Source organism: Chryseobacterium balustinum, from assembly GCF_900168205.1.
Taxonomy (GTDB): domain Bacteria; phylum Bacteroidota; class Bacteroidia; order Flavobacteriales; family Weeksellaceae; genus Chryseobacterium; species Chryseobacterium balustinum.
Genome location: NZ_FUZE01000003.1, coordinates 288,358 through 337,796 on the forward strand (window position 1 = coordinate 288,358; position 49,439 = coordinate 337,796).

General features: G+C 34.6%; 46 protein-coding genes (1 of these 46 running past the window's edge). 23 read left to right on the forward strand and 23 right to left on the reverse strand.

The window, feature by feature from the left end:
• The 3 genes from B5X64_RS06900 to B5X64_RS06910 all read right to left on the reverse strand — a co-directional run.
• Positions 1 to 945, reverse strand: the start of a protein-coding gene (locus tag B5X64_RS06900) for a T9SS type B sorting domain-containing protein (protein WP_079464522.1). 2,145 nt of this gene lie to the left of the window's left edge; the window shows 945 of its 3,090 coding nt (coding positions 1-945); it begins with the start codon at positions 943 to 945; its stop codon lies off the left edge, out of view.
• Between the two features lie 97 nt (positions 946 to 1,042).
• Positions 1,043 to 3,319, reverse strand: coding sequence for a T9SS type B sorting domain-containing protein (locus tag B5X64_RS06905; protein WP_228418786.1), 2,277 nt, complete (start codon positions 3,317 to 3,319; stop codon positions 1,043 to 1,045).
• 353 nt (positions 3,320 to 3,672) lie between these two features.
• Complete coding sequence (locus B5X64_RS06910) at positions 3,673 to 5,940, reverse strand: fibronectin type III domain-containing protein (RefSeq protein ID WP_164463383.1); 2,268 nt, start codon at positions 5,938 to 5,940, stop codon at positions 3,673 to 3,675.
• Positions 5,941 to 6,215: 275 nt separating this feature from the next.
• Here B5X64_RS06910 and B5X64_RS06915 point away from each other — a divergent pair, with 275 nt between their 5' ends.
• Positions 6,216 to 7,847, forward strand: a complete 1,632-nt coding sequence (locus B5X64_RS06915; RefSeq protein WP_111944925.1) for a helix-turn-helix domain-containing protein — start codon at positions 6,216 to 6,218, stop codon at positions 7,845 to 7,847.
• Positions 7,844 to 8,983 (forward strand): tetratricopeptide repeat protein, encoded by a 1,140-nt coding sequence (locus B5X64_RS06920; RefSeq protein WP_079464526.1) that lies wholly within the window; start codon positions 7,844 to 7,846, stop codon positions 8,981 to 8,983. The genes B5X64_RS06915 and B5X64_RS06920 overlap by 4 nt, the downstream gene beginning before the upstream one ends.
• Positions 8,984 to 9,313: 330 nt before the next feature.
• On the opposite strand, the gene B5X64_RS06925 is transcribed toward B5X64_RS06920, so the two are convergent.
• Positions 9,314 to 9,493 carry a hypothetical protein gene (locus B5X64_RS06925; protein ID WP_066679689.1) on the reverse strand — a complete coding sequence of 60 codons (180 nt, stop codon included), beginning with the start codon at positions 9,491 to 9,493 and terminating at the stop codon, positions 9,314 to 9,316.
• Between the two features lie 454 nt (positions 9,494 to 9,947).
• Between B5X64_RS06925 and B5X64_RS06930 the strand changes: the two genes are divergently transcribed.
• From B5X64_RS06930 to B5X64_RS06965, 8 genes are all read left to right on the forward strand, one after another.
• Positions 9,948 to 10,487 carry a phage tail protein gene (locus tag B5X64_RS06930; protein ID WP_066679688.1) on the forward strand — a complete coding sequence of 180 codons (540 nt, stop codon included), beginning with the start codon at positions 9,948 to 9,950 and terminating at the stop codon, positions 10,485 to 10,487.
• A gap of 54 nt (positions 10,488 to 10,541) precedes the next feature.
• A complete protein-coding gene (locus tag B5X64_RS06935) occupies positions 10,542 to 11,081 on the forward strand; it encodes a phage tail protein (protein ID WP_066679687.1) in 540 nt (179 codons plus the stop codon).
• A gap of 34 nt (positions 11,082 to 11,115) precedes the next feature.
• Positions 11,116 to 11,658 (forward strand): phage tail protein, encoded by a 543-nt coding sequence (locus tag B5X64_RS06940; protein WP_079464527.1) that lies wholly within the window; start codon positions 11,116 to 11,118, stop codon positions 11,656 to 11,658.
• 56 nt (positions 11,659 to 11,714) lie between these two features.
• Complete coding sequence (locus B5X64_RS06945; protein WP_123920685.1) at positions 11,715 to 12,836, forward strand: ABC transporter substrate-binding protein; 1,122 nt, start codon at positions 11,715 to 11,717, stop codon at positions 12,834 to 12,836.
• Complete coding sequence (locus B5X64_RS06950; RefSeq protein WP_079464529.1) at positions 12,833 to 13,771, forward strand: formyltransferase family protein; 939 nt, start codon at positions 12,833 to 12,835, stop codon at positions 13,769 to 13,771. Before B5X64_RS06945 ends, B5X64_RS06950 begins: the two co-directional genes overlap by 4 nt.
• Before the next feature lie 17 nt (positions 13,772 to 13,788).
• Positions 13,789 to 18,768: a T9SS type A sorting domain-containing protein gene (locus B5X64_RS06955; protein WP_079464530.1), complete on the forward strand. Its 4,980-nt coding sequence runs from the start codon at positions 13,789 to 13,791 to the stop codon at positions 18,766 to 18,768.
• Positions 18,769 to 18,947: 179 nt separating this feature from the next.
• A complete protein-coding gene (locus B5X64_RS06960; protein ID WP_079464531.1) occupies positions 18,948 to 19,784 on the forward strand; it encodes an XAC2610-related protein in 837 nt (278 codons plus the stop codon).
• A 445-nt stretch (positions 19,785 to 20,229) separates the two neighbouring features.
• Positions 20,230 to 21,264 (forward strand): L,D-transpeptidase, encoded by a 1,035-nt coding sequence (locus B5X64_RS06965; protein ID WP_079464532.1) that lies wholly within the window; start codon positions 20,230 to 20,232, stop codon positions 21,262 to 21,264.
• 2 nt (positions 21,265 to 21,266) lie between these two features.
• Here B5X64_RS06965 and B5X64_RS06970 read toward each other — a convergent pair whose 3' ends face one another.
• The 3 genes from B5X64_RS06970 to B5X64_RS06980 form a co-directional block, all read right to left on the reverse strand.
• Positions 21,267 to 21,797 (reverse strand): hypothetical protein, encoded by a 531-nt coding sequence (locus tag B5X64_RS06970; protein WP_079464533.1) that lies wholly within the window; start codon positions 21,795 to 21,797, stop codon positions 21,267 to 21,269.
• Between the two features lies 1 nt (position 21,798).
• A complete protein-coding gene (locus B5X64_RS06975; protein WP_228418788.1) occupies positions 21,799 to 23,079 on the reverse strand; it encodes an aspartyl protease family protein in 1,281 nt (426 codons plus the stop codon).
• Between the two features lie 141 nt (positions 23,080 to 23,220).
• Complete coding sequence (locus B5X64_RS06980; protein WP_079464535.1) at positions 23,221 to 23,859, reverse strand: alpha/beta hydrolase; 639 nt, start codon at positions 23,857 to 23,859, stop codon at positions 23,221 to 23,223.
• A 220-nt stretch (positions 23,860 to 24,079) separates the two neighbouring features.
• On the opposite strand from B5X64_RS06980, the gene B5X64_RS06985 reads away from it, so the two are divergent.
• Positions 24,080 to 24,526, forward strand: a complete 447-nt coding sequence (locus tag B5X64_RS06985; protein ID WP_079464579.1) for a hypothetical protein — start codon at positions 24,080 to 24,082, stop codon at positions 24,524 to 24,526.
• An 88-nt stretch (positions 24,527 to 24,614) separates the two neighbouring features.
• Here B5X64_RS06985 and B5X64_RS06990 read toward each other — a convergent pair whose 3' ends face one another.
• The 3 genes from B5X64_RS06990 to B5X64_RS07000 form a co-directional block, all read right to left on the reverse strand.
• On the reverse strand, positions 24,615 to 25,124 hold the full coding sequence (locus B5X64_RS06990) for a hypothetical protein (protein ID WP_079464536.1): 510 nt from the start codon (positions 25,122 to 25,124) through the stop codon (positions 24,615 to 24,617).
• 115 nt (positions 25,125 to 25,239) lie between these two features.
• Entirely contained in the window at positions 25,240 to 26,253 is a 1,014-nt protein-coding gene (locus B5X64_RS06995; RefSeq protein ID WP_079464537.1) for a TQO small subunit DoxD, read from the reverse strand.
• A gap of 49 nt (positions 26,254 to 26,302) precedes the next feature.
• A complete protein-coding gene (locus tag B5X64_RS07000; protein WP_079464538.1) occupies positions 26,303 to 26,659 on the reverse strand; it encodes a hypothetical protein in 357 nt (118 codons plus the stop codon).
• Positions 26,660 to 26,846: 187 nt separating this feature from the next.
• On the opposite strand from B5X64_RS07000, the gene B5X64_RS07005 reads away from it, so the two are divergent.
• Positions 26,847 to 27,746 carry an EamA family transporter gene (locus tag B5X64_RS07005; RefSeq protein ID WP_079464539.1) on the forward strand — a complete coding sequence of 300 codons (900 nt, stop codon included), beginning with the start codon at positions 26,847 to 26,849 and terminating at the stop codon, positions 27,744 to 27,746.
• 29 nt (positions 27,747 to 27,775) lie between these two features.
• Here B5X64_RS07005 and B5X64_RS07010 read toward each other — a convergent pair whose 3' ends face one another.
• The gene (locus B5X64_RS07010) at positions 27,776 to 28,132 is read right to left on the reverse strand and encodes a winged helix-turn-helix transcriptional regulator (RefSeq protein ID WP_079464540.1); all 357 of its coding nucleotides are present in this window, start codon (positions 28,130 to 28,132) and stop codon (positions 27,776 to 27,778) included.
• A gap of 90 nt (positions 28,133 to 28,222) precedes the next feature.
• On the opposite strand from B5X64_RS07010, the gene B5X64_RS07015 reads away from it, so the two are divergent.
• The 3 genes from B5X64_RS07015 (at position 28,223) to B5X64_RS07025 (ending at position 29,702) form a co-directional block, all read left to right on the forward strand.
• Complete coding sequence (locus B5X64_RS07015; protein ID WP_079464541.1) at positions 28,223 to 28,753, forward strand: NAD(P)H-dependent oxidoreductase; 531 nt, start codon at positions 28,223 to 28,225, stop codon at positions 28,751 to 28,753.
• An 80-nt stretch (positions 28,754 to 28,833) separates the two neighbouring features.
• Positions 28,834 to 29,151 carry a nucleoside triphosphate pyrophosphohydrolase family protein gene (locus B5X64_RS07020; protein WP_079464542.1) on the forward strand — a complete coding sequence of 106 codons (318 nt, stop codon included), beginning with the start codon at positions 28,834 to 28,836 and terminating at the stop codon, positions 29,149 to 29,151.
• Positions 29,151 to 29,702: a DNA-3-methyladenine glycosylase I gene (locus tag B5X64_RS07025; RefSeq protein WP_079464543.1), complete on the forward strand. Its 552-nt coding sequence runs from the start codon at positions 29,151 to 29,153 to the stop codon at positions 29,700 to 29,702. The genes B5X64_RS07020 and B5X64_RS07025 overlap by 1 nt, the downstream gene beginning before the upstream one ends.
• Positions 29,703 to 30,152: 450 nt before the next feature.
• Here B5X64_RS07025 and B5X64_RS07030 read toward each other — a convergent pair whose 3' ends face one another.
• The 9 genes from B5X64_RS07030 to B5X64_RS07065 form a co-directional block, all read right to left on the reverse strand.
• Positions 30,153 to 30,917: a DUF2310 family Zn-ribbon-containing protein gene (locus B5X64_RS07030; protein ID WP_066678375.1), complete on the reverse strand. Its 765-nt coding sequence runs from the start codon at positions 30,915 to 30,917 to the stop codon at positions 30,153 to 30,155.
• Between the two features lie 44 nt (positions 30,918 to 30,961).
• Complete coding sequence (locus B5X64_RS07035) at positions 30,962 to 31,330, reverse strand: hypothetical protein (RefSeq protein ID WP_079464544.1); 369 nt, start codon at positions 31,328 to 31,330, stop codon at positions 30,962 to 30,964.
• Positions 31,331 to 31,398: 68 nt separating this feature from the next.
• The gene (locus tag B5X64_RS23000) at positions 31,399 to 31,950 is read right to left on the reverse strand and encodes a hypothetical protein (RefSeq protein WP_228418790.1); all 552 of its coding nucleotides are present in this window, start codon (positions 31,948 to 31,950) and stop codon (positions 31,399 to 31,401) included.
• A 57-nt stretch (positions 31,951 to 32,007) separates the two neighbouring features.
• Positions 32,008 to 32,868 (reverse strand): FAD-binding oxidoreductase, encoded by an 861-nt coding sequence (locus tag B5X64_RS23005; protein WP_228418794.1) that lies wholly within the window; start codon positions 32,866 to 32,868, stop codon positions 32,008 to 32,010.
• Positions 32,869 to 32,957: 89 nt separating this feature from the next.
• A complete protein-coding gene (locus B5X64_RS07045) occupies positions 32,958 to 33,425 on the reverse strand; it encodes a DUF4919 domain-containing protein (protein WP_079464545.1) in 468 nt (155 codons plus the stop codon).
• Positions 33,425 to 33,622, reverse strand: a complete 198-nt coding sequence (locus tag B5X64_RS07050; RefSeq protein ID WP_079464546.1) for a hypothetical protein — start codon at positions 33,620 to 33,622, stop codon at positions 33,425 to 33,427. The genes B5X64_RS07045 and B5X64_RS07050 overlap by 1 nt, the downstream gene beginning before the upstream one ends.
• A 104-nt stretch (positions 33,623 to 33,726) precedes the next feature.
• Entirely contained in the window at positions 33,727 to 35,313 is a 1,587-nt protein-coding gene (locus tag B5X64_RS07055) for a patatin-like phospholipase family protein (protein ID WP_079464547.1), read from the reverse strand.
• Between the two features lie 39 nt (positions 35,314 to 35,352).
• The gene (locus B5X64_RS07060; protein WP_123920687.1) at positions 35,353 to 37,191 is read right to left on the reverse strand and encodes a hypothetical protein; all 1,839 of its coding nucleotides are present in this window, start codon (positions 37,189 to 37,191) and stop codon (positions 35,353 to 35,355) included.
• Positions 37,192 to 37,199: 8 nt separating this feature from the next.
• Entirely contained in the window at positions 37,200 to 38,099 is a 900-nt protein-coding gene (locus B5X64_RS07065; RefSeq protein ID WP_079464549.1) for a magnesium transporter CorA family protein, read from the reverse strand.
• Between the two features lie 73 nt (positions 38,100 to 38,172).
• On the opposite strand from B5X64_RS07065, the gene B5X64_RS07070 reads away from it, so the two are divergent.
• Positions 38,173 to 39,195: a 3-oxoacyl-ACP synthase III family protein gene (locus B5X64_RS07070; RefSeq protein WP_079464550.1), complete on the forward strand. Its 1,023-nt coding sequence runs from the start codon at positions 38,173 to 38,175 to the stop codon at positions 39,193 to 39,195.
• Between the two features lie 194 nt (positions 39,196 to 39,389).
• On the opposite strand, the gene B5X64_RS07075 is transcribed toward B5X64_RS07070, so the two are convergent.
• The 3 genes from B5X64_RS07075 to B5X64_RS07085 form a co-directional block, all read right to left on the reverse strand.
• Complete coding sequence (locus B5X64_RS07075) at positions 39,390 to 40,553, reverse strand: thioredoxin family protein (protein WP_079464551.1); 1,164 nt, start codon at positions 40,551 to 40,553, stop codon at positions 39,390 to 39,392.
• Between the two features lie 130 nt (positions 40,554 to 40,683).
• Positions 40,684 to 40,947 carry a hypothetical protein gene (locus tag B5X64_RS07080; RefSeq protein WP_079464552.1) on the reverse strand — a complete coding sequence of 88 codons (264 nt, stop codon included), beginning with the start codon at positions 40,945 to 40,947 and terminating at the stop codon, positions 40,684 to 40,686.
• Positions 40,948 to 41,034: 87 nt separating this feature from the next.
• Entirely contained in the window at positions 41,035 to 41,235 is a 201-nt protein-coding gene (locus B5X64_RS07085) for a hypothetical protein (protein ID WP_079464553.1), read from the reverse strand.
• A gap of 252 nt (positions 41,236 to 41,487) precedes the next feature.
• On the opposite strand from B5X64_RS07085, the gene tssD reads away from it, so the two are divergent.
• The 7 genes from tssD to B5X64_RS07120 all read left to right on the forward strand — a co-directional run bounded on the left by tssD (position 41,488) and on the right by B5X64_RS07120 (position 49,408).
• Positions 41,488 to 41,892, forward strand: coding sequence for a type VI secretion system tube protein TssD (gene tssD / locus B5X64_RS07090; protein ID WP_079464554.1), 405 nt, complete (start codon positions 41,488 to 41,490; stop codon positions 41,890 to 41,892).
• Between the two features lie 364 nt (positions 41,893 to 42,256).
• The gene (locus B5X64_RS07095; protein ID WP_079464555.1) at positions 42,257 to 44,212 is read left to right on the forward strand and encodes a type VI secretion system Vgr family protein; all 1,956 of its coding nucleotides are present in this window, start codon (positions 42,257 to 42,259) and stop codon (positions 44,210 to 44,212) included.
• Between the two features lie 11 nt (positions 44,213 to 44,223).
• Positions 44,224 to 46,860, forward strand: coding sequence for an alpha/beta hydrolase family protein (locus B5X64_RS07100; protein WP_079464556.1), 2,637 nt, complete (start codon positions 44,224 to 44,226; stop codon positions 46,858 to 46,860).
• A complete protein-coding gene (locus B5X64_RS07105; RefSeq protein ID WP_123920688.1) occupies positions 46,850 to 47,443 on the forward strand; it encodes a hypothetical protein in 594 nt (197 codons plus the stop codon). Before B5X64_RS07100 ends, B5X64_RS07105 begins: the two co-directional genes overlap by 11 nt.
• A 19-nt stretch (positions 47,444 to 47,462) precedes the next feature.
• A complete protein-coding gene (locus tag B5X64_RS07110) occupies positions 47,463 to 47,954 on the forward strand; it encodes a hypothetical protein (protein WP_123920689.1) in 492 nt (163 codons plus the stop codon).
• 45 nt (positions 47,955 to 47,999) lie between these two features.
• Entirely contained in the window at positions 48,000 to 48,524 is a 525-nt protein-coding gene (locus tag B5X64_RS07115) for a bacteriophage T4 gp5 trimerisation domain-containing protein (protein ID WP_174887948.1), read from the forward strand.
• Between the two features lie 2 nt (positions 48,525 to 48,526).
• Complete coding sequence (locus B5X64_RS07120; protein WP_079464560.1) at positions 48,527 to 49,408, forward strand: hypothetical protein; 882 nt, start codon at positions 48,527 to 48,529, stop codon at positions 49,406 to 49,408.
• The last annotated feature ends 31 nt before the right edge of the window (positions 49,409 to 49,439 follow it).

Here is a 49,439-nt window from a genome sequence, read left to right on the forward strand (position 1 = left end):
GTTTACTATATAATTCATTGCACTTACCCGGTAATACTCACCTTCATTCAAGGTCGCTACAGGAACAGGATTATTGTTCAGTTTGATCTCTGTATTGTTCTCAGTCGCTACGATAATTGCTCCTTCAATTTCCGGAAGCAGGTTCCCCATTCCTTTGATAAGCACAAATTCATTTCCTAATCGCTCTACAGGAACCGACTGATCCATTATTATATCTTCTCCATTATAAGGAGGGGTCAATCCGAACTGTCCACGGAAATTTCCATTGGTAATAGATACCGGTTTTGTAGCTTCTATTTTAGCTCCTATGAAACCATCTTTGTTTCCGGGTTTATTGGCGTATCCAGCAAATATATAAGATTGTCCTTTATTCAAAGTAATCGTAATTGTAGGATGAGTAAGTCCATTAAAGTTATTGTAAAACCAAGTGGTCATTTCATATCCTGAAACTTTGATCTGTGTATTGTCTTCCGTAGCTAAAATACCACAAGTGAAATTTAAAGTGTTGGTATTGTTCATGAGCGGAGCATAAACAGCGTAGAATTTTGTTCCAATTCCTGCTTTGCCTTTCGACGTTAGAATTTCTCCATGGTTCGTTTCCGAAAATCGATAGGTTGCAAAAAATGGGAGGTCACCGTGAAGATAAAGCCCTCTGGTTTTTACACTCATTGCATCAGATGCATTTTGCCCTAACATCATGTTTAATGGAACATCAAATGTTTGCGGGCTTCCTTTGCTGATCGTTACTGTACCTATTACAATATTATTATTGTAAATGGTAACAGGAAAAGGCACGGTACTATCGGTCGATAAAAATAAAGCTTGTTTGGGATTGCCGTTAGTCAGACTCCCTGCCATCGGTGCAAACCAATGGTCGGTATCTTTTTGCGCCCATATAGAAATAGAGAAAAAAGACAGTATTAGTACTAATAGTATTTTTTTCATAAATTATAAGATAAATTAAGCTTATCCTAACAGCAGCTTCAAAAATTTGTTGCTGTTGGCAATATTGCTATTATTAAAAGTATTGTCGTATCAAATCTTAGTTTGTATTTTTCAATAAAATCCAGCCTGTATATTTCACAAGGGTATTCTGCAGGTGTGGCTCTTTCCAAGAAATCTCATACCAATACGTTCCCGTAAGCATTTTTTTATTGCTAAACTTCCCGTCCCAGGTATAATTATTAAAAGCAGTTCCTTTAAAAACATTATTTCCGTATCGGTCATACACTGAAAAGGATAAATCTTTCTTATAAGCGAGATCTGCGTAAGAAATTAAATCATTAATATGATCTCCGTTTGGAGTAATAGCGTTGATGACATTGATAATCGTCATTTCTACACTCACTGGCTCACAGTTGAATGCATCTTTTACATAAAACCTGTTTTGCCCATTAGGAACATTGTTAAATACATTCGAAGTCTGCCAGTTGACATTGTCTTTAGAATATAGATAAGGAGCTTTTCCTCCGATTGCAGTAACTGTTACATTATTGTTTTGAACATCAATATTTTTGATAACAGGGCTTGGAGCAGCTTTCACAGAAACTTTCTGGGTGCTAAAACATCCGTTATGCCCTAAAATAACCCAATACTCTCCAACTCCTACGTTAGATATAGATTGCGTTGTAGCTCCTGTACTCCATTCATAAGACTGGAAACCAGGTCCCGCATCCAGTGTTATTTTCTCGTCAATGCAAATTACCTGATCGGTAAGTAAAGAAGGAATCTGAGGCGGTGCTACGACTTCAAATACTGGGGTCGTTGCTGGAGGACAGCTTCCACCCACCGATACTGTTGCAGTATAATTTCCAGACTGAGTTGGGCTGTACGTATTTGTTGTTGCACCCGGAATTGGGTTTCCATTAAAATTCCATTGATAGGTCGCATAGCTATCATCTACTTCCAAGATCATTCCCGGAATACAATTTCCATTCTTTTTGGCAATAACAGGAATTGAAGAAAAACCAGCAAAATAACCACCGTATCCCACCGCTTCATGCCCCGCTGCAATACCTGCGGTCACCGCTTTTGTAGACTGTACCGTAATATTCCCCGTAACGCTGGATACTGAATATGATTCCCAATTCGTATTACCGGTAACAGGATATGGTCCCTGAACACCAGCTAAAACAGTTCCGTTAACCGTTACCGTTGCGCCTGCCTCGGTGATAATATTTAGTCTTACCGTAGGAGTAATGGGCGTAAAATAAGGCATCGTATTAATAAGACCTATCTCATCTATTTTCTTAGGAAGAAAACAATTCAATGGTGGAATATAGTTGGCTCCACCCGTATTATAATAAGTTCCTGTAGTACCTCCAGACATCAATTGAAAGACATATATTTTCTTGGTACTTTTAATGCGCATATTATAATGTCCACTAAAATTCTGACTGATAAATGATGTAGAACCTATGCGATAAAATTGCCCTTCATTCAGGGTAGCAATTGGAGTCGTTTCATCATTTACATAGACTTGCGTATTATTTTCTGTAGCGACTACTACAGCCCCTTCCAATTCATAAGACAATGGTGCCATCCCTTTCATCACAACATATTCATCACCCAATCTTTCTACAGGGATCGATTGATCCATGTAAATATCTAGTCCGCCACCTCCATTTCCAATAGATGTATGCTGTCCTTCAAAATTTCCGTTGGTTACAGAAATCGGTTTATTGGCAACTATTTTAGCTCCGATAAAACCCGTTAAATTACCGGCAACATTTCCGTTTCCTTCGATAACGTAAGATTGTCCTTTATTCAAAGTAAAAGTCATGTTGGGATTACTAGCTCCTGTTGTTCCATTAGAAAACTGAACGGTTGGATTGTAGCCAGATACTGTTACCGTCGTGTTGTCTTCTGTAGCCAGAACACCCGTGGTAAAATTAAAACTAGAATTAGTAACCGATAATGGTGCATATGCTGTATAAAATTTGGTTCCGATTCCGGCTTTTCCTTTAGATGTCAGAATTTCTCCGTGCTTATCTACTGAGAATCTGAAGGTACAGAAAAATGGTTTTTCTCCTTTTACATAAAGTCCTCTGCTGGTTGTAGCAAATGCTCCCGCCTGAAGGTCTGTCATCATCATATCTTTAGCAACATTAAAGGTCTGTGGATTTCCTTTACTAATGGTCACTGTACCAATTACAATATTGTTATTATAAATCGTAACAGAAAACGGAGTCATAGCATCTGTAGACAAAAACAAAGCCTGCTGATTGGAATCTGTAAAACCACTTTGCTTCATCGGTGCAAACCAATGCTCTGTATCTCTTTGTGAAAAAAGATTATTGCACGCAAGGAGTATAAGCAAAAAACTAAATACAACCTTCTTGAGTAACGAAGACTTATGTTTTTTCTGATGGTAAAAATTGTTGAATATCATTAGATAATTGTATTATAATAACAGAAGTAATACTTGCTTGATCATTATTTCTAATGTTCTTTTTTTGAATAGAATGATTAATTTAATTTTGTGAATGACATAATCTGCCAGTATACACAATCAAGTAATTGACGGTATCACTTCTGATAAGATTAAAATAATAATGAGTAGATTTTTTTCATAGAGTCTATTTTGGGGTGATTTTTTTGATAAAGGATGTTATGAAACTGCCATAACGGCGGCGCTACTACTCACCGCTTTGTTATGGCAGAGACAACATATTATTTTTTAACTGCTTTCACAGTTTTAGAACTTCCATTCTTCATATTCAGTTTTACCATATACACGCCGGATATAAGGCTGTGTAATGAAATTGTTTTTTCAGAACCTTTGAATTCTTTAATCATTTTGCCTGAAAGATCATAGACAACAACCGACTGTAATTGTACATCTCCTGAAATAGTAATGATATCAGTAAATGGATTAGGATAAATAACAATGTCATGTTTTGCTGAAATTTCATTCACGCCCAACGAAACGGTCGGTGCCCAAGAAATATCATCATAACTGTATCGTACGTTTCCATTATCCGTTAAAATCGCCAATCTTGCTGTAGAAGGTACTGTATTTGGTATCTCTACAATATATTCACTTGCACCTGTATAAGAAGTATTGGTGATTGCAAGATTCTGAATAGATACAAATGACGTAATATCTGTTGTGTTCGTTACATATCCAACTTTCATCACCCCTGTATTAGCACTGCAATACGCTCTGAATTTTAATGAATGGGTACCTGCATTGATGTTGCTCAATTCAGGGAGAATGGCCATGGCCGATCCGGTAAGTGGGGTTTGCAACACATGCTTCGTACCAGAATATGCTCCTATACCATTGATTGTCACATTTCCCAATCCTGTAGCCAATTTAATCCAGCAGGGTGCATTTGATAATGCTCCCGCATTATATGCTTCAAAATCTTCAAAAAGAGTCGTTTTTGGTGCACAAAGTGTTAAAAATGATGTAATATTCGACCATAAACTTTGATCGGTTGCACTACATCTAGATCTTATCCAAATATAATACGTTGTAGCAGAGTTTAGACCTTGTACTGTATAAGGATTTGATGTTATTCCTGTTAGATTAGGTACCGTAGTAGATGTTGGAGGCGTATTACTTGTACTGTAATAGATGTCATATCCCAATGCCGGAGCCGGAGAAGGTGCCGCCCAAGTCATATCTACTGTAGCACTAGTTGCATTCGAAAGCACCACATTGGTAGGTGCCAAACACGTCGCTTTTGGCTCCCAGTATACATTATCCAAATACAAAGATGAAGTAGCTGTACCACCGTGTCTTATTGCTAATCTTGCATTAACCGGTACGGTAGTTGGTACCACTACTGTATATTCATAACCATCAAACACTGTATTGGTCATCGTTAATGATTGAATATTAACAAATGAAGCAGCATCGGCATCATTTGTCACATACCCAACATCCATTACCCCAGTTCCCGAATTCACTTTGGCTTTAAATCTCAGCCAATGCGTTCCTGTGTTCACATTGCTAAATGCTGGAAGTACTGCAATCACTGTATTAGCCGGTGAGCTAGCGCTTAGAGTTATCCCTTTTGTGCTATTTACCCCACTACCAGAAATACTATAGTAGCCTGTACCTAATACAATCTTATCCCAACAATCTGCATTAAATGATCCACTAGCAAGCGCGTCAAAATTTTCAAACATAGTGGTTTGCGGATCACATTTAGTTTTAAAGACCCCTCTTAGAGCCCATGCGCTTTTAGATGAGGTGCTGCATACCGATCTCACATAGTAATAATGCGTAGTAAATGAGGCCAATCCGTTAAGAGATGCAGAGGTTGTTGTGCTGCTTCCTGATGCTACAGTGGTGTTGTCTGGAGGTATACTTGAAGTTGAATAATAATATTCGTAACCGTTATTGGGTGCTGTTGTTGGAGTATCCCAAGATAAATTTGCTGCATTGTTGGTAATGCCTGAAGCGACAAGCGCTGTAGGAACAAAACAAGCAGGTGTTGACTCGATTTTTAAACTGAAATCTACAAAGTTACCATTGGTATTAGGACCACAAGGGTTTGCTGTTGCAGGAAGGCTAGTTCCCGTTTGTACTCTTATTCTGTAAATTCCTGGTGCCTGAGATGGTGGAATAAAAAACTGGTCATCAACAGTTGAATAGTTTGATGTTGGTATCGGGTTTTCATAGAAATCATTAAAATCCCCATTTCCATTCCAATCTACCCATACAAGCGATTTGGTTCCGCTACCACCGAATTCCAGATGCACTTTTACAGTTCCTCCCGGATAAGAGGTTACTATTTGAGTTGCAGAATTGTTTACATATGCCTGATGCGAGGTTGCATCGTAGTACAAAGCTCCCTGATCCGAAAATATTGCATTTTTTAAGTAATACATGGTAGATGTTCCTGTAGTAGGTGTACAGTAAGTCTGTGCATCCAGCTTAAAAAAAGGAAGAAGTAAGATCATCCAAAAGAGATAATGTTTTCTCATTGTAGTTCTATTTTTAAAATTAAACATATAATTAATAGCGTACAATTATTAAGCTTTTTTTCGCCTCTGCATTTTCTACTTTGATCATTAACATTTTAGAGTAAATCTAAATTTTCAGTTCGCTTAAAGATTTAAACAATATTAGTGTTATATTTGCCCTATATGAAAAACAGGCTTGCATAATTCATTGAATTTACAAGAATAAAAATCACAAAATACTAAAAACCAATATGTTATAAATTAGGATTATTAAGAGACAGTTAATCGAAATCATCGTGAAAAACAAGACAGAAAATAATTTTAACTGTAAAAAAACTCTAAAAAATAATGTCTTTTTATTATTTTTAATTGCCTTATTTCCCCTATATATCCAAGGGCAAAAAGGTCCCGATTTTAGTCTTTTAACCGATAAATCTTTTCAAAAATTATATCAAAATCCAGAGGACTGTATCAGTTATTCTCAAAGCATTTTAATTAGTGATAAAAACCCTGAACATAAAATTGTTCTAAGAAATATTCTTTCACAAGCCTATGCGATGCAGGGAAATTATGTACAGTCGCTAAACATTTACAATCAAAAAGAAGAAGACATTGGAAAAGACAGTCAGTTGTACTTCATCGATCTCTTTAGCGAATACAGCCTTGCCGACCAATACCAAAATCTTGGTCTCTACAATCAGTCTAAAAATATTATTTCCAATATCTTACAAAACCGTGATCTAGTGAAAAGCCGTGATGTGAAGGTGAAAACTACGATTGCAAAATTGTATCAGCTTCAGGCCATCAACTTCGGCATTGCCAGAAACTATCAAGAAGCTTTTCAAAGCCTAAATATAAGTAACCAATATCTTACTGGTTCCAACAAAGAAAATATCATTTTAATCTGGGAAAATAAAATTTTCAGAGCTTCTTACCTCATCAGACAAAATAAACTTGAAGAAGCAAAAAAACTGCTTGATGAGGCTATTAATGATGTAAAGCACAATGGAAACTATCCTTTTCTTACGGCTTTTGCTTACGAAAATCTGTCTCGATATTATTTTCAGAAAGAAGATTATGATACTGCCATCAAAAGCCTAGACACCGGGCTTTTACATATAGAAGATCTCCCTTACAACAATATCAAAATTGTTTTTTATGAATTATTAACCAGAAATTATTTAGCACTAAATAATGACGAAAAATACCATTATTACAATAATCTTTATACAGATCTAAAAGCAAAACTATACACCAACAAAAAGGAAGGCATACAGTATATTGTAAAATTGGTAGAAACATATAATAAGAAGAATTTTGAGATTCAGAAGCAAAATAAAATAAGGCAATTCAGAAACACTACAATCATTGTTTTGTTTTTTGTTCTTGGAATTGTAACCTACTTTTTTTACGAATCACGAAGAAGTAAAGATCTGAAAAAACAGCTTGCTTTTTTTGAGAAACAAAAAGAAAGAGAAAAATCTATGCAGATGCAGGCCGATAAGCTGAAAGATGATATAGAGAAAGAACAAAAAAACACAGAAAAAGAAACGCCAAAAGTCTCTAAAGAAAAAGAAGATGAGATCTTACAAAAACTGAAAGAATGGGAATTGTCTACTAATTTTTTAAGCAAAAATATGTCGATCTCTATTTTATCTGCACAAACAGAGATCAATACAAAATACCTTTCTGAGGTTATCAACAGCAATAAAGGGAAAAACTTTAATGGCTATATCAATGAATTAAGAATCAACCACATTGCCGGTTTATTAAAAAACGACCCTGCATTTCTCAACTATAAAGTAAGTTATCTTGCAGAGTATTCCGGTTTTTCATCACATGGAGCATTTACGAATGTATTCAAATCGATCACTGGGATGTCGCCCAATCATTACATTCAGGAAATCATTAAAAACAAAAGATCATGAAGTTATTTATTCACTTTTTTTGGCTGTCATTTTTGCTCTGTACAGTTTCTGTTTCAGGACAAAAAACTTCTGATGATTCATTGGGTGTTATTATCAAAAAAGCCAATCAAGAGATTTACAATAATCCCGATAATGTAATTAAAATCGGAAAAAAATTACTTAAAAACGAAAAAGATTCCAAGAAATTAATCCGAATCTATTTGCTTTTATCAACTGCCGGTTTTGCCAAAAGAGATTTTGACGAGTCGTTACAATATATTTATAAAGCAAGAGAACTGGCAAAAAAAACAAATGATCCTAAAATTCAGACTTCTGTTCTGATGACAGTTGCGGTGCAGTTTCAGCAAATGGATCTTTTAAGCAAAAGTATTGAGACACTGGATGAGGTAGACAAATATCTGGCAGAACTTCCCGATGACCTTTCTCTAAAACATTTTGAAACCGCCAGAAGCTTTGCTTTACGGGGCATGATTTATAAAAGTCAGTCGAATCCGGAAATTGCTCTGCAGGAGTTTTTAATTGCCATTAAAAGTTTTGAAAAAGTACCAGATCAAAAAACAACTTATTACAATCAAAGTATTATCTATTATAACATCGGTACATGTTATCTGACGATTGACGAACCAGAACAAGCCCAAAAAGCTTTCCAAAAATCAATTGATATTGCTCATCTTATAAAAGCCAACAGTCTGGAAGCTTTTGCTCTGAAAGGCATGTCTGAAATACCAAAACAAAAACATCAATACCAAGCCGCTTTAGATTTTCTTTTAGAGGCTGAAACGCTCAGTAAAAACATCGGAGATCTCACCCTTAATGAAGGGATCTATAAAGAAATGGCTGATAATTATCTGGCAATGGGAAAGCAAAACCTTTATCAGATATACAGCAAAAAACATATTGAAACCCGTCTTGAGAGAGAACAAAACGAATTAAGCTCTATTAATCATGCTCTTGATATTCATAATGTAGAATCTCAGAAAAAAAATAAAGATATGATTACTCAATATCATATCTTTATTTTAGCAATGCTCTTATCAGGAGCACTTGTTTTTGGATCTTTTTTTTACTTTGCATTAAAAATTAGAAAACGCAATCAACGAGATCAGGAAGAAATTAAAAAACTTTTTAATTCTTAAGAAGGTTATTGTATATCAACCATGTATCACGAGTGCTCTTGGTCGAGTCTTATTTCAGCAAAGTTAAATGCCCAACATAACCTTTTTTTTTACCTTTAGAATTTCCTGCTTTATTCGTTTTTAAAACTCTTTGGAAAGTTATTCGGTAAATCAGGACTGTAGTAAGACATCCAGTCTTCTGTTGTGTTTCCGTTTGCTATTTTATTGAATAATAAAATTGATTTTTTCCCTCACGAAACCAATACTGCTAAAATCTTATGACCATCTTCTAGGATAACTTCTGCATTGATTATATCAAAATAATGAGTAGACAACTTTTTCTTCAGTTCTTCATATTTTAGATTTCCGGATGAACTGCTGCGTAGATTTATTGATTTGGTCTACAATCTCTTGAATTCCTTGTGAGATAGGAACCATCATTTGGTCTTTCGGAATGTTAGATAGATCTCTCAAATTAAAATCAGTATAAATACGTAGTTGTATATGTTCTGCAATTTTTAATTTTGACAACAGTTATTTAAAATCATAATATAAAAATAAAAATCATTTAATGTGTAATATTTATAAATGTTAATTTTTGAATATTTGTAGTTTATTATACTGTTATATTGATAATAAATGTATATTTGTTAAGGATTGTTAATTTATGTACCATATTTGTTAACAATTGGAAAAATACTAAAACCAACCGAAAAACTAAATTAACATGAAAAAATTCTTAAAAAAGATTCCTCTTTTGATTTAATAATCACTATTTAGTGAAGTTAAAAACCAGTGTAGTAAATTGTTTTATTTATCTATATAAATACATATGATAAATTGATGTTTAATACACTACTTATATTTTCCCGTGAATTATTTACCGGGGTTATAGCTCTGTCTATTTAATTCGATAGTCGCAAGAATCTAATCTATTTATTAAAAGATAAATTTTATCAGTTTCACTCTTTAAAAACAAATAACTATGGAAGGAACAATAGGAGAAATCCGCCTTTTTGCCGCAAACTTTGCGCCTAGAGATTGGTCGTATTGTAATGGTGCATTACTCGCTATCAGAACAAACACTGCTTTATTCTCTATTTTGGGAACCACTTATGGTGGAGACGGGCAAGTCACTTTCGGCTTACCTAATCTTTCAGGAAGATCTGCGGTAGGAGCAGGCCAAGGACCAGGATTGTCTTACTATGACCTAGGTGAGATGACTGGTACAAATACTAAAACGCTAACAATTTCGAATCTTCCGCCGCATACTCATACTGCGGGAGGGAATATCGTTATTCCTGCATTTTCGGAAGAGGGAGATTCTGCAACTCCGGCAAATAATGTTTTGGCTTCAAAGGGATCTATGTATACGTCTCAGGGAAGCGATTCTAGTACCAAAGCTACTCCTTTGAATATTCAAGTGGGGGTAACCGGTGGAAGCACACCAATTAATATTACTCAACCTTCACTAGGGATGAATTATATTATTTGTATGTATGGAGTTTTCCCATCTAGAAACTAGTCTTAAGTCATTCTGAATTTTTTTAAAACTAATAATAATTAAAACTAAAATACTATGGAAGGTTATATAGGAGAAATTCGATTGTTTGCGGGAAATTTTGCTCCAAGAGGATGGTTTTTTTGCGATGGAACAGAATATAGCATAGCAAATTACTCTACACTTTTTTCAATTTTAGGAACTACTTATGGAGGTAATGGGCAAACTACATTTGGTGTACCAGATTTACGTGGCCGTGTGGCTGTAGGAACAGGGCAGGGAGCTGGTTTACAAAATATTACATTGGGTCAAGTAGGAGGTACAGAAAATGTAACAATGAATACTTCACAAATGCCGATGCATACCCATAATGCAATGGCTACTATTGCATTTCCTGCTTTTTCAGAAGGAGGAGAAACGGGTTCGCCTTCGGGAACAATTTTAGGAGGACTTCAAGGTGCTTATTCTACTCAGCCTGCAGATACAAATATTGCTCCGGCAACAGCTTCAGGGGCTTTATCTGCTGTAGGTAGCGGTAATCCTTTTGAAATTTTACAACCTGTTTTGGCTGCCAATTACATTATTTGCTGTGAAGGAATTTATCCAAGCAGACCATAATTAAGTAAATTTTAATTCTAAAAAACTAATCATCATGGATGGAACAATGTCAGAAATAAGAATGTTTGCGGGAAATTTTGCTCCAAAATCTTGGGCTTTTTGTCAAGGGCAAACATTATCAATCAATACAAATCAGGCTCTTTTTGCGCTTTTAGGAACCATGTACGGTGGAAATGGAGTTACAACATTTATGTTACCCAATTTTGCGGGTAGAACTGCTATGGGAACAGGAAGTGGAGCAGGAATTGATAACTGGACTCTTGGAGAGATCAATGGTACACCAACGGTGACGTTACTTACTCCCAATCTGCCTATGCACAATCATGCTTCCGGAACAGAAACGGCTTCTATTCAAACGTTTTCTGAAGGAGGTGATACAGGTTCTCCCTCAAATGCCACACTTGCATCATTACCAGGTTTATATTCAAGCCAACCTGCAGATACAACATTAAGACCAATTACAACGGCATTCAGCTTAAGCGTTGCAGGAGGAAGCCAGCCTATTAGTATTCAGCAGCCGTTTTTAGGAATGAACTACATCATTTGTTTATACGGAATTTTCCCTTCAAGATCATAATTAATAATACAAAAGCCTCTAATAGTTTATTCAATTAGAGGCTTTATCGAAAAAATATGAAAATAGCTTTACTTTTACCACGATCTGTTATTTATCCTTCAATGTCTTTTGATATGATGGATGGCTTTAAGCAAGCGTTAAAAAATATTGGCTTGGAAGGTCATCACGAAATCGTTTCAGCGGGAATAGGTGTTGCCGCAAAACATGAAGAGATCTATGAGCGTTGCGAGCAATTTCTTTTGGAAGGTGCGGATATTATCATTGGATATATTAATCCTATTTCAGCCGAGTTTATTCACCCGCTTTTCGAATCTTCAGGGAAAACTTTGCTTGTTTTAGACAGCGGATATCATTTTCCTGCTTTTCAGGGGAAACTTTCTAATGCATATTTTATATCTCTTCAGGGAGGTTTGTGTACAAGGGTTATTACTCATAAAGCAATTGAAGATGGGCATAGAAATTTTGCATTTACGTGCTCTTTTTACGATGCGGGCTATCGTCCATCTTATATCTATCCAGCTGCTGTTGAAGAGAAAGGTGGTACCATAGGCTTTAATCATGTTACGTCTTTACGCCGTGAAGATTTTACCCTGGCTCCACTTACCGAATATCTTGAGCAGCAAAAAGAAACTGCAGTTCTTGCAACATTTTGTGGTGATATGGCAGATGATTTTTTCAGAGTCGGGAACAAGCTGGTTAATAATTATTCGGTATATGGAACGGGTTTCACATCCGATGAAGCATGGCTTTCGAAAATGCCTTATCCGGGTAAAGAGTGGAGTTCTGCTGTAGCTTGGTCTAAAACTTTAAACACACCAGAAAATGAAACTTTCGTAATTATAATGAATAATATTAAAGAAGGTAAAGCTAATCTTTTCTCTTTATTGGGATGGGAAGCCGCTCTCTTTATTGCTTTGGAAAACGAAAATTTTGATGGCATTACTATCAATTCACCACGCGGAAAGGTTTATATGAACCCCGAAAACAGATTTACAGAAGCTCCGGTTTATTATGCAACAGTTTCAAAAGATAAAACTACAGGGAACTGTCTTCTGAAAGATGTTGAGGTTGCTGCAGTTACAATATCAGAGCGTGAAAGTTTAAAAAATAATATTAAATACATTCAGAGTATTGAGGCTAATTCTTGGCTCAATGCTTATGCGTGTTTAGAATCATGATGACAACATCCAAAATAGCAGTTTTATGTAACAATCGTATGGCGATTCCGGCTTTGCAGGCTCTATCTGCGCAAGGTCGGCTTTGTGCATTGGGAGTAGCAGAAGGAAATACAGACGTTATAGATTTCTGCATAATGCTTTCAAAGCAATCTAGCATACCATTATTTATAATAAAAAAAGAAATTCTCTCTTCTCAATTAGAAGAATTAATGAAGAAAACTAATGCCGAATTTATTTTTACCATGACGTTCCCTTGGAAGATACCTTTAGAAGTTTTAAATAAACATCCTGGTAAATTCTACAATTTTCATTACGGATTACTACCCGAAATGCGCGGTGCAGATCCTGTTTTTGAATCCATAAGAAGTGAAGCGGAAAAAACAGGAATTACAGTGCATGCCATTGAAAATAAAATTGATAAAGGGGCAATTATTCTGAAAAAGATCTTACCTCTTTCAATAAAAATGACACATGGTGTGCTTTGTACGAACTTATCATGGTTTGGAGCAAACTTGCTTAATGAACTTTTGATCTTATTAAAAAATAATTCTAAAGGTACAAAGCAGGATGAACATAATGCTAAATATTTCACAAAACCCGTAGCAGCAGATGTTTGCATTTCTTGGCAAAGATATGATGCTAAAACCATCGAAGCTTTATCCAGAGCTTGCAACCCGTGGAATAAAGGAGCATACACACAATGGAATGGCTGGAATATAAGAGTGGTGGAAGCTACAGTAATTAATGAAGCTTCACATCAGTCTGATCTTCCTGGAACCATTCTTACATTGGATGAAGACAATGGGCTTATTGTAAAATGTAATAATGAAACTCAACTTCGATTAGATATCATCTACACAGATGAAGGATTTATGAGTGGCCATAAACTGTTTGCTTTTGGCATGAAAAAAGGCAGCCGGTTTGTGAATCTTTAACCTAAAATGAATTAAATATGAAAAATTTTTATTCAAAAATCAAAACGCTGACACAGACGTTCCTTATTGCAGGAGCGTCATTGTTAGGATTTGCGGCCAATGCGCAAACTACCCTCGCAGCAGGAGATATAGCCTTTACAAGCTATGACTCTTCTCCTTTAGCGGGAGTAGGAGATAAGTTTTCTTTTGTTCTGCTTACAAATATTTCGGCTGGAACAATTATTAGCTTTACCGATAGGGGATATCAAGGCTCTGGAGCATGGCAAGCTGCCGGAGGATCAGAATCTGCCATTACTTGGGTAAGTGGTACCGCAATTCCTATGGGAACAGAAGTACACATAGTAGGACTTGTAGCTTCTACTTATAACCCGGTAACCAGCATATCAACTCCAAATGGTACTGTTACTCTTACTGATGGTTCATCCACCAATGGTCTTTCATTAGCCAATACTGGGGATCAGATTATTGCATTTCAGGGAGGTAACGGATCTATTACAGCAAGCGGAGCTTACTGTATTGCAGGAATTAACTACTTGTATTACCCAGGAGGAGGAACTACAACGGCAGGATGGAATGTTGGAGTTCCAGCGGGGCCCAATTCATCTTTAATGCCTCCAGGACTTATAGGAGGAACAAGTGCATTTTATACAGGGGCTGAATCGGGAAATATTATTGCAGTATCAGGAAAATTTAACTGTACTGGAACACCAACTACTACAGCTGCATCTGTACGTTCAGCGGTAATGACTATGGGAAACTGGTCACTTTTAGCTTCTGCAGGTACAACGGCATATTCAGGATGCCAGTTTATAGGAAGTAATCCTGTAATTACAGGAAATCCACCAAACAGAACAATTTGCTCTGGCGGAAATACAACATTTTCTATTACTGCAACAGGAGCTACTTCTTATCAATGGTATCAAAATTCAGGAAGTGGTTTTGCTGCTTTAGTTAATGGAGCACCATTTTCAGGAGTTACAACAAGTACACTAACTGTAACAGGAGCTACAGGAGCAATGAACGGATATCAATATCGTTGTGTTGCAACTAATTCTTCAGGTTCTGCAACATCAAATTTAGCTAATCTAACGGTTGTATCTGTTTCTGCAACGACTACTAAAACAAACGTTTCATGTAATGGTAGTAACAATGGAACAGCCACGGTTACTGCATCTGGAGGAATTGCTCCTTACACTTACTCATGGTCACCGAGTGGCGGAACTGCAGCAACAGCAACAGGATTAGCGGTAGGCGTTTATACAGTAACAGTTACTGATAACCTTGGATGTTTCACTACAGCAACTGCTACAATCACTCAACCAACCGCAATTTCAGGTACAACGGTAGTTACTAATATTGCATGTAATGGAGGTTCAACAGGAGCCATCAATTTAACACCAACAGGTGGAACAGCACCTTATACTTTCAACTGGGGAGGAGGGGTTACCACAGAAGACCGTACAGGTTTAGCTTCAGGAACTTACACAGTAACTATTACAGATGCTAACGGATGTACAGGAACAGTGAGTGCTACAGTAACTCAGCCAACAGCAATGAGTGCCACGACTTCTCAAACAAACATTTCATGTAACGGAGGAACAAACGGAACAGCAAGTATTGTTGTAACAGGCGGAACAGCACCTTACACTTACTCATGGTCACCAAGCGGTGGAACTGCAGCAACAGCTTCAGGTTTAGCTTCAGGAACTTATACAGTAACGGTAACAGATGCTAATGCTTGTACAATAACAAGAACTGTAACGATCACTCAACCAACCGCAATTTCAGGTACAACGGTAGTTACTAATATTGCATGTAACGGAGGTTCAACAGGAGCCATCAATTTAACACCAACAGGTGGAACAGCACCTTATACTTTCAACTGGGGAGGAGGGGTTACCACAGAAGACCGTACCGGATTGGCAGCGGGAACTTACACAGTAACTATTACAGATGCTAACGGATGTACAAGAACAGTAAGTGCTACAGTAACTCAGCCAACAGCACTGAGTGCAACTACTTCTCAAACGAACATTTCATGTAACGGCGGAACAAATGGAACAGCGACTATCGTTGTAACGGGAGGAACAGCACCTTACACTTACTCATGGTCTCCAAGCGGCGGAACTGCAGCGACAGCTTCAGGTTTAGCTTCAGGAACGTACACCGTAACAGTAACGGATGCTAATGCTTGTACGATTACAAGAACAGTAACGATCACTCAACCAACAGCAATTTCAGGCACAACGGTAGTTACTAATATTGCATGTAACGGAGGTTCAACAGGAGCCATCAATTTAACACCAACAGGTGGAACAGCACCTTATACTTTCAACTGGGGCGGAGGAATCACCACAGAAGACCGTACTGGTTTAGCAGCTGGAACTTATACAGTAACTATTACAGATGCTAACGGATGTACAAGAACAGTGAGTGCTACAGTAACTCAGCCAACAGCAATGAGTGCCACGACTTCTCAGACGAACATTTCGTGTAACGGTGGATCAAACGGAACCGCAAGTATTGTTGTAACAGGTGGAACAGCACCTTATACTTACTCATGGTCTCCAAGCGGTGGAACTGCAGCAACAGCTTCAGGTTTAGCTTCAGGAACGTATACAGTAACGGTGACGGATGCTAATGCTTGTACGATTACAAGAACAGTAACTATCACTCAACCAACAGCAATTTCAGGAACAACGGTAGTTACTAATATTGCATGTAATGGTGGTTCAACAGGAGCTATCAATTTAACATCAACAGGTGGAACTGCACCTTATACATTCAACTGGGGAGGAGGAATCACCACAGAAGACCGTACTGGTTTAGCAGCTGGAACTTATACAGTAACTATTACAGATGCTAACGGATGTACAAGAACAGTAAGTGCGACAGTAACTCAGCCAACAGCAATGAGTGCCACGACTTCTCAAACGAACATTTCGTGTAACGGTGGAACTAACGGAACAGCGACTATTGTTGTAACGGGTGGAACAGCACCTTACACTTACTCATGGTCTCCAAGCGGCGGAACTGCAGCAACAGCTTCAGGTTTAGCTTCAGGAACTTATACAGTAACGGTAACAGATGCTAATGCATGTACAATAACAAGAGCAGTAACGATCACTCAGCCTACTGCAATTTCAGGCACAACAGTGGTTACGAATATTGCATGTAACGGAAGTTCTACAGGAGCTATTAATTTAACTCCATCAGGTGGAACAGCGCCATATACCTTCAACTGGGGAGGAGGAATCACCACAGAAGACCGTACTGGTTTAGCAGCTGGAACTTACACAGTAACTATTACTGATGCTAACGGATGTACAAGAACAGTAAGTGCGACAGTAACTCAGCCAACAGCAATGAGTGCAACTACTTCTCAAACAAACATTTCATGTAACGGAGGAACAAATGGAACCGCAAGTATTGTTGTAACAGGCGGCACAGCACCTTACACTTACTCATGGTCTCCAAGCGGTGGAACTGCAGCCACAGCTTCAGGTTTAGCTTCAGGAACTTATACAGTAACGGTAACAGATGCTAATGCATGTACAATAACAAGAGCAGTAACGATCACTCAGCCTACTGCAATTTCAGGCACAACAGTGGTTACGAATATTGCATGTAACGGAAGTTCTACAGGAGCTATTAATTTAACTCCATCAGGTGGAACAGCGCCATATACCTTCAACTGGGGAGGAGGAATCACCACAGAAGACCGTACTGGTTTAGCAGCTGGAACTTACACAGTAACTATTACTGATGCTAACGGATGTACAAGAACAGTAAGTGCGACAGTAACTCAGCCAACAGCAATGAGTGCAACTACTTCTCAAACAAACATTTCATGTAACGGAGGAACAAATGGAACCGCAAGTATTGTTGTAACAGGCGGCACAGCACCTTACACTTACTCATGGTCTCCAAGCGGTGGAACTGCAGCCACAGCTTCAGGTTTAGCTTCAGGAACGTATACAGTAACAGTAACGGATGCTAATGCTTGTACAATAACAAGAACAGTAACGATCACTCAGCCAACAGCAATGAGTGCCACGACTTCTCAAACGAATATTTCATGTAATGGAGGATCAAACGGAACAGCAAGTATTGTTGTAACGGGAGGAACAGCTCCTTACACGTATTCATGGTCTCCAAGCGGCGGAACTGCAGCGACAGCTTCAGGTTTAGCTTCAGGAACTTATACAGTAACGGTAACAGATGCTAATGCTTGTACAATAACAAGAACAGTAACAATCACTCAGCCTGCGGCAGCAGTTTCAGGTACAACGGTAGTTACTAATATTGTATGTAACGGAGGTTCAACAGGAGCTATTAATTTAACTCCAACAGGAGGAACAGCACCTTACACATTCAACTGGGGAGGAGGAATCACCACAGAAGACCGTACAGGATTAGCAGCAGGAACTTACACAGTAACTATTACTGATGCTAATGGATGTACAGGAACAGTGAGTGCTACAGTAAATCAATCGAGTGCAGTAGCAGCGCCAACGGGTGTAGCAACTCAAAGTTTTAACTTAGGAAATACTTTAAGTGCTTTGGTAGTAACTGGACAGAACATCAAATGGTATGCTTCAGCTACGGATGCTGCAAACCATACGGGAAGCTTACCAATAACTACGGTAATTGTAAATAATACCACGTATTATGCAACTCAAACGGTAGGAGTTTGTGAGTCTACGGCTTCATTAGCTGTTCTTGCTTACAATGCTACTTTGGGGGTAGGTAACCTTACAAAATCATCATCAGATATGCAAATTTATCCTAATCCAGTAGTAGACATCCTTAATGTAAGCGGAGAGGAGAAAATTATAAGATTAGCTATTTACTCTGCAGATGGTAGAAAAGTTACCGAGAAAGTAATATCTAAAAATGAAAGAAGCATCAATGTTCATTCATTAGTACAAGGTGTTTATTTACTTCAGGTATTTACTAAAGATGGTGTGAAATCATTCAAATTTATAAAAAGATAGAATGTTTTAATATTAATACCATAACTTAATAATCAACCAGTAGCAATTAATTGCTGCTGGTTTTTTTTGTTGCTTAAAGGTTGGCTAATGAAATTATTAAATTTTATTTTTAGAATGTCCTGTTTTTGGGTTTCAATTTAAAAATTTCGTTATTTTAGATTTAATAAAATTTTAGCTAAATGAAAAGTTTTAAAATATTGTCTCTTGTATTTTTCATTTTTACCTGCAGATATCATGCGCAGCCGTTTACTTTAAAATCGGTTGATGAAGCAAAAGAATTTAGTTTAAAAATTTATTACGGAACTCATGGTAAAGGAGCCTTTGTACAGTACAAAGGTCAGAAAGGAATTATTCCATTACAAATAAAAAGCTTCAATGTCGATAAAAGTGGAAGAGAAGACGGGCAACCAGATCTTACTTCTTATATTTGGGAAGAGATTATTGATGGAAAAATAAATGGAACGTATTACCTTACAGAAGGGCTTAGAGATTTATTTGATGTAAAATATATCAGAAAAAAAGACAACCGGACCTATAAATTTGAAGAAGATAACACTGAAAAATTTGATGGAGTTTCTAAGTTCTTACTTCATGATGTAATGATTGATTATAATATTTTCTACGACAATAGTCTCAAATTTATGTATTCAAATAAACAGACTGTAAATCTTCAATTACCAGATATTGACAGTCCTAATTTCTCGAGACATGCGACTATTAATGATTATAATTTCGATGGTTTTGATGATATTTCTTTCTCAATTCCTGATGGTGGAATGGGAGTTTACAGAACTTTTACTGTTTTTATTTATAATGCTAAAACTAAAAAATTTGAAGAGTTTGTTGAGCCAGATTTCAGCAAATCAAAGTGTGAGTGTTTATGTGATCTTAAAATAGATAAAAACAAAAAAGTAATTTCCAGCGAATGTAGAGGAGGAGCAAGATGGTGGAAAGATCTTTATCAGTACAAAAATGGAAAACTAGTTTGGATTCGCTCTCAAGAAATTACCGATTAATTACAAAGAAATAATACTATTCATTGTTCATTTTGAAGATGCTTTTAAATAATAATATTTAGTCATTGTCTTTCTTTGTTAAATGAAATGCCATTGTTTATCTTAAAAAAGTATTTATAGTAAAAACCTTGTCTTTCTTAGCGATAAAAAACAAGGAATATACAAGGAGTTTAAAAAAATAGTGAAATAAATGTAAACAAAGCTGTTTTATTTATTTTGAAAGACAAAATTCAAAATAGATAACGATTTAATATTGCATTTTAGTAGTGAAATTAATTTCTGGTTTGATCTGTATTTAATCAATTTGCATTTAGAAAATTATTTCGCAGAAATAAAACATGGCTTTGGAAATTTAATCAAGACTTATAGAATTAAAAGTCCTTCATTTTTATGATTTAGGTCTGATATTTGTAAGCCTATACCAGACTGATGAACTATTATATTTATGAAAAACCTAACTTTAAAAAAATCAATACTTTACACCTCAATTTTTGCTTTATTTCTTGTTTCCTGTAAAAAAGATGAAGCTGTAAATCAAAATCAGCAACATACTTCTACCTCAGAAGATATTGCAAAAAGTACTGCAGATCCGGATTCTATTAAAACAAAACCGGTAAAAGAATCTGCACCGCCAATGATGCAGGAGAACGGATTTTACAATGCATTTGCAATCCCAAAAGATAAAAAACTGAGAGATTCTCTGTATGCAATTTTTAGTAAAAAATATACCGAAAGAGAGCGATATGCAATTTTAGCATTAAACAGATTAGATTCCAAAAGTAAATGGAATTCTGATACATTGGTTGTTCCCGCAAAAATAGATACCACTTTAATGGCATATTCACCATTCCCAATGCAGCTTGATGTGTTGAGCGATGTGAAAAAGTTTATCATATTTTCATATCCTATTCAGGCTTACGGAGTGTATTCAAACGGAGCTTTGGTAAAATGGGGACCTACAAGTATGGGGAAAAAATCTGCTCAGACCGACAGAGGTTTGATGTTTGCCAACTGGAAAAAGAAACTCGCAATTTCTACCGTAAAAAGCGAATGGAAGCTTCCTTATAATTTCAATATTCACAATACACATGGGATAGGATGGCATCAGTATGACCTTCCGGGCTATCCTGCGTCTCACTCTTGCTTAAGGTTGCTGATGAAAGATGCAGTTTGGTTATACAATTATGCAGATACATGGATTTTGAATCCGGGCGGAGCAACCACAAAAGCGAAAGGTACACCAGTAATGGTTTTTGGAGATTACGGATGGGGAAAAAGAAAACCTTGGAGAAATTTGCTGAATGACCCCAATGCCAATAATATTTCTGTTGAAGAAATGACCAAACTGATTCAGCCTAATGTTGAAAAAATGGTTTTTGAACAGACCAACCGTGAGAAAGTAGCAGATTCTATAAAATCAGCGAAAGCTTCACAAGCAGCTATTCAGGAAACTGAAATTTCAGAAACAGAAACAAAATAAATTTAAGATTCAACTATTTTTTCAAATTTTAAAGTAGATTCCTCCGCAAATTTGCGGAGTTTTTTCATTTCTTCCTTTGCTTTTATTTGTCCGAATCTTGCTGCTGTGTAAGTGGCAGCAATGAAAACAAGCATCAAAAATGAAGCGTGTAAAGCCCACGGATATTCGTGGCTGTTGATTTGCTTTTCTACATAATACATGGTGAAAAAAGTCATCCATGAAATAGTAAATAAGAAATAAAGAAACATAAAAAACGTCCACACCGCAGAGCTTGGTCCAAAAACTCCTCTTATAACAGTAATCTCTTCATCAAGTTCAGTTCTTAGAGCCAAACAAGGCTTCCAGTAATTATCATCTTTGGTTAAAACAGAAATAGTTGCAACTTCGGTGTTTACATTACCTGTAAACTCGTCTTTATGCTCAACTAAATATTTTTTTAGATTTTCAGCATACGTTTCTTTGGTGAGATGCGTATACATTTTAAATCTCGGGCGGGTTCTTATTTTATCTAAGGTCGTTTCTTTAGTCTCCATATTAATCTTGATAGGGAATTGGGTCTTCTAATGTGAAAGAAAATTTAAGCTCCAGACCTTTTCTGTCTATAGTCATATTGATTGTTTTTCCTTCTTCAGATTTCATGATATCCATTATTTTATTTAGCGTCATATCTGAAGTTTTCTTTCCGTTGATAATGAGCAACTGATCATCTTTTTTCAGGCCCGCTTTACCGGCAGGAGAGTCTTTTCTTACCCCGGCAATTGAAAAGAGAGGTTTTAAAACAAATTTATATTGAATATTACTGTTGTACGTTTGAATATCTCCTGATGTCGATTTTTCGGTCAATGTTTTAAAAGTCAAATAATCTTTATCCCATTGAAGGCCGTCTTGTTTAAAATCGAGCCCACTCATGTTAAAATGAAAAGGATTATCGTAATTTCTATTTTTTCTAAGATATAATTTCCCGTTTGGATAATCAAAAGCTACCGTAAATCTACGCATGATCTCGCCTCCAATAGAACCCTTTCTGTCTTTTGCTAAATTAATATGCTGAATAGAAAACTCGTCAGGCATTGCAGTTAAAGGTTTTTCAAACTTAAATTTCCCAAGATTAAGCTGATGAATTCTACTTCTTTTGCCATAAATATCTCCATTGAAACCTCTTCCTAAATAATCTTCAATATTGGGTCTGTTGTAGACAAAATCTTTAATTAAAACAGGAAACAACCAGATTGGGTCGCTATTACCAATATCAATAAGCAGTTTTGACGGTTTTTTTTCGTTGGTCATTTCTACATCAGCCATGATGTAAGGCTTGCTTTTTTCAACAGAAATCGTAAACGCATCAAACTTTTTTATTTTCTTTTCAAAAAGTGCACGGTCTTTAAAAACGGTAATTTTTTTTGAAGTGTAATCTATAATAATAGGGTAGTCTTTAAAAAAATGATAGCCTATAAACCCATTGACAGGAATTCCGATGTGTGAAGAAATATTGAATTCTTCATCCTGAATAATGTAAACCATCAGAGAATCGTTAACGAAGTTTTTACCGATTTTTCCGGTATTAAGATCAGATTTAAATCCTTCAATACTTCTATTGCCACCAAGCCCGGAAAATCTCATTTTTTCCATCGCACTTAGCTTTATTTCTTTGTCTTCAAGGCTGAAAATAGTGTTTTCCGTTACTCCGCTATCAAGCATAAAAGTGAGTTCTGCACCATTGATGTTAATAGGAATGAAGATTAAATTATTAATCAGCTTAAACGGAATTACTACTTTATTTACATTTTTAATCTCAAACTTATTTTGGGCATTCATAAAAATGCTTAAAAATAGAATTGATATTAAAAACCTAAATTTCATTTATTGAAATTAGTGAATTATATCATATGTTACAAAAAAAACATTCATGAAGATGAATGTTTAGTATTTTAAAAATTGATAATGGTTTTTAATGTATTATTTTGAGAAAAATTCCATCAGATCAATATAGTTTTTTTGATTGACACCATGGCCACTCATATATTCTCTGAATGTAAAATAGCAGCTCAGATCATACAAAAGATCTGCAGCTTTTCTTCCCCATTCCATAGGAATAATTGCATCGTCTGTACCATGAGAAACAAAGAAACGAAGATTTTCTAATTTCTTTTTATCTTTCACAATATCGGTAAGCAACTTTTCTTCAGGATAACTACTTAAGCAGGCAACATAGTTGAAAAGATCGGGGTATTTTAAAGCTAAACTGTAACACAAAATTCCACCTTGGCTGAATCCACAGAGATGCGTTTTATTTTTTGTAAGACCATATCTGTTGGTAATTGCCATGATGTTTTCTAAAACACTTTCAAGAACTTCTTTTGCTTGATCGATATCTATAAATTGTTCAGGATTGTTGAAGTCGATATCAAACCAAGAATATCCTTCAAACTGAGTAGGTTTTGGAGCTCTGAAACTCACAATAATCCAGTCTGCTGGAAGGTTTTCTCTGAAACTGAAAAGATCTTGCTCATTGCTGCCATAACCGTGAAGCATGAAAAGAATGGGGGTAATCGAACTAATATTTTCGGGCTCTCTTACGATATAGTCTAAATTCATTTAGCAAAGATAATAATATTGATATTTTAAATTGGTATTTTTTGAAGTAGGAAAGGATTTTTAGAATGTACGATGGTACAATTATTCTTTGTCTGATGCAACTGCAGTCTTTTATTGATTTGATATTATTTGGAAATCTTTGTTGGAAAATTTTCATAAAAGTTATTTTTATATTGATAAAAAACCTATATTTGAAACATTAAAAAATCTATTTGGAGAAATGAAGCAATTTTACAAATCAAAAAATTTACTTAGACTTTCATTTTTAGCAGTGGTATTACTTTCAGTAGCTTCTGTTTTTAATTCATGTAAAAATGATGACGACGAAGACGAGTTTCAAGATCACTTGGTACAGTTTGAAGCAAAAATAGTTAACGGCGGTACAGCTCCTACTCCTCCTGTAAGTACATTCAAAACGATTATTACTCAGGTAGGAACAAAACAGGAACAATTGTTTGATTCTCCTGGTTTACTTTGGACAAGCGGTGAGTTTTTTGTAAATTCTAGCCAGTCTCAATTAAATTTTGCAGCAAATGCTAATCTTTTGAATGCTGATTCTAAGCTAATCGTATCTATTTATATTGACGGCGAAATTGCAGAAACAGATACAATTGAAGGAAGCGGAACTAAACAGGTTGCAGTAGCACACAGTTTCCTAGAATTATAATTAATATAAATTTATTATATAAAAAACACCTCTGTTACGCAGAGGTGTTTTTGTTTTTTATGATTACTTTTAATTTTTTTTCAAAAAATTATCTTAAACTTCTTACACTCACTTCTGGCTTTTCACCTTGTGGAACAATAAAGATAGCATTGTCATTAATGGTATCTCCAGAGTCAAAATAATAGCTTCCAATAACAGGTAGCATATTGGTAACAAACTTTCCGGATTTGTCGTAGGCAGAATATGATACATTAATCATCTGAGTTTTCATTTTCAGCTGAATCTTTTTTGATGTCAGTTTTGCTCCTGTAGCATTTACACAGTCGAGTTCTACAATCCCGGTTTCCATTACAATTTGAGGATAAGAGGTAAGTCTGATATTGTAAGATTTATCAGATGTGTTTTTTACCGAAGCCGACACTTTGTAGCGGTCAAAATTTTTTCCGCCGACCTGTACACTTTCTTTATTGGTGATATTAAAGCTTACTTTCATCCCGTTAACATCTGCAGTTTCACCATCAGATATTTTCTGGGCTTTTGCAAAATTTCCGAAGCTTAAAAATGTGAATACAAAAAGGAGAAGAATTGAATTTTTCATGGTGTGATTTTGAATTTATTATTAGTATAAATTTACAAAATAAAAACGTTTTCTGTATGTTAATATTTTATGATATTCAAAATATGGATGAATATCATAAAATATTAAGTTAAAATTATTTGATTTTCGCAATCCATTCGGCGCCACTGATATCAGTTAATTTTATTAACGATATTTTTTCAGCTGACGAAGAATTTTTCAAATCAATCATTAAATCAGCTTTTGAACCTAGCGGAATAATTAAACTGTGTTTTCCGGGCTTTACTTTTGCTACATAATGATTATGAATTTTTTCTTTAGAGAATTTTGAAAGTTCAGCTCCATTCATTGACTGAATAACGTCTCCTTTTTCATTTAATAAATCGATTCCGATAAGAAAAGAACCATAAACGTCTACACCTTCTGTTCTATAAACCTCAAATTTTACCTGCGACTGATTAATTTTTATATTGGAAATTTCAACTTTTGGCTTCACCGATTTATTATGCAAAGTTCCAAAAACACCGCCATGAAAATATTGATTGGTGTATAAAGTCAATCCAAAAATAAGTAACGAACCTACAAGTACAAAGCGTTTAGAATTTTTAAGAGGAAATGCACCCGAACCTAGCCATTGAAACCATTTTTTCTGAGTGAAACTGTATTTTTTATTTTTAAAATATTGGTCTAAAGAATAAGTTCCGCTGCCTGTAAGAAAAAGAGTAAATCCACAAGCGATTCCCAGAACTCCAATTTGCCATTCATCTAAACAGGTCGTTCCTATCCATCCGGAACCTAGCAAAATTCCCATTGCCAAAGCAAAAACTCCTGCAGCCATCAACCTTGTGAAGAGTCCCAAAATAATAAATAATCCTACGATCGCTTCAATGATGGTGAAGCTGACCATTGAGGTTTGAAGCGCATCGGGATGAGTAACCAGATATTCAATAATGGGTTTTATTCCTAAAGCATTCGGTAAGAAATGATTGAATTTTTCGCCGATATATCCGGCTTCATCGGGAATGAGTTTATTTTCTAGAATAAGTCTGCGCCAGAAAGCTGAAAAGTAGGTCCAGCCAATTACAAGGCGGATTGATAATGTATATAAACCAGCCATATCAGTGGGCTGATTGGTCATATTTTTTGTCATTGAAGTTTTATTTTAAAAGTTGATTGTTAAAAATGATTTAGAACTCATTCTAAGCCATATCCAGTTTCAATCTTTTAAATAAAATATACTTTGGAGGACTGTTCCCGGAAGTGCTTCCGGAATACGATTTTTGAGAAAAAATAGGCTTCTCAAAATTTAAATTTACCGATTGTAAAAAATCTGAAAGTGCAATTCCTTTAAATTTAAAATCTGCTTTTGAAACGGAAATTTTTGAAGAAGAATTAAAACTTTCACAACCGGAAAATGAGGGTGCTGTGGTTTTTATTTTGTTGAGAGCACTGATGTGCTGAATGTCAAAAACCTCTAATACCTCTCTCTTTAATGAACAGGGAGATAACGAAAACACCACAACAAGCAACATTACAACTGCTTTGTATATTTTCATATGGAGTTTTATATTTGACATTCGTACAAAACTACGGTTTTCAAAATTAAAGTGCTACAAATATTTCCATTATAGATGAATTTAATAGTAAATAAATATTTTAAAACATCATATCGAAACATTAATCTCAGCTTCCTTATTCTTATCTTTGTCTCTCTTTAAAGCAATAAAAATACTTTTACTTCAATTGAAGAATCTTAAATATTACTTAGCCGCCATCTTTGCTTTCGCAACCTGGGGAACATTCAGTCTGGTTTTAAAACCGCTGCATTCGTATGCATCTTTAGATATACTTTTTTACAGAGTTTTCAGTTGTGCATTGATTATGTCGGTGGTAACGGTTCTTTACAGAAGAGCGAAGCTTAAAGAAAATTTAAAATATTTTAAAAGTATTTCTCAGAAAAGTAAATACAGAATAATAGGCTTAAATGTTTTAAGCAGTATTTTGCTCACGGGAAATTGGTTTTCGTTTATTTATGTGATGAATCATATCAGCGTGAGAGCGACGTCAGTTGCTTACCTTGTCTGTCCGATTATTACAACGATTCTTGCTTTTTTTATTCTTCGGGAAAAGCTTACAAAATTGCAGTGGATTTCGGTAGCTTTAAGTGGAGTAGGATGTGTTTTGCTGTCGTATTCTAATCTTCTTGATATGTTGTACAGCAGTTTGATTGGCTCCACTTATGCGTGTTATCTCATTGTGCAAAGTACCAACAAAAAATTTGATAAGTTTCTGATTCTTAATTTTCACATGATTTTATCAGCACTTATTCTTTTGCCATTCTTTCCTAAATATTCAGGGTCTATTCCTACAGATTTTACGTTCTATTTTTATATTGAAATCATTGCGGTAATGTACACGATTGTCCCTTTATTGCTGAATTTGTATGCTTTATCAGGAATTGCCTCCTCAAAAGTAGGAATGATTCTTAATATCAATCCGATTATTGCCTTTATTTTGGCAGGAGCCGTTTATCACGAAGCACTTGGAGGGTTACAGATTTTGTCTTATTCGATCATATTTTTAGCGGTTATTATTTTTAATGCAAAGGAAATTTTTCGTTTAAAGCCAGAAAGAGCGGTTTAAAACTTCTATAAAGATTTTAAGTTTAAAATTTAAACACTTTGCTTATGCATAATTCCCCATTTTTCCAACTCTTCAATAACGGGTTTTAGCTGATATCCGATTTCTGTTAATTCATATTCCACTCTTGGCGGAACTTCTGCAAAAATTGTTCTTGTAATAATTTTATCTTCTTCCAGTCTTCGAAGTTGAAGCGTAAGCATGCGTTCTGTAATATTTCCCAAACTTTTTCTGAGTTCTCCGAATCTCAGTTTTCCGTTGATCAGATAACTGCAAATGGCAAGTGACCACTGTCCGCCAATTAATTTTGAAGCATAAAGTTCCGGACATTCATCGGTGAGCGCTTTTTTATTCGCAAAATTGGTTGAAGTTTCCTTTATCTTAGTCATTACTTACATTTTTTATAGTACCATACAATGGGTTGCTAATATACCAAATGTAAGTTACACCTATTATTTTTGTAAAAGAAATTTAAAAATATGAAAACATTAGTAATCGTTACTCACCCAAAAATGGAAGAATCGTTAATTAATAAAAGATGGGTGGAAGAATTGAAGAAGTTTCCCGAAAAATATACAGTTCATCAGTTGTACGAAAATTATCCTGATGAAAATATCAATGTTAAAAAAGAACAGGAATTGATCGAAGCTTATGATAAAATTATTTTTCAGTTCCCGTTTTATTGGTTTAGCAGTCCGCCTTTATTAAAAAAATGGCTGGATGAAGTTCTTTTACACGGTTGGGCTTATGGAAGTAAAAGCGGGTTTAAAGTAGGCGGAAAAAAGATTGCTTTGGCAATATCTGTAGGAGTTGATGATGGAGATTACAGTGCAGAAGGAAAATATAAATATACAATGACTGAACTGGCGAGACCTTTTGAATTGACCTTTGAATATATAAAAGCAGATTACAAAGACCCCTTTGTTTATTACGGAATGGAACATGACCCTTCTCCGGAATGGATTGAAAAAAGCGTTCCTCAATATCTTGATTTTATTGATAATCTGTAAAATATTTCTCCAAATAAATGGCACTGCTGACAGACACTTGTCAGCAGTTTGCATTATCTTTACTTTTCTAAAATAAAATGATGGATCAAAATAATTTAGATAAAATCATAGAACGCTCTTTAGAAATAAGGAAAAAATACCATCAACTGGAAGTTCAACAAAATGGAAATGAATGGACATTGGAGCAAGATGCTTTGGCGTATCTTACCGATGCCGGATTGGTGGGCAGAAATGTGATGTCACACGAAAAAACCTGGTCAAAAAAGAATTCTGCGACCGAGCTTGAGCATAAATTGGGTGAAAATATCTGGTGGCTCATTGTTTTGGCAGACCGCACCGGAATTGACATTAAAGAAGCGTTAAATAAATTTTTAACCAAAACAGAAAACCTATTCTAATGAGTTATTGTTCAGCAGTCGAAAGAATGCAGCCCGAAAGCAGAAAAGAGCTGCACAAAAAATATCACGACAATCATTACGGATTTCCGATTCATGATGATAATGAATTGTTTGGAAGATTAATCATGGAGATCAATCAGGCAGGGTTGAGCTGGGAAACGATTTTAAAAAAAGAAGAAGGTTTCAGAAAAGCGTATGATGATTTTAATATCGAAAAAGTTGCTGCTTACAGTGAAGAAGACCGCGAAAGATTATTAAGCGATCCCGGAATTATCAGAAATAAATTGAAAGTAAACGCAGCCATCGAAAATGCAAAAACCATTATAGAACTGCAAAAAGAATTCGGTTCTTTTGAGAAATGGCTGGAGCATCATCATCCCAAAACTTTACAGGAATGGATGAAACTGTTCAAAAAAACGTTCAAATTTACAGGTGGCGAAATTGTCAATGAATTTTTAATGAGCATTGGTTTTCTAAAAGGTGCGCACGCAGAAGATTGTGCGGTGAATGAGGCGATCTTAAAGCATGATCCGATGTGGAGGAAAGGGTAGGTTATATAGCTAAAGGGCTTGTTAGAAGTTGGAATTATTCTTTTTTAGTTTTAATTACGAAGACAATAAGTAACTGGATAATTTTCAAATAGATAAATCTTATTAATAAAACACACAATGCTAATTTTAATATATTCCACAAAGAACTAATATTTAGATATCCTAGAATTCTGATAGAAATAAAAGCAGGTATTAGAAATGCTGAAAGCTTTATAAGGTACATGATCAAATAGTATAAAAATGACTTATTTCCAATTTGAGAATGGCTTAAAGATGTTCGAATTTCATTTAAAGTCTCTACACCACTAATTTTACCCCATGTAATTACATAATTTGAACGCATATTAAAAAAATTAGTTAATAAATATTATTTTAGAGTTTTCAATTTATAAATTTAATAAACCTCTAAGACTTTTCATCACACTATGTTGTCCTAAGAATAGCAAATAACTACGAATTTGGAGAAATAGTAGAAATAATTCTGCAGTCGTCACATTTGAAATCGTAGAAATATTGTCTCTCTTGCAAACTCCATTTTTTATTACAATTAGGACAAGGACGGTTGATGTCATCGTTCTTGTGTTTTCTATAATTGTATAAGAAATAGTACGTTGGAATATTCGTCAACTCCTCTATTTTTTTAGTTATTTGAATACCCTGTTTTGATAATTGAGAAGTAAGTTCCTGCATTTGATTTAGTGCCCAACGTTCACCGACTTCACAATTCATCTGAAGGTTATCACAAGCTTGATAATTGGTTTCCCAACTCAAAATTGGCATGTATCCAAAATCATAATATTTTGGTAAATGATAAAGAGCAACAGAAGAATTACACCCGCCACAAGTAATAGGAGAATCTATTGATGTGTAATTTGTATTTAAAATGTAAAAATCAGATTTTTCACATGTGCAGCATCCAGAATAATCTTGGAGTGTTTTTCCAACTGTTTTAATTGAAATGATTGAATTGCTGAATGTCTGAATTTTTTCTATCCATTTGTTTACATAAATATTATTGTTTTCTTCAGCTAAAGAGTTTTTTTCTAATGTAAAAGGTAGTGCTGTAATCTTGTTTCCATCAATATATTGGCTTTCTATTCTACCTTGAGTTTGTCCATTCCCTCTATAAAAGGACATTAAAAGATTAAACTCCTGATAAAGCTTATCTTTGCTAAAGTCGGAATTTACCTCTATTGAAACTTCTTGTATAAACATTGTGTTGGATTTTTTTTAATACATGTAAATTTTTAATAAAAGAATTATTTCACCTGGCTTTTCAATCTTTCTATCAACATCGTAATGATTCTTTTATTAAAAACTTTGCTGTCAGATTGATAAAGCTCTAGTTCCTCTAAAGTAAACATTCCGATGGTCATCCCGATAAAAGTGTTTTTCAGCACAGCATCTTTTTGTATACTTTGTTCGATAAACATTTGTTTTTTAGAAACCGATAAAGAACTGAAATCTGCTTTTTGTCTCAATGCATAGTTTATAAACATTGATAGATACAAATCATTCTGCAGTTTCAAAATGGGACGCAGCGTTTTATTTTGAAATGTTTCCGCTGAAGTGGTTGTCTCTGAATTAACAATATTTAAAGATTCCCTTAGGTCTAATTTGGTAATCATAGGCTGTATAGATTAATTTCTGTTTGTAAATATAAATTCTGATTTGTCATTCTGACGAAGGAAGAATCTTATTTATAATGCAAGTAAAACTTATTTTCAAAAATTTCTTGAGGATCATATTTTCTTTTAAGCTCAAAGAAAGAATCAGATTGAGGATAGACTTTTCTCATTTTTGCTTTATCGATATGAAGACGATAAGGAAGGTAAAAAGTGCCTTCATTTTTGATAGTCGTATCAACTAATTTATTGGTTACTATTTTCATTTCGTTTTCCTGTTTTGTCGTTTTCTTTTGGTTAAACAGTAAAACAAAACCAAAAACATGTTCTCTTGCATAGTTCATGTAGCTATCTTCATCTTTGTCTACGGCTCGAATGGTAATATTTAACAAATCTATTTCAGAATCCTTTAAAATTGGTTTTATATCCTTTATAAATTGATTAAAATTTCTTTCAGGAATAAAATATTCATGCAGAAGATCGGTCGAATTGGGGTCTTTATTTTCTATCAAAGAAACATGACCATTTAATAATTCGTTGCGGGTAAAAACAGTGTTGTTTAAAACCGTATTCATGCCGGTTTCCAAATCCCAGCGAAGCCTTTTTCCGTATTCGCTATTCACCGTACTTCTGAAAACAATTCGTCTGATCTCTTTATTTTTTGTTTTCTGAGCGGCAAGTTAAAGCGGTTTTACATCAGCTTTTTCGAAATAAATGATGGTCGCTTCGTTTAAAAACTTTTTGTCTGAAACTCTCAGTCTTCCAAAAACAAGATTGACATTTGGGTTGTCTGTAATAAATTTTTTGTAGTAAGAAACGTAGTCATCAGAATTCATTGCTACCGATTTATATTTTAGCGCAAGATTATCTACCACTTTCAGTTTTACATCCAGAATAATTCCGAAAAGTCCATATCCGCCAATCACCAACTTAAATAATTCAGGATTTTCTTCTCTGCTGCAATTGATAATCTCTCCTTTATCGTTCATTAAAGTAAAAGAAATCACACTCGAAGAAACGGGCGGGAGATTTTTTTGCCAGCCATGTCCGTTCACACTCATCGAACCACCAATGGAAAACGAGCTGAAAGCCTGCATCACCGCAACAGATTTTCCATATTTATCTAAATAATTAATCGCATCTTCCCACAAAGCACCCGAACCAATCGTTAAAATATTATTTTGTTCGTCGAGTTCCATCTGTTTGTACGGAAGCATATTCAGCAAAATTCCGTTAGGATAAATGGAATGTCCACCCATGCTGTGTTGAGCTCCAGCAATCGAAATTTTGAGATTTTTTTTCTTGGCGTATTGTATCAACTGTTTTAATTGATTGACAATTTCGGCTTTATTGTTGGGAACGATAATTAAAGTATCAATTTCGGTAAGATTCAACTGACTTGCATCATTGGTAAAACCTTTCGGAGTTTCAATTTTGATATCCTGCTCATTCCATTTGGTTTTAAGAATATGAATAACCGGAACAGACAGAAATATAAAAATCATTACAATTCCAATAATAAAAAGGTGCTTTTTTTTCATTTCTTATTAAATAATAAAGAACGAAAATAGGGAAAATTGTCTTTTGTTATTGGAAAATAGGGATAGAATACTTGGGAATTATTTAAATACTATTCAAACATTTTCTTTGTAGCATGGGGAATAATGAAGTATAACATTTGGCTGTCTTCATTATCTTTCATTTCTAATATATCAATAAAATATCCATTCTTATCTCTTCCAGAAGACATTTTTCCAATTTTTGCTCCGAATACTTTTCTTATAAAGTCTTGTCCATCTGCAGGGTTTAAAGCGAACATGGAAGTTTCAATAGATTTTCCATCTCCACTATAAATCATAGCTTTAAAAATCATGGTAGTTTTCATCAAGTAAGAATCTGCTAAAGCTTGATTACCTTTTTTATAGTACGCATAAGAAACTTCAAATAAAGCTTTTAAATCAAAAGGATGATTCGCAATAAATTTATTGCCTTCTGTTATTACTTCGTCAAATTTTTTGTCATTATTTAATTTGTATAAATTTCTGCTAAATTCTAAATCTTTGTATGGCTTATAGTAAGTATTATCAGTAAAGCCAATTAGTAAAGTAAAACTTGTCGGTCAATAAGTGTAGTATCAGTTTTATTAAATTTTTCTAATAATTTATTGTAGTTTAAATCTGAATCTTTATTCTTCGACTCTTTAAGTATATTTTCAAAATCTTTTTTATACTCGAAGTTTTTTTGACTGAAAATCAAAAGAGGAATTAGTAAAAATAGAAATGTAAATTTTTTCATTAATTATCTGTTTAATATTTTTCTAAAATACAGAAAATTTTGTGTAGTTTGTATTGTAGATATTTAAATTTTCTCAATTAAACGCTCCAACTCTCCAACCCAAATCACCCCACCGTCGGTGTATCCTCTTCATTCAAAATCTTTTTCTCTTTCATCGCAACCATCATTCTTTCGCGTTTGTATTCTGTCCAGTCGAATTGATTGAGGAAATCAAGAGCGGCAACAAATCCGGCATTGAAAAGCTGTTCTTTTTCTTCTCTTTTCATAAAGAAATTAAGCCAGCTGCTCGTTCCGCAGTTTACGGTTTTTATGCTGTACAAATTGTAAAATGAATATTTGGTCAGGAAAGATTTGTCATTAAAACCTTTTAAAGTTTGAATGATATTTCCGGCGTAGGAAAGGGGAGTTTTAAGAATTTGTTCGCTCGTTTTTCCTTTCTCTTCATTGATTACCGAATCACTCGTTAACTGTACTCCAAAAAGCGGAAGTCTCGGATAGAAAATATCGGTCACATGAAAAAGATCGATCGGAAAATTTGAAATACTTCCACCATCGATAAAAATTCCGACAGGATAAATATTTTCTTTTGTTGTATTCATCCAGAATTTCCAGGCGTATTTTACAGAATCATCGTCTTTGTTGATGAGCTTTTGCATGGGCTCAAAAAAGAAAGGAACAGACATCGAAGCACGCACAAATTCTGCCGGACTGATGTGTTTCAGCTCTTCTTCAGACCAGTAAAGATTCGCCATGATGGGAAGCTGTACTTTTATTTTGGCGTTGATGTCGGTCGTGATAACCGTATATTCAGATTTCAACTGATAAAACGGATTGTTTTTATAATAATCGTTGTTTTCTATGCCCTCAAAATAGATTCTGTATTGTGTTTCATCAATGTGCTCCAGATTATTCATTTTAATTTCTTCAATTCCGTTTAAAGCGTTGGTGTAAAACTCCATTCCGTTGCCGTAACGGTAATTAAGATTGAGCTCATATTCTTTTTGAATGAATTTTTTATTGAGTTCTGCGACCGTTTTAATTCCGAAATCGTTGAGTACATTTTTCATCGTGTCTTCAAACACATTTCCGGGATTGATTCCGCTGTTGCTTTTCTGAAAATTCAGGTAAAGTTTTTTTAGAATTAAGATTAAAATAATTAAAGGAACAAGTGGAATTAGAAAATACAGCTTGGCTTCTCTTGTTGTTTCAGAGGAAAGGATAAACGGTAAACTTATTAATCCAACCGTCAGAATAATCGTAATAATTAAATTGATTTTAAAGAAATTTTTATTGTTGAGCATCGCATGAATGGTACTTTTTACATAGCTTTTTCCATCCATAAAATCAGCAAAATTCCAGTTAAAAAGTATTTCTTTAATAACTTCGCTTTTGGCTTCTTCTTTCGTTTTGCAAGCTGCAATCAACATGGTATTAATTGCTCCTGCGCTGGTTCCGGCAACTTTCAGAAAACGAATTCCGAAAATTTCGAGTCCGTAGAGATAACCTACCAAAGCACTTCCCCAAACACCGCCTCCTTCCTGCACAAATTCTATATATTGATTTCCTTCGGCATCCAGAAGGTCAGAAAATTCTCTTTTAGAAATATTTTCGTGCAGTGCTTTCAGCTTTTCTTTGGATTCCTGAGAAAGTATGTCTTCATCAAGAATTTTTTGGAGAGTTTCGGATTTCATGGTTTAGTGTATTTGGTGATTGTAATGGTGGTTTAAATTCTACTTCACATCTTTTTTTTCAAGTTTAAATTTTTGCGAAACTTTTCTTAACGCTGAATCTCCTCCTTGATCCCCTCTTGTACTAAAATAAACCAGTTCGTTCTGCTCATTAATATCTAAAAAATAAAAATCATTTCCCCATTTTTCTAATGGGACAGGATATAAAAACCAATTTGTTCCTGCATCGTGAGAAAAATATACTGAATCTCGATCCGAAAAAATATAAATCTGCTGATCTTTTTCCAGAATGAAATTTTCGTTATCAGAAATATGGTCTGTTATATTACTTGACAGTTTCAGGCTGCCTGAACCGTTTTTAAAGATTAATTCTTTATCATTTACCAATTGAAAATTTTTGTATTCTTTACTTGTTTCTGTTTTCTTTTGGGGTTTGTACGCATAACGTTGATAGGTTTTTTCTTCTGAATGAAATTTCCAAGAATCATTTGTTTTTATGAGAGACGGTTGAAAATATTTAGTTTTACCAATTGTATAATCGTTATCATACGTCCAGCTTCCCAGAAAAATGGTGTCATTATTTTTTTTGTTAAATGCGTAATTGTTATAGTTGGTATTATAGTGTATATCTTCAGGTGTTTTTAGAGAATCAACAATCTGCATATTTTTTAAAAGATAATAAATTCCCTGTACCATTTCATTTTTGTTTGGATTTTGTGTAGATGTTTTCCTACTGTAAGCGATCGCATGGTTTTTGTCTAAAAATTCCACTTCTCTGAAATCATTTTTAACAAAAACTGACTGGATTTTTTTATCGACAATCCAATTATTTCCTTCATCTTTTGAAGTGTAAATTTGTTTTTCTAAAGGAAATTGAGAGAGATAATCGCAGTCTGATAATTTATCATCATCAAAGTCTTTTTTCAACCATACAGAAAGATATAAAATATGATTGAAATTATCTGAGATCAGCTGATCAGAACTGAAAAGCCTGACATTTTTTTTAGAAAAAAACTGTTGTACTGTATTTTGCTTTTTATTGAGGATTGAAAAAATATTGATAGAACTGCTGCAGTTTGATTTTTCCATCGAATAATTTATTAATCCATACAAAAGGTTGGGATCTTTTGAATTGATATGCATCGAATTTAAATACCGTAATTTAAAAGGAGAAACTGATTTGTCAAATTTAGTAAGCTCAATTTTTTTATTTAAAGAAAAATATCCCTTCATAAAATTCTTTAAAACCAGCTCGTCAGCTTTTTCAGAAGAAGGATCAGTTGAGGTATTGTGGAATAAAGTGTCGTAAACCTTCTTTGGAAGGATAAAATGACGTTGGCTTAGATTTAAAATTTTTGTATTTCCCTTAGTTTCAGGAATATCATTAAGAACATCTTTTGACCAATTTGGAAAATAATAATAACCGGCAATAAACTGTAAAGTATAATCTGCTGTAGTTTCGCCAAAATCACTGAACGTTGAAAGACTTCCATATCCTGAAGGCTGACTGATGTACATGGTGTCTTTTTTATAGATGATTTTAATTTCCTTGCTGTATAGGTTCCAATCATTATCTTTTATAGAAAGTGATAAATCATTGATTTTAAATTCCAATGTCAAATCCTGATGAGGACCGGGCTGCTTAAATACATCTTGAGGTATATCCGGAGATTTATAAAGCGTTTTGTCTATTATAATGCTGTAATCTTTATTGTTTTTAAAAGAAATTTCTTTTCCATTCTCATCCACAATAGCGTAATTGTATCTTGGAGTACGATCTTGCCATCCCGGTTGAGCTTTCAGAATAGTAGAAAGAAAAAGCATTACCAATAGAAGATAAAGATTGAAAGGTTTTGTAAAAGATCTATTTTTTTTCCTCATGATTTTATTTACCACTGCTTTCTTCTGGCATAGATAAATGTACAAATTACAATGACTCCCATTACGCCTAAAGTATAAAAATATCCGTGTTTAGTATGTAATTCGGGCATATTGTCGAAATTCATTCCGTATAAACCGGCAATAAAAGTGATAGGTAAAAAATAAACTGAATATATTGCTAAAACCTTCATCACCTGATTCGCTTTCTGATCAGACAGTGCCAGAAACATTGAAATTAAGTTGGTAATCTGAATGTTGAGGTGATCAAAATCGGCAACTACATCTTTATGTTTATCTTTTAAATCGACAAACTCAGAATCAGGAAGATTGAGAAGTTTAAATTTATCAATAGCATCCGTAGAAATCGTTAAAACTCTTGAATTCAAGCCCGATTTTCTTTTCAGTTTATACAATCTGCGGATTTGATTAGTATGATTGGTATTTTTAAGGAAAATTTCGTTCTCAATATTATCCATCGTTTCAAAAAGACTGATGGCTTCATCATCAAAACTTTTCATAATCACCAAAGAAATCATCAGCGCAACTTTTTCGGGAGAACAGTTTTCATGGCCTGCCGAAAGCTGTTTCTTCGTCTCCGAAATACTTTTGGTTTTCATTCTGTGAACGGTGATGATCGTATTGTCTAAAAGAAAAATTCCGATTTTGGTACTGATATCACTTATAGTGTTGAGGTTTTTTCTTTCAAGCTCGGTGCTTTCACGCAAAAGGAAAAATTTCACGTTTCCGTCAGCTTCATATTTGGGTAAGTGATTAGGATCTAAAGTATCTTCCAAAAGAAGATTGTTGATTTCGTAGCGTTCGTGAAGGTATTTCATGTCTTCTTCTGTAGGCGCTTCCACGTCTATCCATTCGCATCCCGAATCTCTGTAAATTGTGTCAATAGGCATAAAGTAAAAATACTATTAATTTGAAATATGATGTATGAAATAAATTTTATCTTTACCAAAATTAGAAAACTATATGATTAAAAGTACAATAAAAGGGATCGGATTTCATGTTCCGGATCATGTGGTCACCAATGATGATTTAGCAAAACTAATGACCACCAACGATGAGTGGATTACCGAGCGTACCGGAATAAAAGAAAGAAGACATAGAATCAACCGAAATGATGCTCAGGAAACGACGGCATATCTTGGTTTCAGAGCTTCTGAAAAAGCATTACAACACGCGGGTTTAACGGCAAAAGATATAGACTATATTGTTTTTGCAACCCTTTCTCCGGATTATTATTTTCCGGGATGTGGAGTTTTACTTCAGGATATGTTGGGTTGTGATACGATCGGGGCTTTGGATGTGAGAAACCAATGTTCAGGATTTGTGTATGCAATGAGCGTTGCGAATGCTTTTATTAAATCGGGAACGTATAAAAACATTTTGGTTGTAGGTGCTGAAGTTCATTCTTTCGGACTTGATTTTTCTGATGAAGGAAGAGGCGTTTCAGTCATTTTCGGTGATGGGGCAGGAGCGATTGTGCTTTCTGCAACAGAAGATGAAAATGCAGGAGATATTTTAGCAATGAATATGCATTCTGAAGGAAAATATGCCGATGAATTGTGCACGCAGTTTCCAGGTTCAAAATACGGGTGGAGCGACAGAATGAGAAAAGAACCTGAAAATGTTACCGATAAAGAAGTGTATCCGATCATGAATGGAAATTTTGTTTTCAAACATGCGGTGACAAGATTTCCTGAAACGATGAAGGAAGCTTTAGACAAAGCAGGAAAAACAATTGAAGATCTCGATATGTTTATTCCGCATCAGGCGAACTTAAGGATTGCCCAGTTTGTTCAGCAGAAATTTGGTTTACCGGATGAAAAAATCCATAATAATATTCAAAAATACGGAAATACAACAGCAGCTTCTATTCCTATTGCTTTAAGTGAAGCAATTGAATTAGGAAAAATCAAAAGAGGAGATTTGGTTCTTCTTTCGGCTTTTGGAAGCGGTTTTACTTGGGGAAGTATTTTGTTTGAGTATTAAATTGTCAAAGATTTTCGTCGTCACTTCGAGTAAGTTTTTGAAGAAAACTGTATCGAGAAGTTTTTAATAATAAAAGCTGTTCTCGATACGCTTCGCTACTCGAACTGACGTAACTTAACAACTAGGTCAATAAATAAAAATCCCGCTGAAAAATATATTGTTCAGCGGGATTTTCTATGTTTTAAAATTAAAGATTATAGGCTCTTCAATAATTTTTCTGTGTCTGCAGTATCTTCACCTGCTGCTTTTCCAAGCTGAAGTGATTTTTCTGCCCATATTTTAGCATTTTTCTTATCACCAATTTTGTTGTAAAGGTTTGCTAAAGTATCTGTGTTTGCATAATTTTCATTCTTTTTCACCGATTCTTGTGCCCATTTTACAGCGGTTTCTAATGAAGATTTCGTCGTAACATTTTCAAAGAAATTCCAAGCTAAAGAATTAAGCTGGTCTGCGCTTAAAGCCGACGTGTCTTTATTCAGTTCAATAGTTATTTTTTCATAAGTTGCAAAATCTTTATCTTTCAAAGCTCTGCTTGCTTTTACTCTTTTCAAAAGGTTTTCTGCTTCATCTTTAGTCATGAATTTCTGAGTTTCTGCAAGGAAATAAGCTTCATCCAATTTTTTGGTTGTTGCATTGTAAGCTTTTGCCATAACCGTGTTTACTTTCACATTTTTCTCAATGTTTTCCAAGTTTTTCTCTGGAATAATTTTCAAAATATCAGTTTTTCTTTCTGTAAAGATTTTGTAAGGTGCTCCATCTGTGCTTTTCATAGCCTGGAAAAGAAGCTGTAGATTATCCTGAGTGATTTCAGGTTTTGCAGCAAAATAACGTTCCAAAACTCTGTTAGAAAAGTCTGTATCATTATAAACCGTAAGTTCAGCAAGATTTAAAAGAAACGCAGATTCTTTTTCTCCTTTTTCGAATTTTTGTTTCAATGTAGTTAATCTTTTATTAGGATCACCTGCATCCATTGCAAACTGGATGAAATCTTTTTCTTCAACGTATCCAATTGTTCTATGCACTTCTTCACCGTCACCGTTGATGAAAAGATAAGTAGGAAATACTTTTACATTGAATTTTTTTGCAAGATCAATACCTTCGCCTTTTTCCATATCAATTTTCGCATTGACAAAGTTTGCGTTATAATAATCACCGACAGGCTTTAACGGAAAAATATTTTTCACCATTAATTTACATGGGCCACACCAAACTGCATAAGCATCAATAAAAACAAGTTTATTTTCTTTTTTTGCTTTCGCTAAAATGGTTTTAAAGTTACTCCCTTCTTCAAACTTAATTCCTTGTGCAAATGCAAGTGCTGCAAAGAAAAGGAATGATAATATTGCTGTTTTTTTCATGAATTTTTTTTGTTGGATACAAATGTAATAATTAAGTTAAATAATTATTCTCTTTTTAATGAAAATAAGAGGGTTGTTTTGTAAATATTTTAAAAGTAAAATCCATAGAATTCTCTACGGATTTGTTTTTTTATCTTGAGCCTCCCACAGAAGTGTTAGGTTTTGTTTCTTTACTGCCATAATCGGTTGGTGAAGCAGCGGTATCCCGTAATGCCTTCGGAGTGTCTGTTTCCGGTTGAGTCGATTCAGAATGTGCGGCTGCTGTCTCTCCCGAAATATTTCTCAACGAGTCTTTATCGTGATTTTCTTTATATTCTTCCCTGTTTTCTTTTTTGTCTGCACAGCTTCCTAAAGTTACTAAACCTAAAAGCATGGCTATTCCTATTTTTTTCATATTTTAAAACGTATTGGTTAGTAAAATCAAATATAAAAAATCTGCCGAAATTATCAGCAGATTTATTTTTGTCTAAGGTCTTATTTCTTATTTGACCGGAGTTACAACGGTATCTACAGGCATTTTCATAGTGTCTGTACTTTGCATTGGCATCGAGTCTTTGCTTGCAGACGTATCTGCAGTTATGTTCATCGAATCTTTGTTTTCTGAAGACATCTGCGGTTCTTTCGATCCACAGCTTGCCACAACTAAGCCTATTCCGAAGGCGAATAACATTAACTTTTTCATAATACTTTATTTTTATGGTGTTTAAAAACATAGCCAATTATCATTCCATAAAATGTGAACTTTATATTAAAGTTTAGCAATATTTGTTAAAAAACAGTTGATGTTTATGAAATGTCGTAGTTCTACTACATGAAATCGTAGAATTACTACAATTTTCGAAATAATGTTTTAAAAGTTTTAAAAATATTTCCGGTGTATCTATCTTTGGGTTATAGAAATCACAAAAATACTAACGATTAAAATTTACTTATTATGGCAGCAAATTCAAGAGGAATCTTAAAATTCAACGGCAGCGAAGGTCAAAAATTATTAAAGCTGAACTACAGCGTTTCAAGGTCTACAGACGTTTCAGGTAGAGTAGCATCAGACCCATCTAATGCATTAATTAAATTAACGATTGAGGCAACAGAAAAATCTGAAATCCTTGAATCATTATTAAATGGAAAGTATAAGCCAACATCAGGCGAAATAACTTTCAACAAATCTCACGAAGAAGGAACTTTGATTACTTTAAACTGGGAAAACGGTTACGTAATCCAGCACGAAGTAGACTTCGACGCAGTAGATGAAAATTCAATGCTGATCAGCTTTATCGTAAGTGCTGAAAAAATCAACTACGGAAACTCTGCATACGAAGGAGTTTGGCCGGGTGCATAACAGCATTTCATTAAGGTTATAGAGATTCAAAATAAAAGACTGTCCCGAAAAGACGGTCTTTTTTGACTCTATATTTTGGGTTCCAATTAGATTTGAATAGTGCAAAATAGCTTTATTATCTTTTAAGGCAGCTTATCCTTCTTCCACTCCCGCTTTTTTTATTTATTGGTTAACTACCAAAAAATAAAAAAGAGCTCCGTTCAAGCAGGGCTGCGATTGAGCCTGTTTTTAAAAAATCAGTAAAAGATATCGTTTCTCTCACTCATAATAAATAGCTAAAAGCTTGAATATGAAATTTATGACTTAAAATTTAGATGGATAAATAAAATTTAATATCTTTAATCCACCACATAATCACAACAATATGAATACCTCAGAAAAAAACGGAGGTTCCGTTTTCCGTCCCTCTCAGAATGCGGCAGGAATTTCAGAAAACCATCATACCGGGATCAACCGCTTGGTAAAATTATCTTTGGTCATTGAAGGTAAGGTGATCAAGTATTATAAGCATTTCAAGCTTACCCAAAGTTCTCAGAAACATCACGAATTTACGCTGACTTTAGCTCATGATACTTTAGGCGACCGTCAAACACATACTTTAGAAGAAGCCAATAAATTTTTAGGCAAAAGATTAACGGCTGTAATTTCTTATAAAGACATCGAAAACAGTCCGGAACGTACTTTTGTCGGAGTCATCACGGGTGTCGGCTTCAGTCAGGAGAAAATGAGTCTGGGAAACATTATTTTATCGGGTTACAGTCCTACTATTTTATTGGATGGAGCACCGCATATTCAGAGCTTTGGAGGAACTCAGGCTGTCAATATGGGGATCATCGCTGAAGAAGTGATAAAACAGGGTTTAGATAAAAGCCGTTTTGATATCAGAATCGACACAAATGATTATTCTCAAATCATTTACAGCAGTCAGTATGATGAAACCCATTATAATTATTTAGCAAGAATGGCAGAAGCGTATGGTGAACAGTTTTATTATGACGGAGAAGTTCTTCACTTTGGAAAACTTCCTCCACAAAACCAACCCATCAAATTAACTTACGGAAGCAGTGCCAATGATATAAAAGTTGAATTGAAAGCGGTTCATACCAAACCACAATTCTACGGTTATAACAGCAATAAAAATGAAGTTTTGAAATCGGGCTCGACACCGATTCAGCATGTGGGAGATTTAGCAAAAACGGCTTATCAACACAACGATGCTATTTACAAAACACCATCATTACGAGTTGCTCCAATCAAAGCAACGACCCATTTGGATGTTGAATATTCACAAAAAAGTACATCGGGAAGTGAGGCGGTCAATGTTTTCAGTCTTTCAGGGGCTACAACCGTTCCTTTTTTACATCCTGGATGCAGTGTAGATATTGAAATGCGAAAACCGGATACGAATGAAACTTCATATTTCACAAGAATCATGGTGACTGAAACGACTCATGAAATTGATACGATTGGTCATTATACCGGAAGTTTTGCAGGAATTGCATCCGACACAGGCTTTTTACCTAAACCAGAATTTACCGTTCCTATCGCACAACCACAGATTGCAACTGTAATTTCAAATACCGATCCGGAAGGACAGGGAAGAGTTCAGGTAAGATTTGACTGGCAAACAAACGACACCACTCATTTCATAAGAATGATGAGTCCTGATGCAGGAGGAACCGATCAGATTACCCAAAACCGAGGTTATGTAGCCATACCAGAAGTTGGAGATCAAGTGATGGTCAACTTCGTACACAATCATCCCGACCGACCTTTTGTAATGGGCGGAATGTTTCATGGGGGAACAGCTTTGGGAGGATTTGCAGATAACCGTGTAAAATCTATCATGACCCGAAGCGGGCATAAAGTTGTTTTCACGGAAGATGAAAGTATTATTATTACTGATAAATCGGGTAATGAAATTCATCTCGATACAACGGGAAGTAATATTAATATCACTGCTCCAGAGACGATGACATTGAATTGTAAAAATATGTTTATTAATGTGTCTGAAAATATGACCACAAGTGTAGGAATGGATCAGTCTGATACTATTGGGATGAACAGAACCCAAAGTATAGGATTAAACGCTACCCAAAGCGTGGGAGCTATGAAAATGACTTCTGTAATTGGAGATACAAGTATGTTTATTACAGGAAAATTGACGGAAATGATTGAGGGAGATGTACATAGTGAGACCATGAAAGAGAGAAACGAAGTTAGCGAAGGAAAAATAACTACACAAAGTACAGGCACTAATGAGCAGCATTCCGAAAAAATTGTTCAGAATAATAGCGGTGAGAAAAGTAATAATTATTAACATTTTCAACCATGAGCAGAACAAGAATTGTAAAAGGAAACATCACAAAAGTTATCGGAGGAAATTACAAAAGATATTCTAAAGATAATATTGAAAATATTGGATCTAAAGTAATACAGATTGGTAAAGAAGAAGGCGTAAGTTATGGGATAAATGAAGAACCACCAAAAGCACCGATGCTAAATTTTTCGGAACCTATTTTAAATGGGGACGTTATTTTTTGTAATGGATATTTAAGTAGTCCCAAAAAAAATCCTGGATCTTATCTCAATGTTATTGTGGACAAAGTTCCAGATGATGTTTCTCAAAACCCAATGAGAGGGGCAAATATGAATGAAAAAAAGATAACTGATAATGTTGATATTTATACCAATGATGAGCTAGAAATTGATAATCGTCAAGGAGGCGGTACATTGTATAGTGATCCCAATTATGAAACGACAGAAAATTATCGATGGATATTTGCTGCAAAAGAAAAGTTTGAAGGATATTGGGAAGGTTATGATAACGTTACAAAAAAAAGGTATTCTCAAGTTTTTAAAGAATATTTTCATGCGCTCTCAAATGCGCATTTCATTAATGGTTCTCATGGCCTTCAATCTTCAGGCGCGCACCGTGTAGAACATGGGATCGCACAAGGATATGCTTGGGCAAAAAGAAAATGGAATATTAAAGAAAAATCTGTTATTGATGATTTGGAAGAAAAAAATCCCGGAGCTCTTAGCTATTCACCACAATACAAGCCTATAACGGTAGTAGGACATAGTCAAGGGGCTGCAATTGCGGCAGGAACTGCACTTGGAATTATTTATTATGCCTATGAAATGGGTTGGGAAGAGATCCCTATCAATATATTATTTTTAGGAACACATCAGCCACAAGGACTTTACGGAAAAAATTACGAGCATTTCAAAAACTATTATTTCGAAGATTTTATTAAAGAATGGGTTCTAGAGTGGATTGGAGATATTTTTACTAAAGAAAAACTGTATCAAAATCAGGGAATCTATGAAAAAATGAATGAGCTTCTTGGAGGCGATTCGTGGGGAGGTTTAATAGATAGATCTGTACAGTTTACTTTTCCTAATGACAGAGCCTTATTTGTAACCAGAATGGGAGATATTCCTTATGTGAAAAACGCATGTAATGAAAAAGATAATCTCTATGTTGAAAGTTGGGGATTTTATGCAGGAGCAAGCGCAGAAGGTTTTTTCTCGGAAGAAGGTTATCATTTTCCTAAACGTCTTTTAGATAAAGCTTTCAATCCTGATGGAAGTATTAACGGAAATGCACCTACATTCAGAGAATGCGTAAAATCTTATTGGAAAATTTATCATCAGTATAAAACGTATCGGGATTATATAAAGGCTAATCCCTCTAAAAAGTATGCGCCGGCAAAATATAAAATTCCTATAATAAGTAATGTGTTACCTGATTGGTTTCATACAATTTTAGATCAGGCAATTTCAAAAGCAGAAGGAGCGAAAAAAGCTCTTTATATGAAAAGTGAATTGTACCGTCTTAAGCTTAATGCCTTAATAGCTTTTGAAAAAGTACATAATATGGAATTGCAGGCCCATTTTGCTCCAGTAGGATTAATGTTTAATAAAGGAACGCTTTCAAATTGGGATCAGTATCAGGATCAAACCATTTGGGATCGGGTAAAAGATACAGGCAAAGATTTGTTTTATAGATTAGATTATTCTTCCGGTGCGACTTTGGAACAAAAACGGAAAGAAGAAAAAGCATTTGTAGAAGGCGAAGGAAAAACCCGAATGGTAAAAACCAGCATTGCCAATACCGCAGGAATAAAAAAATGGGTAGACCAAGCCAAAGAAGAACTGAAAATTACAAAGCACTGGTACACTGATATTGTAGATTGGGCAAGAGGCGACAAAGAATATGACGGTTCCGGCTGGGCACATGGTGCAAGACAAAGCCTTGCAAAATCTATTGGTTTTACCGATGGAAATATAGATAATCTTTTTGAAGCCGGGATTTATTCTATGCTGCAAGGTGGTGAAGTCGATATTAGCAATAGCCAAAGATTGATTAAGATGATTAATGAAGACCCTGCTTTTATTCAATATGAGAAAGAAATTGCAGAAAAAATTGTAAATCATCCTAAATTTGGAAAAGAGGAAATAAACTTGATTGACAATAAAGGAATTCAATTGGGAGGAAAAAGAGCAAAAGGTAATATGTTGGATCAGTTTAAAAATCCATTCAGTGCAAAATACAGAGATACTTGGAAAGTGGCTGCTAATGAACTAACTTGGTTATTAAGAAGTATCGGAGTTACTTCAACAATAAATGTTAAAAAAAGTGGAGTTACAAATATTAATCATGTTTTTAATGATAGGTTTGATTTACGAGCGTCCGAAGACGGTTCAAGAAGTATAGAATATGATGTTGTAAGTATTATCTCCGGTTTTCTCTACCACGACATTGCAGGAGGAAATGATTTAATGAAAGTAAAAGGAAATTGGACAAATTCCTACAATAAATCAAAAATTGACTGGATGGCAAATGGAGATGAAAGAATTAAAAAAATGATGGAAAATATGAAGCAAAAACAAGATTCTATAATAAAAGAATATAACAAAACAGATGATTATAATAGAGCCACATTTCCTTTTGGAAATTAAAAAATTTAATAAGAAATTATTAAAAACATTACTTTTATCTTTCATGATTGTTTGTTCATTAAAATGTAACAAAATAAAAAATGAAATGAAAGAACATATACCTGATTATTCCTATAAAAATGCAGGAATAGATAAATTTTATTATTCAAATGTAGATCCAGGAAATATTAATATTTTACCTCTTGTTAAACCTTTGAGCATGAACAGATCTGAATATGGTTGGTTTTTAGACACCGATTTAGACAACCTTTATAACGAATTTGGAGGAGGAATTTCCCCAATAAAAAAGTTTAATGTCTTTAATCAATATATTTATGGTCACAAACTTGAATTTAAAAATGAAAAACAACCTGATTTTAATATACCTGAAAAATGGTTTATTATCAATACTCAAGAAAAACAACTTGTTTATTTTGACAAAGAATTGGATTTCCAAGCAGAAATCAAAAAACTCAATCTTCCAGAGACATTTCTAAATCCTGACGAAGTGTATGAACAGTACAAACAAGACCCTGTTTTACCTTGGTTTCCTGAGGATATTAAAAAGCAATTGCAAGAAGCGAAAGCAAAGCAAGGAAAATAAATAAACACCAGCTAACGGGATGATAGATCATATTAACTTCATTAGTCTTTTTTCACCATATATTATTGATTCTTTCAAAAATGATGATGATTTTCTTGTTGTTCTATTAATAATGGGAGCCATTTTTTTTGCTATCGTAGTAATTATTGGTGTGGTTTTATGTTTACTATTTATTTTGTTACTAATTGGGCTTATAACAGCAGGTATTTTATCAACTTCTGTTTTGATAGGTATTCAACAGAAATCTATTAGTAAAGGTTTCAAAACTTTTTTCTTGGGCGTTTCAATGGTCGGCTGTACAATTGTAGCTATAATCTTTTTTTGGTTTGTTAATTCTGTTAAAGAATGGTGGGATACTAATATTTCCATAGTTATTGGAGGGTTTTGTGGAGTTTTTGGCGGTTATATTTTGGGTTTATTGATGTTTGTAGCTTTGAAAAAAATAATCTCATTGTTACAGAAGAAATATCAGCAAATTAGAAATAATGAGGAAGATAAATTCATTCCATAAAAGTATTTACACAATCATCCCGACCGACCTTTTGTAATGGGCGGAATGTTTCATGGAGGAACAGCTTTGGGAGGATTTGCAGACAACCGTGTAAAATCTATCATGACCCGAAGTGGGCATAAAGTTGTTTTCACGGAAGATGAAAGTATTATTATTACTGATAAATCTGGAAATGAGATTCATCTTGATACAACGGGAAGTAATATTAACATTACAGCTCCAGAAACGATGACACTGAATTGTAAGAATATGTTTATTAATGTGGGTGAAAACATGACTTCCACCATTGGAAATAATCAGAGTACGTCTGTTGTAAAAAACCAAAATAACTCTGTGGGAATGAACCAAACTGAAAGCATTGGTGCATTGAAAAATGTTTCTGTGGGGGCAAACTTTATGACCAACGTTGTAGGGAATTTGATGGAATTTGTAAAAGGAAATCGAGATTCTAAAGCAAAGGAAGTAAAAGAGCTAACAAAAACAAGGCAGATTGTTTCCGAAGAAAATAATCATATACATTCTAAAGATACATTTAATAATAACAGCGGAGAAAACTCTAAAATGTACTAATTATGTCGATAATAAGAATCACAGAGGGAACTCACACTACAGAAATCGAGGGAAGCTGGACGGTTTTTACCGATAAATTTAATGCGCATGCAGGACAAATAAGTCATTTTACTTCAGACGTAGCAACTAACTTTGGAATTCCCGATGCTGCACCTAAAGTTTCGGATGATGCTTTTATACCAATAATTACTCCAATGAATGATGAAAACACGTTATTCAAATCTTATGAGATTGTAATTAATGAAAAAGAGAAATGGGATTTTAGTGAGTTAATTGATGAAAATTTTAGAAGCCAAAAATCACATGAAATAAAATTTACTTCGGAAAGTCAAATAGCAAGAATTAAGTTTAAAGCAGAAAAAGGGAGCTCCAATGCAAATGATGGCGATGGAGGTAATTTAAAAATTTGGTATTTTAGTGATGAAGGTAATGGAAGTTCTTTTGAATACAAAATAATTGAGAATATAAAATATGGTGATACATTTTTTATAGATTGGGATAAAAGAAAAAATATTTTTCAGTTACAATTTTATGCAGATGATAACGATTGGTATTTTGATGGTGATGTGAAAAACGTGTATTGTGGCGCAGTGAAATTAAAGGGTTCAAAAGTTGGTAGAAGATTAACAAAAAATATTGAAAAATTAGGTAAAATACCTATAGGCTACATATCCCCTCCTTTATTTGAAAATCCTCAATTATCATTCAATGTTGCAAATAAATATCAAAATTGTTTAGGGATGTGTTTTGCGGTATCAATGAAAAGAGTTGAAAAAGCTTATTTAGATCAATGGAATATTTCTGATGCTATTACCGTGAGTGTAAATTCCAGTGATATTGACCACCCAATTTCAATTCAAAGTGACCAGGTAATTTCGGTTTAAATTGACCACCCTTAATTTTGATAAAAACTCT

Coding starts and splice junctions, on each gene's coding strand:
- B5X64_RS06960 (WP_079464531.1), top strand. CDS start 18,948: ATGAAAAGTTTTAAAATATTGTCTCTTGTATTTTTCATTTTTACCTGC.
- B5X64_RS07030 (WP_066678375.1), bottom strand. CDS start 30,917: ATGTTTATACAAGAAGTTTCAATAGAGGTAAATTCCGACTTTAGCAAA.
- B5X64_RS06965 (WP_079464532.1), top strand. CDS start 20,230: ATGAAAAACCTAACTTTAAAAAAATCAATACTTTACACCTCAATTTTT.
- B5X64_RS07050 (WP_079464546.1), bottom strand. CDS start 33,622: ATGAAAAAATTTACATTTCTATTTTTACTAATTCCTCTTTTGATTTTC.
- B5X64_RS07025 (WP_079464543.1), top strand. CDS start 29,151: ATGAGTTATTGTTCAGCAGTCGAAAGAATGCAGCCCGAAAGCAGAAAA.
- B5X64_RS06940 (WP_079464527.1), top strand. CDS start 11,116: ATGGATGGAACAATGTCAGAAATAAGAATGTTTGCGGGAAATTTTGCT.
- B5X64_RS07000 (WP_079464538.1), bottom strand. CDS start 26,659: ATGAAAATATACAAAGCAGTTGTAATGTTGCTTGTTGTGGTGTTTTCG.
- B5X64_RS06990 (WP_079464536.1), bottom strand. CDS start 25,124: ATGAAAAATTCAATTCTTCTCCTTTTTGTATTCACATTTTTAAGCTTC.
- B5X64_RS06930 (WP_066679688.1), top strand. CDS start 9,948: ATGGAAGGAACAATAGGAGAAATCCGCCTTTTTGCCGCAAACTTTGCG.
- B5X64_RS07020 (WP_079464542.1), top strand. CDS start 28,834: ATGGATCAAAATAATTTAGATAAAATCATAGAACGCTCTTTAGAAATA.
- B5X64_RS07015 (WP_079464541.1), top strand. CDS start 28,223: ATGAAAACATTAGTAATCGTTACTCACCCAAAAATGGAAGAATCGTTA.
- B5X64_RS07095 (WP_079464555.1), top strand. CDS start 42,257: ATGAATACCTCAGAAAAAAACGGAGGTTCCGTTTTCCGTCCCTCTCAG.
- B5X64_RS07065 (WP_079464549.1), bottom strand. CDS start 38,099: ATGCCTATTGACACAATTTACAGAGATTCGGGATGCGAATGGATAGAC.
- B5X64_RS07100 (WP_079464556.1), top strand. CDS start 44,224: ATGAGCAGAACAAGAATTGTAAAAGGAAACATCACAAAAGTTATCGGA.
- B5X64_RS07070 (WP_079464550.1), top strand. CDS start 38,173: ATGATTAAAAGTACAATAAAAGGGATCGGATTTCATGTTCCGGATCAT.
- B5X64_RS07120 (WP_079464560.1), top strand. CDS start 48,527: ATGTCGATAATAAGAATCACAGAGGGAACTCACACTACAGAAATCGAG.
- B5X64_RS07110 (WP_123920689.1), top strand. CDS start 47,463: ATGATAGATCATATTAACTTCATTAGTCTTTTTTCACCATATATTATT.
- B5X64_RS06910 (WP_164463383.1), bottom strand. CDS start 5,940: ATGAGAAAACATTATCTCTTTTGGATGATCTTACTTCTTCCTTTTTTT.
- B5X64_RS06950 (WP_079464529.1), top strand. CDS start 12,833: ATGATGACAACATCCAAAATAGCAGTTTTATGTAACAATCGTATGGCG.
- B5X64_RS06945 (WP_123920685.1), top strand. CDS start 11,715: ATGAAAATAGCTTTACTTTTACCACGATCTGTTATTTATCCTTCAATG.
- B5X64_RS07085 (WP_079464553.1), bottom strand. CDS start 41,235: ATGAAAAAGTTAATGTTATTCGCCTTCGGAATAGGCTTAGTTGTGGCA.
- B5X64_RS06970 (WP_079464533.1), bottom strand. CDS start 21,797: ATGGAGACTAAAGAAACGACCTTAGATAAAATAAGAACCCGCCCGAGA.
- B5X64_RS23005 (WP_228418794.1), bottom strand. CDS start 32,868: ATGAAAAAAAAGCACCTTTTTATTATTGGAATTGTAATGATTTTTATA.
- B5X64_RS07010 (WP_079464540.1), bottom strand. CDS start 28,132: ATGACTAAGATAAAGGAAACTTCAACCAATTTTGCGAATAAAAAAGCG.
- B5X64_RS07035 (WP_079464544.1), bottom strand. CDS start 31,330: ATGATTACCAAATTAGACCTAAGGGAATCTTTAAATATTGTTAATTCA.
- B5X64_RS07080 (WP_079464552.1), bottom strand. CDS start 40,947: ATGAAAAAAATAGGAATAGCCATGCTTTTAGGTTTAGTAACTTTAGGA.
- B5X64_RS07115 (WP_174887948.1), top strand. CDS start 48,000: ATGTTTCATGGAGGAACAGCTTTGGGAGGATTTGCAGACAACCGTGTA.
- B5X64_RS06980 (WP_079464535.1), bottom strand. CDS start 23,859: ATGAATTTAGACTATATCGTAAGAGAGCCCGAAAATATTAGTTCGATT.
- B5X64_RS06985 (WP_079464579.1), top strand. CDS start 24,080: ATGAAGCAATTTTACAAATCAAAAAATTTACTTAGACTTTCATTTTTA.
- B5X64_RS07055 (WP_079464547.1), bottom strand. CDS start 35,313: ATGAAATCCGAAACTCTCCAAAAAATTCTTGATGAAGACATACTTTCT.
- B5X64_RS06920 (WP_079464526.1), top strand. CDS start 7,844: ATGAAGTTATTTATTCACTTTTTTTGGCTGTCATTTTTGCTCTGTACA.
- B5X64_RS06955 (WP_079464530.1), top strand. CDS start 13,789: ATGAAAAATTTTTATTCAAAAATCAAAACGCTGACACAGACGTTCCTT.
- B5X64_RS06935 (WP_066679687.1), top strand. CDS start 10,542: ATGGAAGGTTATATAGGAGAAATTCGATTGTTTGCGGGAAATTTTGCT.
- B5X64_RS07060 (WP_123920687.1), bottom strand. CDS start 37,191: ATGAGGAAAAAAAATAGATCTTTTACAAAACCTTTCAATCTTTATCTT.
- B5X64_RS07075 (WP_079464551.1), bottom strand. CDS start 40,553: ATGAAAAAAACAGCAATATTATCATTCCTTTTCTTTGCAGCACTTGCA.
- B5X64_RS06975 (WP_228418788.1), bottom strand. CDS start 23,079: ATGAATGCCCAAAATAAGTTTGAGATTAAAAATGTAAATAAAGTAGTA.
- tssD (WP_079464554.1), top strand. CDS start 41,488: ATGGCAGCAAATTCAAGAGGAATCTTAAAATTCAACGGCAGCGAAGGT.
- B5X64_RS06995 (WP_079464537.1), bottom strand. CDS start 26,253: ATGACAAAAAATATGACCAATCAGCCCACTGATATGGCTGGTTTATAT.